Origin of the sequence: Mariniphaga anaerophila, from assembly GCF_900129025.1 — a bacterium.
GTDB classification, from domain to species: domain Bacteria; phylum Bacteroidota; class Bacteroidia; order Bacteroidales; family Prolixibacteraceae; genus Mariniphaga; species Mariniphaga anaerophila.
This window is the reverse complement of the sequence record NZ_FQUM01000003.1, coordinates 576,714-634,384: the sequence shown is the minus strand read 5'-3', so window position 1 is coordinate 634,384 and position 57,671 is coordinate 576,714. Positions and strand designations below refer to the sequence as shown.

The following is a 57,671-nucleotide window of genomic DNA, read 5'->3' as shown; positions in this document are numbered from 1 at the left end:
GGCGACTCTTCCGGAATAACCAGCACCGGCACCTGCGCGTTGTAAATTACGTCGGCGGTAACACTTCCCATCACCAGGCCGGAGTCGCCTCCCGTTCCCATAACAATTACCCTCGAATTGTTTTCGTGGGCATAAGCCAGAATATCTTCGTCGGCATATCCCGGTTTTATGATGTATTCGGTTTTAACGCTTTTCCATTTTTCTTTGCCAATGGTAGAAGACAGTTTTTTAATGAATTTTTTGAAGTTCTCGTTGGCCTTTTTTTCCACGTTATCCATTCGTTCCAGCAACGTGGAGTCGTAAACGTACACATCGGCGTATGGAACGGAATGAATTACCGGGTTAATGTAACAATGAATAAAAACCAGCTTTACATTCAGAAGGGCGGCAATGTTGAACGCCATTTTGCAGGTTTTAAAAGAAACCGGCGAGAAATCCACCGGCACCAGAACATGGTCGTCGTACTTTTTCGGTTTTTTCTCTTTTTCGGCTTTTTTTCCCAGAAATTCATCCAGAACCGGAATGGCATTCCGAATGTCTTTGTCGAGAATTTTTACCTTTACCGAAGTTGCGGCGTCTTCCATCAGGTTAATGTCTTCCAGATCGCACTCAATATTATGTTCTTCCAGCCGCACTTTTAAAATTTGTGCTTTGGAATAAGGCAATACAATAATTGTAACCAGTTTTTCTTCCATGATTTCGAGGTTTTAATTAATGTTGTTCCTGTTAACTTATTCGTTGAACAAAAAAAGAGGTTACAAAAAAGGAAAAGAAAAAAGGGGTGAATCAAAACGAATTTTGAAACACCCCCGGAAAGCGTATTATTAACACTTCCTCCCGGAACTAAATTCCGAAAGCTTTTTTGACTTTTTCTACTGAATCAAGTTTTTCCCAGGTAAACAATTCTACCTCTTTTATTGAGGGAGAATGATCGTAGGGCGATTCAAATTTTTTGACAACAGTTTTGGGCTGACGTCCCATGTGCCCGTATGCTGCAGTTTCCAGGTAAATCGGATTCCGGAGTTTTAATTTTTCTTCAATTGCTGCCGGACGGAGATCGAAAAGCTCCTGAATTTTCTGTGCAATTTCGCCATCGGTAAAGTTTACGTTTTTGCGGCCGTAAGTATTTACAAATACGCCAACAGGACGCGCCACCCCGATTGCATACGCCAACTGAACGAGAATTTCGTCGGCTACGCCTGCTGCCACAAGGTTCTTGGCGATGTATCTTGCAGCATAAGCTGCCGAGCGATCCACTTTAGAAGGGTCTTTCCCTGAAAATGCACCACCGCCATGAGCACCTCTTCCTCCGTAAGTGTCAACAATAATTTTTCTTCCGGTAAGCCCGGTGTCTCCGTGTGGCCCGCCAATCACAAATTTCCCGGTGGGGTTTACGTGATAAATGATGTCGTCGCCGAAAAGTTTTTGCACGCGTTCAGGCAATTTGGCTTTAACGCGCGGGATGAGGATGTTGATTACATCTTCCCTGATTTTTGCCAGCATCGGCTCATCGGCATCAAATTCGTCGTGTTGTGTGGAAACCACAATGGTGTGTACTTTTTGCGGAAGATTGTCGTCGGAATATTCGATGGTTACCTGCGATTTTGAATCAGGACGGAGGTAGGTCATTGTTTTTCCTTCGCGCCTGATTACGGCAAGTTCTTTCAAAATTTCATGCGACAATTCCAGCGGCAACGGCATGTAGTTGTCTGTGTCTTTGCAGGCATATCCAAACATCATTCCCTGGTCGCCGGCTCCCTGGTCGTCTTTATCGGCTTTGTCCACCCCCCGGTTAATGTCGGGACTTTGTTCGTGAATGCCCACCATAACACCACACGAATCTCCTTCGAAGCGGTAAGCGCCTTTGGTGTAACCGATGTTGTTGATTACGCGTCGGGTAACTTCCTGCACATCAACGTAGGTTTTAGATTTTACCTCTCCGGCCACAACAACCTGTCCGGTGGTAACCAGTGTTTCGATGGCTACTTTCGAATTGTCGTCAAATGCCAGAAACTCGTCGAGAAGCGCGTCAGAAATCTGGTCAGACACTTTGTCCGGATGGCCTTCTGAAACCGATTCACTTGTGAATAAATAACTCATAATCCCAAAATTTTAGCCGAAATTAATCAGCGTGTTCAACATTAATTTACTGGCTGCGGGATATTTCGGATTGAAATAGTTGAAAAAAAAGCGATTGCTTTAGCATTTTTTTTCTGTGGTTGCAATCAATCTCAAATCTTTCCACGTAGCGGGTACAAAGGTAATATTCTTTGCGAAAACAGAAAAAGACTTTTTTGAATTTATTTAGCGAAGGTGAAACTCGTCGAATGCGAGGTGGTTATGCAGACGCTGTGTTTCAATAAAATGATTCATTTATTGTCTATGTCGAGTTAAATTTGTAGTTTGCCCGTTGGAAATTTGTCCGCAATACATGAAAAACCGGATTGGACGATTTGTTATATTAACCCTGCTGATTCCCGCGTTTTATGTAAATAGCTACGGGCAGGCGGAGCCTATTCTTACCCAGTATATGTTCAATATGCAACCCATAAATCCTGCTTATGCGGGCATGTGGGAAAAAGTCGGTTTTTCAACTTTGGTAAGAAAACAGTGGGCGGGCATTAACCGCTCACCGCTCACCCAGGTTTTCTCTTTTCACACTCCTACAAAAAACGAAAAAGTAGGGTTGGGGCTGAATGTAACAAACGACAGATATGCACGGCAAAACACCTTGAACATTTTAGGTGATTATGCCTATGAAATTGCGCTGACCCCACAAACCCGATTACGACTGGGGCTAAAATTCGGGTTTATTAATTATAAAAATCCGCTTACTCAGTATCAGCTTTATCCTGATGGCAAATACGACGAAGCATTTGCTGACGACGTGGACTTGAAGTTTATGCCCAATTTCGGGATTGGAGGATTTTTGTACGACGAGTTTTATTACATCGGGCTCTCCATTCCTAAAATGATTAAAAACGACTACAAAGCAAACATCAATAATTTTGATGTTGAAGCGCAGATTCAAACGGTTTATCTGATGGGCGGGTACGTTTTTCGGCTCATTCAATATAATTACCTCATTGTTAAACCAACTGCGATGCTGACTTACAACCGGGGATTGCCGGTGCATTACGATATTGGAGTTAATGTTATGTTACGCGAAAAGTTATGGCTGGGATTGATGAACAGATCCGGGAATGCGATAAGTTTTGTTTCGCAATTAATATTGGATAACAACCTGCGTTTGGGGTTTGCCATGGATATTACCTACAACGAGATTTTTCCCTATCAATATGGCACGTACGAGGTTACCCTGGGTTTTGATATGGACTTTTTTGGCCGTAGCTACATTAGGGAGAAATATTTTTGAGCGGATGGGTACTGCTTGTTTCCAGACAAAGAATGTTAAATACACGACTTTTATTTAACATTGAATTATTCGGTTTTTTTGATTGTCTTCTGTAAAAGTGCAACTTTCAACATGTTGTTTTACTGAATGTTGTTGTAATTGGCTGAGTCTTAAAATCAGTATTTGTTACTTTAGAATCAGTAGTTTAAATAGAGCCCCTGACTGTATTAAACCATAACTTTATCCCTGAAAAGTTTTTTTGTGAGAGGTGGATGGAAAAAAGGATCATGCAATTTCCCTTTTCTCAAAATAGCTTTTTTAACGCAGGTTCATTATTTATTAACAGTTAATAGGTAAATGGGCACTTGACATCTTAATAAATAGGTAAAGTAAATCGAGGTATTTGGTGAAAAATGCCTTAACTTAGTGAGTGAAAATGTCCTGCGGCAAAATTGGGCATTCGAAATATTGGTGATGGTAAAAAATAGGGGTTACATAACTCTTGTTAGGGCGGCTATCTTTGTACTTGTCCTGATGACTGTTGTTTTAGATCAAAAATCTGAAGCACGGGAACTTTTTTATTTTCACCCTAAAGAAATTCCGGTCGGGTTTTATGCCCACTCCCACACTCCGATAGAAGAAACGGTAGCACCTTATTTTTTATTGTCACCCAGTGCTGAAAAAAAAAGGTTGCAAAATTTTTGGGTTCAGTTGTCCTGTTGTCAGTATGTCGAAACTGCCTGGCAGAATGATGCTTATCGCGGATTTCCTGAATCTCCCGTTTATTTTGATTCTGATAAAATCAGGGGAATTCAAAGAATCAAACCTCCTCCAAACGAATTTGCCCCACTTGAAAACACAGAAAGTCAAAAGCTAAACTTAACCTCAGCTAATCAACTTCTGACAAATTCCGGCCCCCGGCTTCAAAAACACCATCTTCGGGATGAATCTGCCCCTTCGTTGTTGTTTGCTTCGCTAAGTAGCAATTATTCGGAGTTTTTTAACCTTTCGTACAGTGGCAGCGCGGGAATGGGAAGAGCTCCGCAACTGGAATGCCCCGAAGATATTTCTACGTATACCGACATTAATGAGTGTACAGCTTTTATTGCAAGCGGATTAAACCCCGGATTTGATGAAGCTGAAGTTGTTTTACTCACATGGGAAATGAGTGGAGCCACGTCAGACGCATCTCCTTTGCAGGGCATTAATTTAATTGATGATTATACATTTTCTGAAGGTGCCACTATTGTAACATACATTGCCACGGCTGCTGACGGCACAACAAATTCCTGCTCTTTCACCGTTACCATTTCCGATAATCAGGTGCCGCGCCTGGAAAGCATGCCCGCTGATATTACCGTTGAAACTGCCCCCGGATCTTGTTCTGCAAGGGTTTACTGGATTGAACCCACAGCAACAGACAATTGCACGCCGTCTCATTTGATTTTGAAAAAGTCGACAGCCCGCCCGGGCGATGAATTCCCCGTAGGAACCACTTTAGTACAATACACTGCCTACGATGCGATGGATAACGGAAGTGGCGTGCGGTCGTTTACCATCACCGTAAAAGATGCCGTGCCGCCGGTTCTTTTGCTTCCTGCCGGAGTAACTGTTCAATGCGAAGACCCCATTCCGGAGCCATGGCAGAGCTGGCAACAAATGGTTGCCGTTGGAGGAAATGTTTACGACAATTGCGAACTGGATGAGTCCAGCTTTACGTTGCTTTCAGAAAATGCAAGCAGTGCAACATGCCCCTACACCATCACCCGTATTTACCAGGTTGCTGATGCTGCCGGGAACCTGGCTACAGCCGAACATGTGATTACCGTGGAAGGAGAGGAAGAAACTGCTCAGCCGGACCAGCAGGAAGAAGTGACGTTGAAATCGACAATGGCGGAAATAATTTCTACTTCTGCTGGCGGAAACTGGAATGATCCGACCACATGGGTTGGCGGAGTTGTTCCGGGAATTGGCGATAACGTGACAATAGCAAGTGGCGCAACAGTAACAGTAAATACAAATGCCTTTTGTGATGATATTCTAATTGAAAGTGGCGGAATTCTGGAACATGGCGGAGCATTTACGTTGCAGGTAAACGGCAACTGGACAAACAACGGAACTTACAATGGAGGAACCAATGGCATTGTGGAATTTGCCGGAGCAAATAGTGCAACAATTATTGGAACCACCACCTTTGAAGAAGTTATTGTAAGCAAAGGAAGTTTGTCGAATCGTCTGAACATTAACGGAAATGTTACCATCGGAAGTGGCGGAAGTCTTACGTTAAATGGAGGGTTGATTACTATTGGCAGCGGAAATAGCCTGTCGCTCAATTACAGCAGTGGATTGACTATTCCTGAGGAAGCCGGTTTCGATGTAACGGGTGGTACACTCACAACGGGCAATTTTACCATTACCAACAACGGGCTGATTCGCGTGAGCTCGGGCACCGCAAATCTGGGCACCACTTCGGGAAATAGTGTTAATACTCAATATGACGGAGCTTTTGTTGTTTCTGGCGGAACGGTGAATATAGCCGGAAGGTTACACAACTCAGCAAGCGGAACGCTGAATCCGCCGGGAGTTTCATCGGGGATTCATGTAACCGGAGGAACAGTTACGCTGAGCACAGCAGGACAATCGCTGAGTAGTGTGGGGTCGTTAAATGTAACGCCCGCGGGAACCTTCATTTTTACTGGCGGAACCATTGTTTTTCAAACTCCGAGCAGTGCTTCTACCGAACTGGATTTAGGCCTTTCAGACGGCACCGGAACAAAAAATACAAATGGGGGGACTTTTCAATTTGGAAATGCTTCTTCTCCTTCCAATTCTACGTTTAATGTTTCCAGCGATGTGCCGTTGCATACGGTGACTACTGCCGGAAATGCCGATTTGGTTTTGGAAGACGACCTGGTTATTTCCGGACAGCTTTCCCTGAACGGAAGCAGTCAATTGTTGCTTAATGGCAATACAATACAGATTCCTGTTAGTACCGGAACCAATACACTCACGCTGCCGCTGGCAGATGATTCCGGGAATTCCATACCGGTAGTAATAACCATAAACGGAGTTACCTCTGCCGGCCATATTACTGTTTTCTCTTTTGCTTCTGCCGGTACAATTCCTGCCGGACTTAGCCCGACCAGGTTGCTGAATAGGTATTGGGAAATTACCGGTTCGGGGTTTTCTTTTTCGAGTTACTCGGCAACGTTTAATTATTTGCCGGGAGATTTGGCAGGAGGAGCAACATCCGGGCAATTGAAGATGTATCATACAGATATTTCGTCCAATACAACATTCCCTTTATTTACAAGCGGGAGTAATAGTTTTACTGTAAGCGGACTTACAACATTTGGCGAATTTGGAGCAGCAGAATGTGGCGGAATTACCATTTCAGGTGACTTGACGGATTTAACCTGTTTTGAATCCGGCAACGGTGAAATTGATTTGACGGTTTCCGGCGGGGCAGGAGCTTTAACTTATAGTTGGAGTGGCCCCGGAGGATTTAGTTCATCCATAGAAGATATCACGGGACTTGACGCTGGAACTTATTCAATAACTGTTTCTGATGAGGCGGGATGTGAGGAAACCAACTCATTTGCTATAACCCAACCGGCCATGCTTTCGGCCACAATTGGTTCAACCGATGTTAGCTGTAATGGTGGCAACGATGGTTCAATTACTGTAACTGGTGCTGCCGGAGGTTACGGAACTTTTGGGTACTCGATTGATGGCGGAACCACCTGGCAGTCGGGAACTAGTTTTACCGGCCTTTCAGCGGGAACGTACAACGTACAAATCCGGGATGGTGCTCATACTACTTGCATAATTGTGCTGGACGCTTCGTTTGAAATAACTCAACCGGCCATACTTTCGGCCACGATTGGTTCAACCGATGTTAGCTGCAATGGTGGCAGCGATGGAGCAATTACCATAACCGGCGCTTCCGGAGGTTATGGAACTTATGAATACTCAAACAATGGCGGAACCACCTGGCAGTCGGGAAATAGTTTTGCCGGCCTTTCAGCGGGAACGTACAACGTACAAATCCGGGATGCTGCTCATCCTGCTTGCATAATTGTGCTGGACGCTTCATTTGCAATATCCCAACCGGCCATACTTTCGGCCACGATTGGTTCAACCGATGTTAGCTGCAATGGTGGCAGCGATGGAGCAATTTCCATAACCGGTGCTTCCGGAGGTTATGGAACTTATGAATACTCAAACAATGGCGGAACCACCTGGCAGTCGGGAAATAGTTTTGCCGGCCTTTCAGCGGGAACGTACAACGTGCAAATCCGGGATGCTGCTCATGCTACTTGCATAATTGTGTTGGACGCCAGTTTTAGTATTACTCAGCCCGACGAGATTGCTTTTAATACTCCTTCAGTTTCAGAGGTTACCTGTGCAGGCGTAAACGACGGGGAGATTGTTATCTCTGCAAATGGAGGTGCCGGAACAATTAGCTATTCTATAAGTCCGGCAACAGGAACACAACCGACTTCCGGCAATTTTACCGGTCTTTCAGCCCAGGCATACACAATTACAGCCACCGACGCCAACAGTTGCACAGAAACAATTAGTGTAACGGTTGGCACAATAGACGATGTAACCGACCCTGTAATTTCCGGATGCCCTGCTGATATTACTTTTAATACCCAAGATGGCAATTCGGCAAATTGTGGTCAGGCTGTTAGCTGGACCGAGCCAACAGCTACCGACAATTGTGCTTTGGTAAGTTTTACCGGCAATTATAGTCCCGGCGATGTATTCCCGGTGGGCACAACAACAGTTATTTATACTGCTACTGATGCTTCGGGGAACACTTCAACCTGTTCTTTTGATGTTAATGTAGTTGATAATACTCCGCCTACATTCAGTGTTCCTGATGACTTAACTGTCAACGCCAATGCCGCCTGCGATCCGCCGAATCTTGATCCAAATGTGACATTAAGCAAGCCGTATAATCTTAGTGATAATTGCACTGCGTCAGGAAGCCTTACTACTTTATACTCTGATGGCGCCCGCATTCCAACCGGAGTTTGCGAAGGCAATTATACCATTGTCCGCACGTGGACAGTAACCGATGCCGCCGGAAACAGCTCCAGCCAGGAGCAGACGATTACAGTAGTAGATAATTCAAAACCGGTAATTAATGTTCCGGCGAATATAACTATTGCCTGTAGCGACAACGACGATCCGGATGTCAATCTCACCCTTGGAAAAGCTACCGCTACCGACAATTGTACTGCTATTGGAAATATAGTTATTGACTATACCGACAATATTACCCCCGGAACTTGTGACAGCCGTTATACAATAACCCGAACCTGGACTGCAACGGACGCCTGCGGAAATTTTAACTCCGGAACTCAAACGATTAATGTGACAGATATAATTGCTCCGGTAGTTACTATGCCTACATTAACAGTATCGTGTCCCAGTGATATTCCGGACGCGTATACAACAATGCCTGAATTTGAGGCTGATGGAGGAATTGCTCTGGATGATTGTGGAGGAACTACAATTGCTTTGCTTTTTAATAATGAAATTTCCTATGGGTTAGCAAATAAACCGGGTTATTGTCCGGATTATGTGGAGCGTACATACCGGTTTACCGATCCTTGTGGAAATTTTGTTGACGTGGTTCAAACCATAAATGTAGACGACGAATGTGGTTGTTCTCCCTGTGATAATAATACCGAGTTTGGGTGGGTCGATTTTCTGGGCGATCCTCATGGAGATACGATATTCTACAATGTGACCCGTGCAGGTAAATGTTGTGCAGACGATGATTGGTGGGCACAACCCGGAGCTAAAAACCTGAGATGTATTTCGTACAATGTCAGAATTGACTTTGATGCTGTTGGTGTTCAGATTACCATGGAAGGTGGAGCAACTCCCGAGGTGAAAGACTGGCGGGTAGATTGTGAAGAAGTATCGTTGATGGATGGTGATATTATTTGTTTGCCTTCCGGCGAATTTCATCTGTTTACATACTGCAAACAAGGAAATAATCCCAATGATATTAGTTTTCACTCTGTTCCCGGAATTGTTGCTTCTGACGATATTGTTACACGTGTTGATTGCGGAAGTCAAATTACCACAGACGGAGATTTTACTGATCCGCAATGGACCAGCATTTCTCCGGGGAACAGGGGCGACTGGGATCACTATCTGGATCTTACGGACCCATTTAATCCGTTTTTTGTTGCTGATGGCAATGCACCGCCGGTAATTGAATACGAAGTTTGCGGAACTTTTCCGAATTATGTGTGTAGCGCCACCGGTACAAATTGCGATACCATTTTGGTATATGTTTATGATGATATTGAGATTGATCTGAACATCAATCCGGATATGGTTTGTGACGATGATGCCCTTCCTTTGATAACTCCTGATGTTTCTCCGGCATCAAATACCTATGTGTTGGATTGGTACTCGGGATACGGTGCTACAGGAACATTGTTGTGTGCAGATTGTCCTTCGTTTCAGCCTCCGGTTGGAGGTGCCGGAGCATATTCCGTCAGGGTTACCGATGTCCGGGAAGGGATTCCCTGTAGTCAGGAAACATTCGATTTCGATATTACTTTTGATTATACCGGACCTACAGTCCAGGCTCCCCCCGATCCGTTGGTAATTATATGTAATGATCCTTCAGCGCCACAGCAGATTCAGGACTGGCTGGCACAGGCTTCTGCCGAATATACCGATCCTGCAGGGAATATTGTTCCGGCCGATATAACCCATGATTTTAGCGGTATCGACATGATTTGCGGAGAACAGGTAACCGTTACGTTTTCAGCGGAAGACCAGTGTGTGAATGTAAATACGGCCCAGTCAACCATTACCGTAGCCGACGACGTTGCACCTACATGGGTTACAACCGCCGCAGACGGTAATTCCGAGTGTTCATCCTCAAATCCGGATGATGACCCCGGGTATCAGGACTGGCTGGCAAACCACGGAGGAGCAACGGCAACGGATAATTGCGACGATGATTTGGCCTGGTCAGACAACAGTGCCATGCAGGCCTGGAGTGGCGACCCTGCAAACAATCAGATTACCATTACTTTTACCGTAACCGACGATTGTGGAAACACCGCTGAAACAACTGCAGCTTATTCGATTGTTGATACCCAGAGACCAACAATTACCTGTCCCGGTGACGTGGAGGAAATAGCGTCGTTAAACCAATGCTCCAAAACACTTGCTGCGCTTACCGACCCGGTTATGGACGATAATTGCTCGGTTCCGGAACTGACATATATTCGGCTTTTCCCCGACCAAACAACCGATAATGGTTCGGGTACGGTAACCGGGCTCGACTTCCCCGTGGGGGTAACAGAGGTAATTTATATTGCTACTGATGCCGCCGGGCTGAAAGATTCGTGTTTCTTTTTTGTAACCATTGTAGATGTTACCCCGCCTGTTATAGATATTGATGAGTGTGTTGATTTGGAAGAGACTGCGGCGCCGGATAACTGCTCCAAAACACTGGTGAATTTTAACGATCCGTCGTACACCGACACTTGCTGGCCAATCGATTCCCTTACCCTTTCGTGGAGAATGGAAGGCGCTACTACCGGCCAGGGAGAAGGTTCTATTGGCGGGGAGGTGTTCAATCTGGGAGTTACTACTGTTACCTTTATTGTTGCTGATCCCGACGGAAATAAAGATTCCTGCGAGTTTGACGTTACTATTATTCATAATGAAGTTCCCGAACGAACTTTTACCTGTCCGGAATCGCCGGTAGTACAAAATGTAGACCCTGGTTCCTGCGAAGCAACTGTTACGCTTTCAGCTCCGGTAATTGACGACCCCTGCGACGAAATAGAATCGGTGTGGAATAACTCTCCGTACCGGACTGCCCCCGATAATGCCAGTGGTGTTTACCCGATTGGCACCACCACCTTTAACTGGTATATTACCGATATATCCGGCAATATAGATAGCTGTGCTGTTGAGGTGATTGTGAATGACAATATCGACCCGGTTATCGGATCATTGCCATCGCTGACCGAATGCCCCGAGTTTGTTGTTCCTGTCGGGAGCCTTTTGCTGAATCTGGATGAACTGCTTATTTCGGATAACTGCCAGACCAACTGTTCTTTTGATGAATACACCATTCGCTGGCGCATCGATTTTAACGATGGTTCTTCTCTCCCTGCGGGCTCCGGCACGTACAATACCGGGCAAATTTCAGACTATGGCACCAATATTTTGTTCCCTTCCGACAGTGCAACACACACCAGTCTTACGCATGAAATTACCTATTGGGTAGAAGATTGCGGAGGAAATCTTTCTGATCCGCAAACCCGCACGGTAACTGTCCTTCCGCCTGTTATTGCCGTACCTCCGGGAGATACGTTATCGTATTGTCATTTGGAAACTGTTGATGCCATTCCGTTAACCGGGTATCCGTCGGGAGTAGTTTTTGATATCTCGGGCGGAGCTGCCCTGGGAGTGCCGAACCAAACGGGGGTAACCGAGATACCTTCGTTCTGGGCTTCCCAAACAGGAACGGCAGTAATAACCATCACGCCGCATGCCAATGAATGTACCGGAGCCCCGGTAACCTTCGTACTCGAAATCATTCCCCGGGCGATTCCGCAAATTACTCCGCCATTCGATGAAATATGCTCGGGAGAAACGACCAACATTAGCCTGTCCAGCAGTATTCCGGAAGCCACTTTTTCGTTTACCGTTAGTTCCATTACTCCGGCCGGAAGTGTAACAGGGGCTTTTGACGATACAGGGAACCTGATTGCCCAGCAACTGATTAATACCACTACAGAAGTTGCAACCGTAGTGTACCAAATTGTAGCCGAAGCCAACGGGTGTACCAGCCCGGGAACATCGGTTGCAACCGTTACGGTAAATCCAACACCGGAACTGGTGATTACCGATCCGGATGTGATATGCGAACCCGGCACCGTGGACCTTACTGACGCTGCGGTTACTGCCGGTTCTTCTGCCGGACTGACTTACACCTACTGGACTGATGCTGCTGCCACCTCACCGCTGCCCAATCCCGATGCTGTGGCAGCAAGCGGAACGTATTACATTAAAGGCACCTCTGCTGCCGGATGTGTTGCAGTTATGCCTGTGCAGGTAGTAATAAATCCGTTGCCAGAGCTTACTAGCCCGCTAGATCCGGATGGAATTTGCAGTAACGAACCGTTTTTTTATGAACCGGAAAGCAACATCCCGGGTACAGATTTTGTCTGGACACGCGACGCGGTTCCCGGAATTAGCAATCCTGCCGAAAGCGGAGTGGGGGTTATTGATGAAATATTGGTGAATGAAACCTCCAGCCCCATAGAAGTAACTTATGTTTATACGCTTACCGTAGACGGGTGTTCAAATACCCAGGAAGTGAAAGTTACGGTAACGCAGTCTCCGGTTTTGACCAGCACCGACCCACCCGGAATTTGCAGCGGACAGGTATTTAGCTATACTCCTACCAGCAATATTGCCGGTACTACTTTTAGCTGGACTCGCAATGCCGATAGTTTTGGGAACAGCACAGCTTCCGGTACCGGAAACCCGAGCGAAGTACTTGTTAATAATTCGAGTAGCCCGATTACCGTAATTTATTACTATACTCTGAGTTCCAATAATTGTACAAACCCTGAAGTATTTCAGGTGAAAGTAACGGTAACCCCGTCGCCGAATGTAACAGTGAATGCTTCAAGGATAGAAATTTGTCCGGGAGAGAGTATCAACCTGTTTTCATCATCCGATATTACATCAAATCTCCCGACAACTCTTTTAACAGACAATTTTAATAGTGGGGCAGGTAACTGGGCGGCAAGCGGCAACTCTACCTGGCAGCTGCAAGACGATGGCTATTCATATACAACACCAGACTGGTGGTGGGCGGAAACAACAACTTTTCATTCTGACGATAACAGCCGGTTCTATTTATCCAATCATTATGATACCGATGCAACATCATATTTAACGAGTACATCTATCAATACCGAAGGATATACTTCGGTAACACTGAGTTTTTGGCACTATTACCGGAGAGGGAGTACTAACGAAGAAGCTGTTGTTGAATACTCGACAAACGGGACGAACTGGATACCCTTGGAGAATTACACCGTTTCGCGGGGAACTTCTACCAACTTTGAGAACAGAACTATTTCCCTTCCTGTGGGGATAGCGAACCTGCTTATTCGCTTCAGATACCGAACTTATTCCGGTTGGTGGCAAAGTGCTCACTACTGGTGGGCCATCGATAACGTCAACGTTACAGGGGAGCCACAATCGCAGGCCGATGTTGAATGGACCGCCAATACTTCGTCGTGGACTTCAACTGAAGCCAACCCGGCCAATGTTTTCCCGGGGGTAACAACTACCTACACAGCAACCTATACCGACCCCGACACAAACTGCCCCGGTTCAAGCTCCATAACTGTTGTGGTAAGAGAAACTCCGAATGTTTCAATCGCCGCTGATTATTGTATTGTCCCTCCGAAGATCAGGTTGTCTGTTGGTAATTTTGCGTCTTACGAATGGAGTACAGGAGAAACCACACAGTATATTGATGTAGATGTAGCAGGGAATTTCTTTGTAACTGTAACCGATGCTTTTGGGTGCAGTGGAAGGGCCTCCTACAATACGGCTAACGAATTGGTTGTGAACGGCGATTTCGAAGCAGGGAACACCGGCTTCTCCTCCGGATATACTTATTGGCCCGATGATCCGAACAGTAATTCGGAATTGTTTTCAGAAGGAACTTACAGTGTTGGAACCGATGGGCAGAATTATCATTCAGACTTTTGGGGGCATGACCATACCAGCGGGCAGGGAAACTTTATGATTGTTAATGGAGAGAATAATTCGACAACAACCATTTGGGCACAAACGGTAACGATAGAGCCCAATACCAACTATTATTTTTCTGCCTGGACCATGAGTTTGAATGACAAGGGAAATGATGCGGAATTACAATTTTATATAAACGGGAGTCCTCAGGGTACATCCATAAGCCCACCTGCCGGAGTAAGCAATCCGTCGAACAATGGTTGGGTGAGGTTTTATAGTACGCCGCTGTGGAATTCGGGGAGTTTGAGCGGAGACATTGAAATACGTATTGTAAACATTGAACCTGCGCTCGGAGGCAACGATTTTGGCCTTGATGATATTTCTTTTGGCACGCTTGATCCGGCTCCGGCAACAATCGAAATCGTAGCAGAATCAAATCCGGTATGCGAGGGAGATTCGATTAAGCTAACAATGGAGATTACCGATGGGAGAGAGCCTTTTACGTATAATTGGACGGGGCCTAACGGATTTACTGCCAATACGCAAAGCATTATTATCCCCAACGCCGATGCCTCACATTCCGGCGAGTATGTTGCTGTTCTTACAGATGATTATGGTTGCGGCCCGGTTAGCGACAACATCGAAATAATTGTTAACCCGGCGGCAACGGTTGATGCAGGCCCCGATCAGGAGGTGTGCGCTTCCGATCCGGATGTGCAGCTGGCGGGTTCGTATGGCGGGGCAGCCTCCTCGGTTACCTGGGAAACTCTCGGAACAGGAACTTTTTCTTCGGTTAACGATCATCTTGCTGTTTATACCCTGAGTGCAGCTGACACTACTGCCGGGCTTGTAACACTGGTGCTTGCCACCGACGATCCTGCCGGCATTTGCGAAGCCGTTACCGATACCATGAATATTATTATTCACCCTGAAGTATATCTGGCTGTTGATACGTTAGAGAACCCGTTGTGCCCCAATGGCGCCGATGGTTACATTACGGTTGTGGCAAGCGGCGGAACAGCACCTTATACCTATTTATGGAGCGACGGGCAAACGCTGGCTACCGCAGGAGGACTGTCTGCCGGAACTTATTCGGTTACCGTAACCGATGCCAGCGGATGCCAGGACACCATTTCAGCTACGTTAACAGATCCTCCGGCGCTTGAGGTAAGCGATGTAATTACCACCACGCCTGTTACCTGCTACGACGGCAGCGACGGAACAGCTACCGTTACCGTAATTAGCGGCGACAATCCCACGTTTTCGTGGAGCAACGGCAGCACCGAGGCAACCGCCGAAGGCTTGTCGGCAGGGCAGGTGTATTATGTTACTGTTTTTGCAGAAAACGGCTGTTCGTCGGTTGGCCCTATCCCGGTAACCGTTACCCAGCCCGAACCTCCTTCTGTTGAGTGTCCCGAAGATGTAACCGCTTGGGCTGACTATGGAAAAGACTATGCCAGCAATGTGGAACTGGAAGCACCGGAGTATACCAACGACTGTCCGCTTGTGGACCAGGTATGGAAATTGACGGGTGTCACCGCAGGAAACTCTGCGCCAACCGGTATCGATACCTTAAAAGTGTACGATTTTAATGTGGGAGTAACCACTGTTACCTACACTTTTGAGGACGAAGCAGGAAATAAAAGCATCTGCTCTTTTACCGTTACCGTTGAATCGAAACCCGATATCGAATGCCCGCCGAACGATACATTGTATTTGGGTGACACAGGCTGTACTGCCGCTCTCGACCCCGGAGTTCCTTCGGTACTTAGCGGCGCTCCGCCGTTTGACTGGACATGGACCATGGAAGGCGTTACCACCGGCTCGGGGGTAACTAACGGAGCGGCATTGCCCGACCCGATAGGGGTTGTCGATTTTGACCTCGGGTTAACAACCATTACCTGGACGGCAGAGAACCTGTCTGGTGCAGATACCTGCAGCCACACCATCCTGGTTATTGATACAATTCCGCCAACTTTTACTGCAACACAGTACGAGAACTGCGTTGATCCGTTGCACTCGGCAGTTTACGATCCGAATAGTCCTAACCCCATTGTTAACCACGTGGATCCTAATCTGGAAAAAGTTCCAAGTCCCGATTACAGGACTTTCCCTGCCGGCGATACATCTTTGGATATACTGGATTTGCAAGACAATTGCTGCGACCCGCCCGCAATGGTTATTCAGTGGAGAATCGATTTTACCGCTGTGCCCGACCCGTTAACCGAAGGGGCAACAATATCGAAACCTTCGATTAGCGGAACCGGACAGCCTTCAGAATACGGAAATGTCATTTATCTGTGGGGCGACGGAGTTTACTATACTGAGAGAACGCATACAATTACATACTGGGTGGAAGATTGCAATGGAAATACGTCAGACGAGCTGGTGCGCGATATTGTAATTACCCCGCGTCCCGAAATCATTAAAATAACCGGACAACCATGAAAGAACTAAGATACATAGGAGCAGAGGGCAAGGCGCAGAGGGCAGAGAGCCGAGAGCGGAGAGCCAAGGGCAGAGTGCAGAGTGCAGAGCGCCAAGAGCAGAGCGCCGGGGGCAGAGGGCAGAGTGCGGAACGCCGGGGACAGAGGATTGGTTTGAGACGAACCCGGGGATTGGATGCCTTGTGGAGTGAGTGGTTTGTTTACAGCTCAGACTTGTCAGCGTACGCAGTACCTGACAACGTCGAACAAAGCACAGGCAACAAAAGCGGGTGTCATCAGATACCGGATTCAAGTTTTGCAAGGTATTCTTTTAACGCTGACAGGTCTTTTGACGCTGTCAGGTTTGGGAACGAAGCAACAGTCTTTGTATACGGCTCCGACTTGTCTGCGTGCGTAGCACCTGACAACGTTGAACAAAGCACAGGCAACAAAAGCGGGTGTCATCAGATACCGGATTCAAGTTTTGCAAGGTATTCTTTTAACGCTGACAGGTCTTTTGACGCTGTCAGGTTTGGGAACGAAGCAACAGTTTTTGTATACGGCTCAGACTTGTCAGCGTGCGTAGCACCTGACAACGTCGAACAAAGCACAGGCAACAAAAGCGGGTGTCATCAGATACTGGATTCAAGTTTTGCAAGGTATTCTTTTAACGCTGACAGGTCTACCGACGCTGTCAGGTTTGGGAACAACATCAAACAGAATTACGCAACGCAACCAAACGTGAAAATGGTACTTCAGATGCCGGAATATGGAAAAATGGCCCGGACGGATGCGAAAACGGTGCGTAAGGCGGCTGTTGTGCCTAGTACCGTGGCTGCTGCCCGGTGTACCATGGCGACGGGCCATTGTACCACAGCGGAATTACGCTGCACCGGGTGGGAGAGTCACTGCATCATATTGGAGACGCAATGTAACGCAACGGGGGCTCATTGTACCGAAATGGGAACTCAACGCATGGAAATATCGGCTCAATGCATGGAAATAACAGCTCAATGCACCGAAATATGTGCTCGATATATGGAAATAGAGTCTCGGTGTGCAGAAACAGGAACTTCATGCATGGAAACGGATGCTCGATGCACCGAAACAGGTACTCAACGGACGGAAATAAGTACTCAATGCACCGAAATTTTCGGCATTGCCGAACAAAAATATTCAACAGACAACCAAAACCCGGTGGCCGCTGGTTACCAGCCAACAGCTGCCGGCATAAAATATAAAGCTGTTCCCCTCTTGCCGCGGGGACGCTTTTATTCCGGCGATTGTCCCGGGGCTGCTACCATCACCATCATCTTATCTTTTTTTAGCAGCCCTTGGGTATCGCCAATTTTAGCAGGTTTTACACGCACTGTGCACAGCCTGCCGGTAACTAACCCAACCGTCCTTCTGCCGGAAAGCCAATTGGCCTCCTTTTTACCGGAGCGAAGCCCAGGGACGAATAAAGAGAAAGGAGGCTTGCCCGTGAGTTAAAGTAAAAACCACACCACTAAACCTGTTAGCGCTGGTAGGCCTGACAGTGTTTAAAAAGCTGGCACCGAACGGTTAAAATCGCTGCCGGCTGATGAGCCGACCCGGCTAATGTTGTTTGGTTAACGTCCGGTAAAACGGAAGTTGAAATAACCGGCAATGTTACCGACTCCGGCCTGACGCACCGGGAAACGTAAACCCCGAGAAATAACGAAATGCGTTCTTTAACAGATTGACGATGGAAAATGGAAATGAGCAATTGGTGTATTGCCATCCGGCCTTTTGAAAGCTGATGGTTCACTGCTTCTCAATTGTCCCGGTTCCCAATCTGATATTTTTTTTAACAATTTAATTAGTAACAATTTGAAACAAATTTTTATTCATTAACACGTCTCGAAAGAGACTCTAAATTTTAACAAAATGAAAAAGCAAATTTTAATTTTAGCGATGTTTACTCTGGCATTAGTTTTTGCCGGAATGAAATCTTATGGGCAGGGCGATATTAATTATATTGATGCTGCATCAACAGAATGCGTTACTCCAACGACATTGGATTGTGCCGATGATGATGCGCTTCATCCAATACCAGGGAAAACATACACGTACGGAGTGACTGTAAATCCTACTGTTACAACTGGATATATCAGATGGTTCGTTTACAATGCCACGGCGAATGGTGCTGACATCATCACTGGGGGTTCTATTGCCACAGCTGTAGGCGCAGCTGAAGCAGATGGCGGTGGAAGCCTATATTTGCTGGATGCAGAAGATAACGTTTATAATTCTGATACAAATACACAACCGACGATTGATATTTCTTGGCAATCATTTAATAGTGCAACAACTGAGATTTTGTTGGTTGCATACGTAGAGGGAGAAGCAGGTTGTTCGGATAATATTGAAGTGTATCGTATTCAACCTTCATTCTCTTTTACACTTGATATTGCAGGTTTGATGCCTGACGGTACCCTGCCAGCATCTGGAAGTAATGCTAATGAATGTGTATCACCAGTTCAAATTGCATCATACGATGGTACTAATTTGAATATGGATTATGGTGAGAATTATATATTCTTTGCAGTTAATGCAGCCAATTTTGTTCATTCATGGCAGCCAACATTTACAATTGTAGATAATGGAACAGAAACAACTGTAGATATATCTAATATTGAGTGGGCTTATCCTGATCAAGCCATCGCAAATGACGGAACAAATGCTACTGGGACTTGGAATGCTGCAACTGCTGTAGTTAATGCTCAGGATGCGTCTGGAGCTGTTGGGGATGCAGGTGAGTGTATTATTGTAAGAGTTCATTTAGATCATGGTACAGCGGAAAATGACGCAAATGCAAATCGTTACTTTACTCTCGGTGTTGATGGTGTAATGTATGATGCAGGTGCAACGACAGGAAATGAATATGCAAATAGTAATCTTGCAGATTTAGATCCAGGGACAAACTCTCCGTGTACGAATACCGAAACAGATCAAGCTACATATGATCTGACTCCGAGACCGGAAATTGTAACTAATACAGCTGTTGGTGTTGGTGATATGTCATTTGAACCTAAACCGTAAGGTTAGAGTTTGATTTTGCTTTTTCATTCCGCGCCGCATCCCGGTTGTCCGCTAATTTGAAAGGAGCCGGGGTGCGGGGTGCGCGGGAAGTCCGGAGGAAAACGGGGATTGGTTGTAATTGGCTTTTGCCGGCAGCAACAAATGCCCGCCACCAAAGGCGCCTGCCCGCTCCACCAAAAAGGAATGAAACGAGCAGTGTTTAAAAATGTAAAGCAGTAAAAGGTTGAAAACGAAAAGATGCAAAGCACTTCTTCTGTACCGCTGTTTCCGCAGCACGGGAACGGGTTTCCCGGCACCGAAACCGGGCGCGGGGAAGAGGCCTGAGTCTGACGTTTACAACATGAGTTTTGCAGTTATTAACGGATTTGGCAAATGAAGCAAACAACGATTGATATTTTTGCCGCAGCAAAATAGCGGTTGTGGTGCGTTTCATCAAATACCTTAAAAAATAGTAATGGTAGTATGATAGAAATACATATTCCGAAAAAAGGGCCGCCCGCCACACGAAACGGGCCTTATGCCAGAGGCATGCCCACCCTGGGGAAACGGTGTCTCCCTGCAACCGGGGCCGACGCATTTTTGCATCCCGGCAGCAGAACGATTCTGCGCATTCGCGACGGTACAAAGCTGCATATTCGTGACGGAACCGATCCGCCCGACAGGGCAAGGCATGGCCCCGCGAGACCAACAAAACGGGCTCCGTCAGAATATGGCAACGCTATGCCAATACGCGGACGCACGCCGCCGGGAAGGATGTTTTTGCTTCCGCGCGAAACAATTTTGGCAGCATCCCGGCCATGGGGCAACAACCCCGCATGGGATAAAGACTTGTCAGCATGCGCAACATCTGACAACGTCGGGACGAACAACAAGTCTTCGCATGTTTCAGCGGGTTTAAACGCTGTCAGGTCTGGCGACGCTGACAGGTTAGGGGAGTGCTATGCATTGTTTGACAATATAAAAATGAAACAACAGGAAATTTCAGCTTATCCAATTTGTTTGAACGGCGACAGGTTTGATTTGAATTCAGGCTTAGACTTGTCAGCATGCGCATCATCTGACAACGTCGGGAGAAGCAGAAAGACTTCGAACGTTTCAGCGAGCATCAACGCTGTCAGGTCTGGCGACGCTGACAGGTTAGGGGAGTGCTATGCATTGTTTGACGATATAAAAATGAAGCAGCAGGAAATTTCAGCTTATCCGATTTGTTTGAACGGCGACAGGTTTGATTTGAATTCAGGCTTAGACTTGTCAGCATGCGCAACATCTGATAACGTCGGGAAGAACAACAAGTCTTCGCATGTTTCAGCGGGTTTAAACGCTGTCAGGTCTGACGACGCTGACAGGTTGGGGGAGTGCTATGCATTGTTTGACGATATAAAAATGAAACAACAGGAAATTTCAGCTTATCCAATTTGTTTGAACGGCGACAGGTTTGATTTGAATTCAGGCTTAGACTTGTCAGCATGCGCAACATCTGACAACGTCGGGACGAACAACAAGTCTTCGCGTGTTTTAGCGGGTTTAAACGCTGTCAGGTCTGGCGACGCTGACAGGTTAGGGAAGTGCTATGCATTGTTTGACGATATAAAAATGAAACAACAGGAAATTTCAGTTTATCCGATTTGTTTGAACGGCGACAGTCTTGGTTCAGGTTCAGGCTTAGACTTGTCAGCATGCGCAACATCTGACAACGTCGGGAGAAGCAGAAAGACTTCGAACGTTTCAGCGAGCATCAACGCTGTCAGGTCTGGCGACGCTGACAGGTTAGGGAAGGCAGAAGTTTTGTGTGATGAATTAAAGGAATGGAAGGTAATGAAATGAAATACGAGAGATTGATAAACGGGAAATATTATCACATCTATAATCGTGGCAATAACCGGAGAGATCTGTTTTTGGAGCCGGTTCATTACGAGCATTTCCTGGCGTTGTACGACAAGTATATTTCGCCGGTGGCCGAGACTTTTGCCTGGGTGCTGATGCCAAATCATTTCCATTTGGTCGTTCGGCTAAAAGAGAACGTGGTTTATAAGTATGCCAATCCGGGGTTGCAGCAGAACACTTTTGTTCGGGATATTTATCGGCCGAAGGTTGATTCCGTAGATATGGCAGCGTCTGGCGATTCCGGCAATGCTGAAAAAAATATGGCTGACGTGAGCGTGGGAAAGAGAGATAAGGCCTGGTTTGAAGCCCATAAGTGGGAAACGGTTGAGATGTCGGAATGCGAAATTTCTGATAACGCGGAAATGAAAAAGCCGGTGTTACATCGTCATTTCTCACACCTTTTCAATGCTTACACCCGCTATTTCAATAAAATCACTGAAGGGACAGGTAATTTATTCGAACGTCCGTTTAAGCGGAAGCAGATACGTAATGAGGCGTATTTGAAAAAGGTCATCCTGTATGTTCATAACAATCCTGTTCATCACGGATTCTGCACCCACCTGCTGGAGTATCCCTGGTCGAGCTATTTAACTTGTATTTCAAATAAACCTACAAAATTTAAACGCGAAGTTGTATTGAGCCTGTTTAATGAACGAAATAATTTTGAAAATCAACACACCCAAGAAATTGATGTAGAAGAAATGGAAGAATGGCTGGATTTGAATGCAGTCGATTATACAACCGAAATAGAAGTTCCCGGCAGAACAGACTTGTCAGCATGCGCAGCATCTGACAACGTCAACAAGAAGAACAAGGCTTTGAACGTTTCAGCGGGTTTAAACGCTGTCAGGTCTGGCGACGCTGACAGGTTGAAAAATTCAGAAGTAATTTCTGGAATCCAAAAAAAGGAGCCGCTGGAAACTTGTGTTTCTTCAGCTTGTTTAAAAGCCGATGCTTCAGATTCAGACTTGTCAGCGTGTGCAACACCTGACAACGTCAACAAGAAGAACAAGTCTTCGCATGTTTCAGCGAGCATCAACGCTGTCAGGTCTGACGACGCTGACAGGTTGAAAAATTCAGAAGTAATTTCTGGAATCCAAAAAAAGGAGCCGCTGGAAACTTGTGTTTCTTCAGCTTGTTTAAAAGCCGATGCTTCAGATTCAGACTTGTCAGCGTGTGCAACACCTGACAACGTCGGGAAAGAAGAAACGAACGCTAAGCTCACGAACTCTGATAAAGTAAAGGCGAAAAAAGTAATGCCTGATAACTTGGAACGGAAGTGATATAATTATTATTAGATGAGAAAACTGATTTACCATATGATGTGTCGGATCCCGGGAATTCTTCTGGGGGTTCTGGTTGTGGCGTCTGCCATGGCTCAGAAACCGGTGCAGCATATTATTGTAGATCAGTGCGACTCATACGAATTCAGCGTAGTGGAAATGCCCGGCGACCGGTACACCTGGCACCTGTACACCGAACTGGACTGGAATACGGTAAACTTTGCCACCAACGATGGCAATGTAGGGCCAACCCCTTATTTCGAAAATGGAATGTACCAGGGGTCAACGGTTCGTGTAAACTTCCTCGACCCGGGACGTTATTTCCTCCGGGTAATGGTTTGGGATGAAGTGGCCTGTACCAACAATTTGCTGGTATTCCTTATCGATGTTGAAGAATCTAAACCCGAAGCAACCATCGAAGCAGATGACTACTGTTACGGAGATCCGGCCGAGATAAAAATTATCCTCACCGGGCGGGGGCCGTGGGATGTCACGTACACCTATGGCGACGGAACCGCCCAAGTCAACCTAAACGGATTAACTGACCCTGTTTATTTCGCACCGCTGCCTGTGCTAGAGCCGGGAACAACCGATTTCTGGATTATGGAAGTAACCGACCAGTGCACGGTAAATACATACACGGTACCGCAAAAAATTGGAGTGGTTATTCATCCAACACCTGTTAACTCAAAAATTTACATTAAGGAAGATTGATAAATGATTGAAACTGATAATTTTGAAATCAATACCAAAACGATAATAAAATAGACTAGAAAAAAGTGAAACGGCTGGCATACATATTCATGATAATCCTTCTGGTGGCTGCAACAAAAGCTACCGGACAGGTATTTGATACCGTATGCCGGGGTGCAGAACGCACCTATCGTATCGACGGGGAGCCGGGCTCAACATGGGTGTGGCAACTGGAGGCCGAAGATGGTACCATTGTAACTCCGTCAAGGTTCGAGTGGTCTGATTTTACAGATACCCGCGACGGACTACCTATTCAGGGAAGTGAAGTTATTATTCTCTGGGATATTGAACCTGGAATTTACAGCCTTTCTGCCGAGCAAACCAGTTCGCACGATTGTGTGAACAACGAGCTGGGCGAGGTGGAAGTTGTTCCCGCTCCCGATGCCTTTGCCGGTAATGAAATTCTGGCCTGTGCCGGTCAGAGTATCTTTTTGGAGGAAGCCACGGCATCCAATTATTCGGTGTTGATTTGGACATCGTTTGGAGACGGGACTTTCAGTGACGCTAGCGCAGTCCGCCCGACCTATTTCCCCGGCGAAAATGATTTGGCTGCCGGCAGTGTTACACTTTCGCTCGCCGCCATCGGACGGGGAAGCGCCGGGAGTTGTGAACCAGCTATCTCAACGGTAGATGTCATTTTAAGTCAGCCTGAAATTGTTCTGACAGCAAGTTCCCAGTCATGCTACGGCGGAAATGCCGGCTCTGTTCTGGCAAGTCTCTCAGGAGGGACAGGAGTTTACACTTATGCATGGACCGGACCGGATGGATTCACTGCCGATACACCTGAAATTACCAATCTGGCCTCCGGAAGATATTATTTGTCGGTTACCGATGAACTGGGGTGTACCGCAGTAGATTCTGCGGATATCACACAACCCGATGAGTTGTTGGTCGAAATAACTCCGGACCCGGCGCAAATGTGCGAAAGCGATACTCTTGTATTAAATGGTTATTCAGAAGGTGGAACAGGAATTTATACCCATTTGTGGACTGGTGGCGGAATTGCCTTTCTGAGCGCAACAGACAGCGCTACTCCTGAATTTAGAGATGCTCCGGCAGGCAGTTACCAACTGGTGTATAAGGTGACGGACGAAAATGGGTGTGATAATTCTGATACCATTTGGGTGGAAGTATTCCCGGCCACTCGCGATACAATAGAGCTGATTGCCTGCGAAAACGAATTGCCTTATTTGTGGCAGGGACAGTCATTGAGTTTTCCGGGTTTCTATTCCGACACGCTTCAGTCGGTATCGGGCTGCGATTCCATCCTGACGGTTAATTTGGATGTTTCACCGATTTACCGCGATACCACTGATTACATAGCCTGCGAAAACGAATTGCCGTATTTGTGGCAGGGACAGTCGCTAAGCTTCCCGGGTTTCTATTCCGACACGCTTCAGTCGGTAGCGGGTTGCGATTCCATCCTGACGGTTAATTTGGATGTTTCGCCGATTTACCGCGACACCACCGATTACATAGCCTGCGAAAACGAATTGCCGTATTTGTGGCAGGGACAGTCGCTGAGTTTCCCGGGCTTCTATTCCGACACGCTTCAGTCGGTATCGGGCTGCGATTCTATACTGACGGTTAATTTAGATGTTTTACCGATTTACCGCGACACCACCGATTACATAGCCTGCGAAAATGAATTGCCTTATTTGTGGCAGGGACAGTCGCTGAGTTTTCCGGGTTTCTATTCCGACACGCTTCAGTCGGTATCGGGCTGCGATTCCATCCTGACGGTTAATTTGGATGTTTCACCGATTTACCGCGATACCACTGATTACATAGCCTGCGAAAACGAATTGCCGTATTTGTGGCAGGGACAGTCGCTAAGCTTCCCGGGTTTCTATTCCGACACGCTTCAGTCGGTAGCGGGTTGCGATTCCATCCTGACGGTTAATTTGGATGTTTCGCCGATTTACCGCGACACCACCGATTACATAGCCTGCGAAAACGAATTGCCGTATTTGTGGCAGGGACAGTCGCTGAGTTTCCCGGGCTTCTATTCCGACACGCTTCAGTCGGTATCGGGCTGCGATTCTATACTGACGGTTAATTTAGATGTTTTACCGATTTACCGCGACACCACCGATTACATAGCCTGCGAAAATGAATTGCCTTATTTGTGGCAGGGACAGTCGCTGAGTTTTCCGGGTTTCTATTCCGACACGCTTCAGTCGGTAGCGGGCTGCGATTCTATCCTGACGGTTAATTTGGATGTTTCGCCGATTTACCGCGACACCACCGATTACATAGCTTGCGAAAATGAATTGCCGTATTTGTGGCAGGGACAATCGTTGAGTTTCCCGGGTTTCTATTCCGATACGCTTCAGTCGGTATCGGGCTGTGATTCTATCCTGACGGTTAATTTGGATGTTTCACCAATTTACCGCGATACCACTGATTACATAGCTTGCGAAAATGAATTGCCGTATTTGTGGCAGGGACAGTCGCTGAGTTTCCCGGGTTTCTATTCCGATACGCTTCAGTCGGTATCGGGCTGCGATTCTATCCTGACTGTCAATCTGGATGTTTCGCCGATTTACCGCGATACCATCCCGATGACTGTTTGTGCGGGCGATGTACCGTTTGACTGGTACGGCCAGCAGATTAGTTCCGCCGGTTTCTACGAACACACATTAACCAGCGTCGCGGGTTGTGATTCCATATTGACCCTGAACTTTGACGTTACCCCGGAATATCGTGACACTATCCCGATGACTGTTTGTGCGGGTGATGTGCCGTTTGACTGGTACGGCCAGCAAATCAGTACTGCCGGTTTCTACGAACACACATTAACCAGCGTCGCGGGTTGTGATTCCATATTGACCCTGAACTTTGACGTTACCCCGGAATATCGTGACACTATCCCGATGACTGTTTGTGCGGGTGATGTGCCGTTTGACTGGTACGGCCAGCAAATCAGTACTGCCGGTTTCTACGAACACACATTAACCAGCGTCGCGGGTTGTGATTCCATATTGACCCTGAACTTTGACGTTACCCCGGAATATCGTGACACTATCCCGATGACTGTTTGTGCGGGCGATGTACCGTTTGACTGGTACGGCCAGCAGATTAATGCCGCCGGTTTCTACGAACACACATTAACGAGCGTCGCCGACTGTGATTCCATATTGACCCTGAACTTTGACGTTACCCCGGAATACCGTGACACTATCCCGATGATTGTCTGCGAGGGCGATGTACCGTTTGACTGGTACGGCCAGCAGATTAATGCCGCCGGTTTCTACGAACACACATTAACCAGCGTCGCAGGTTGTGATTCCATATTGACCCTGAACTTTGACGTTACACCTGAATACCGCGACACTATCCCGATGACCGTCTGCGAGGGCGATGTGCCGTTTGATTGGTACGGCCAATCAATCAGTGCCGCCGGCTTCTACGAACACACATTAACCAGCGTGGCGGGTTGTGATTCCATATTGACCCTGAACTTCGATGTTACGCCTGAGTACCGTGACACCATCCCGATGACTGTTTGTGCGGGCGATGTACCGTTTGACTGGTACGGTCAGCAAATCAGCGTTGCCGGTTTCTACGAACATACATTAACGAGCGTCGCTGGTTGTGACTCGATTTTGACATTTAACTTTGACGTTACCCCGGAATACCGCGACACCATTCCGATGATTGTCTGCGAGGGCGATGTACCGTTTGACTGGTACGGCCAGCAAATCAGTTCTGCCGGTCTCTACGAACATACATTAACGAGCGTTGCGGGTTGCGATTCCATATTGACATTGAATTTTGACCTTACACCTGAATATCGCGACACTATCCCGATGATTGTCTGCGAGGGCGACGTACCGTTTGACTGGTACGGACAACAAATCAGTTCTGCCGGTTTCTACGAACACACATTAACGAGCGTTGCGGGTTGTGATTCCATATTGACCCTGAACTTCGACGTTACCCCGGAATACCGCGACACTATCCCGATGACCGTCTGCTCGGGCGATGTGCCGTTTGACTGGTACGGCCAGCAAATCAGTGCTGCCGGTTTCTACGAACATACATTAACCAGCGTCGCAGGTTGTGATTCCATATTGACCCTGAACTTTGACGTGACCCCTGAATACCGCGACACCATTCCGATGACCGTCTGCGAGGGCGATGTACCGTTTGACTGGTATGGCCAGCAAATCAGTACTGCCGGCTTCTATGAACACACATTAACCAGCGTCGCGGGTTGTGATTCCATATTAACCCTGAACTTTGACGTTACCCCTGAATACCGCGACACTATCCCGATGATTGTTTGTGCGGGCGATGTGCCGTTTGATTGGTACGGTCAGCAAATCAGTGCTGCCGGCTTCTACGAACATACATTAACGAGCGTTGCGGGTTGTGACTCGATTCTGACATTGAACTTTGACGTTACCCCGGAATACCGTGACACCATCCCGATGACCGTCTGCTCGGGCGATGTGCCGTTTGACTGGTACGGCCAGCAAATCAGTGCTGCCGGTTTCTATGAACATACATTAACCAGCGTCGCAGGTTGTGATTCCATATTAACCCTGAACTTTGACGTTACCCCTGAATACCGCGACACTATCCCGATGACCGTCTGCGAGGGCGATGTACCATTTGACTGGTACGGCCAATCAATTAGTGCCGCCGGTTTCTACGAACATACATTAACCAGCGTCGCTGGTTGCGATTCCATATTGACTTTGAACTTTGACGTGACCCCTGAATACCGCGACACTATCCCGATGACCGTCTGTGCGGGCGATGTGCCGTTTGACTGGTACGGCCAGCAAATCAGTTCCGCCGGCTTCTACGAACATACATTAACCAGCGTGGCGGGTTGTGATTCCATATTGACTTTGAACTTTGACGTTACCCCGGAATACCGTGACACTATCCCGAAGATTGTCTGCGAGGGCGATGTACCGTTTGACTGGTACGGCCAGCAGATTAATGCCGCCGGTTTCTATGAACATACATTAACGAGCGTTGCGGGTTGTGACTCGATTCTGACATTGAACTTTGACGTTACCCCGGAATACCGTGACACCATCCCGATGACCGTCTGCGAGGGCGATGTACCGTTTGACTGGTACGGCCAATCAATTAGTGCCGCCGGCTTCTATGAACATACATTAACCAGTGTCGCTGGTTGCGATTCCATATTAACCCTGAACTTCGATGTTACCCCTGAATACCGCGACACTATCCCGATGACCGTCTGCGAGGGCGATGTACCATTTGACTGGTACGGCCAATCAATTAGTGCCGCCGGTTTCTACGAACATACATTAACCAGCGTCGCTGGTTGCGATTCCATATTGACTTTGAACTTTGACGTGACCCCTGAATACCGCGACACTATCCCGATGACCGTCTGTGCGGGCGATGTGCCGTTTGACTGGTACGGCCAGCAGATTAATGCCGCCGGTTTCTACGAACACACATTAACGAGCGTTGCGGGTTGCGATTCCATATTAACCCTGAACTTCGACGTTACACCCGAATACCGCGACACCATCCCGATGACGGTCTGCGAGGGTGATGTACCGTTTGACTGGTACGGCCAGCAGATTAATGCCGCCGGTTTCTACGAACACACATTAACGAGCGTTGCGGGTTGCGATTCCATATTAACCCTGAACTTCGACGTTACACCCGAATACCGCGACACCATCCCGATGACGGTCTGCGAGGGTGATGTACCGTTTGACTGGTACGGCCAGCAGATTAATGCCGCCGGTTTCTACGAACACACATTAACGAGCGTTGCGGGTTGCGATTCCATATTAACCCTGAACTTTGACGTTACACCTGAATACCGTGACACCATTCCGATGACCGTCTGCGAGGGCGATGTACCGTTTGACTGGTACGGCCAGCAGATTAATGCCGCCGGTTTCTACGAACACACATTAACCAGCGTCGCGGGTTGCGATTCCATATTAACCCTGAACTTTGACGTTACCCCTGAGTATCGCGACACTATCCCGATGACCGTCTGCGAGGGCGACGTGCCGTTTGACTGGTACGGCCAGCAGATTAATGCCGCCGGTTTCTACGAACACACATTAACCAGCGTCGCGGGTTGTGATTCGATATTGACCTTGAACTTTGACGTTACCCCTGAATACCGCGACACTATCCCGATGATTGTCTGCGAGGGCGATGTACCGTTTGACTGGTACGGCCAGCAAATCAGCGCTGCCGGTTTCTACGAACACACATTAACCAGCGTCGCTGGTTGTGATTCGATATTGACCTTGAACTTTGACGTTACGCCTGAATACCGCGATACTATCCCGATGACCGTCTGCCAAGGTGATGTGCCGTTTGACTGGTACGGCCAGCAAATCAGTGCTGCCGGCTTCTACGAACACACATTAACCAGCGTCGCGGGTTGTGATTCGATATTGACTTTGAACTTTGACGTTACCCCGGAATATCGTGACACTATCCCGATGATTGTCTGCGAGGGTGATGTACCGTTTGACTGGTATGGCCAGCAAATCAGCGCTGCCGGTTTCTACGAACATACATTAACCAGCGTGTCGGGTTGTGACTCCATATTGACCCTGAACTTAGACGTTACCCCGGAATATCGTGACACTATCCCGATGATTGTCTGCGAGGGTGATGTGCCGTTTGACTGGTATGGCCAGCAAATCAGCGCTGCCGGTTTCTACGAACATACATTAACCAGCGTGTCGGGTTGTGACTCCATATTGACCCTGAACTTAGACGTTACCCCGGAATATCGTGACACTATCCCGATGATTGTCTGCGAGGGTGATGTGCCGTTTGACTGGTATGGCCAGCAAATCAGCGCTGCCGGTTTCTACGAACATACATTAACCAGCGTGTCGGGTTGTGACTCCATATTGACCCTGAACTTAGACGTTACCCCGGAATATCGTGACACTATCCCGATGATTGTCTGCGAGGGTGATGTACCGTTTGACTGGTACGGCCAGCAGATTAATGCCGCCGGTTTCTACGAACACACATTAACCAGCGTCGCGGGTTGTGATTCCGTATTGACCCTGAACTTTGACGTTACACCCGAATACCGCGACACCATTCCGATGATTGTCTGCGAGGGTGATGTACCGTTTGACTGGTACGGCCAGCAGATTAGTTCCGCCGGTTTCTACGAACACACATTAACCAGCGTCGCGGGTTGTGATTCCATATTGACCCTGAACTTTGACGTTACGCCTGAATACCGCGACACCATCCCGATGACCGTCTGCGAGGGCGATGTACCGTTTGACTGGTATGGCCAGCAGATTAATGCCGCCGGTTTCTACGAACACATATTAACCAGCGTCGCGGGTTGTGACTCCATATTGACCCTGAACTTCGATGTTACACCTGAATACCGCGACACCATCCCGATGACTGTTTGCTCGGGCGACGTACCGTTTGACTGGTATGGCCAGCAGATTAATGCCGCCGGTTTCTACGAACACATATTAACCAGCGTCGCGGGTTGTGACTCCATATTGACCCTGAACTTCGATGTTACACCTGAATACCGCGACACCATCCCGATGACTGTTTGCTCGGGCGACGTACCGTTTGACTGGTACGGCCAGCAGATTAATGCCGCCGGTTTCTACGAACACACATTAACCAGCGTCGCGGGTTGCGATTCCATATTAACCCTGAACTTTGACGTTACCCCTGAGTATCGTGACACTATCCCGATGATTGTCTGCTCGGGCGACGTACCGTTTGACTGGTACGGCCAGCAAATCAGTACTGCCGGTTTCTACGAACACACATTAACGAGCGTGTCGGGTTGTGATTCCATATTGACTTTGAACTTTGACGTTACCCCTGAATACCGTGACACTATCCCGATGACTGTTTGTTCGGGCGATGTACCGTTTGACTGGTACGGACAACAAATCAGTACTGCCGGTTTCTACGAACATACATTAACCAGCGTCGCCGGTTGTGACTCCATTCTTACTTTGAATTTTGACCTTACACCTGAATATCGCGACACTATCCCGATGATTGTCTGCGAGGGCGATGTGCCGTTTGACTGGTATGGCCAATCAATTAGTGCCGCCGGTTTCTATGAACATACATTAACGAGCGTTGCGGGTTGTGATTCCATATTGACCCTTGATTTAACAACAATACCTGAGCTGACGGTTTCCATCACCATTGCTGCTGATCAAACAGATGTGATGGAAGGAGAGCAGGTCATTTTTACAGCAACTCCGGTTAATGGCGGTACAAACCCGGTTTATGCCTGGTTTGTAAATGATGTGCCGGTTACGGGTGAAACATCAATAACTTATACATATATTCCGGTTGATGGCGATGTGGTTTATGCAACATTGCTCTCTGACCTTGATTGTGCCGCACCGAAACCGGCAGAATCGAATCGTATTACCGTTACGGTAACAACAAAACCGGATGATCTTGAAGCTACGCTCACTGCTGTTTCAATTTTGTGTTTCGGTGAGAGCACCGGAGCAATTGACCTGAATGTTTCCGGGGGTACTGCTCCGTACAGTTTTACCTGGAGCAACGGGGCTACCACAGAGGATTTGACTAATTTGCCTGCCGGAACATACACGGTAACAATTACTGATAATACAGGATTGAGCGTGCAGCTTTCTGTTGATGTTATCCAGCCAACTGAAATAATTTTGTCGGCAACAAAAGTTGATGTCGGATTCTCTGCTGATCCCATTGGAAGCATAGACCTGACGGTTTCGGGTGGCACAGATCCTTATTCTTATGAATGGACTGGTCCGAACGGATTCACGTCAACGAGCCAGGATATTGATAACCTGGAAGGTGGCGCTTATATCGTTTTAGTGACCGATGCCAACGGTTGTGAAGCTTCTTATGCTCTTGTAATCGAAGCAAAAGATCCGCAATACTCGATGGCCTGCCCGCCCGACCTGGCGTTCGACTGTGTTGGCGATGAAGATCCTATTTTTAGAAATTATCACGAATTTGTAGCGGCAGGCGGCTCAGCCGTAAGCGATTGCGTCTTAAATGAACCGAGCTTCAGCGGAGTGGAAATTTCGAGAACAGGTACATGTCCCACCACAATAATCAGAAGGTACAGTATTCTGGATGGTTGTGGAAACGAGTTGGAGTGCTTCCAGACTATTATCATTGATGACAATGTTTCTCCGAGGTTCCCGCTTAACCCATATCCGGCGGTAGTCGATTGTGTTGACGATGTTCCTGCTCCGTTCCGCGACGGAAGACAGGGATACATCCAATTCCGTCAGCGATATGGCAGTGCAACGGATAATTGCGGCATCGACGAATCAACTTTCAGGTTTATTGATGGTTACCCTACAGACGAAGATTGCCCGAAGATTCAAACCGTACGAAGAGTATACGAGATAAAAGATTTTTGTGGAAATTATGCGCGATTCTATGAGCGTATAGAAGTTAAAGACGAAATTTCTCCGGCAATTGTTTGTCCTCCGGATGTTGCTTTCGAAGGTGAGTTAAGTGATTTGGTTACGCTTACCGGTTTGGCATATTCTGAAACGGAACAAAATATTCCGTTGTCAAATGCCGGTTCATTGGGATTGACCATATCGGATAATTGTGCAGTGGTATCGCTTTCTTACCACGACGTTGCAACCGGCAATTGTCCCGCAATCGTCCGGCGTACTTTCACCGTTTCAGATGGGTGCAACGAAAATAGCTGTACGCAGGTAATTACTTTGGATCACAAAATTATTCCTGAATTTGATCCTATCGGGCCGTTGTGTCAGTTTAGTAAAGCTCCTTCTCTGCATGATACTTCGAAAAACGGCATCACCGGCAAATGGACTCCGGCAACAATTAACACGGCAACATACGGTACAGGAATATATACTTTTGTTCCCGGCGCTGGGCAATGTGCCGTTGAGGTGACAATGGAAATCGAAATCACCGACGAAATTATTCCGGAATTCGATCCGATTGGGCCGTTCTGCCTGAACGAAACGCCTGCTGATTTGCCGACAGTTTCGGAAAACGGAATAACCGGAACATGGGATCCTGCTGTTATCTCAACGTCAAAAATCGGAGTTTTCTCATACACATTTAATCCGGAAGCCGGACAATGTGCTGCTCCATTTGTAATAGAAATTGTTGTTACCGATGAGATTGCATCCGTGTTTGATCCGATTGGACCGTTTTGTCTGAATTCTGTTCCTCCGGCACTGCCCGATGTTTCTGTCAACGGAATAAGCGGAACATGGGAGCCTATTACGATTAACACTTCCGCATACGGAGAGTTCGACTATACTTTCACTCCGTTTGAAGGACAATGTGCGGGCCCGGTTACCATAAAAATTGAAATTACCGATGAGCAGGTCCCGGATTTTGTTCAAATGGGCCCGTTCTGCCAGAATACAGTTGCACCAGATTTGCCAACTGTTTCAGAAAATGGAATTTCAGGAAGCTGGAGCCCGTCGACCATTGGAACAGCTGTTGCCGGCATGGCTACCTACGTGTTTACACCAGATCCGTATCTGTGTGCAACTTCAGTTACAATGCGTATTGAAATTATTAAGGAAGTTGTTCCGGTGTTCGCACAAATCGGCCCGCTGTGCCAAAACAGTGTGCCTCCTGAACTCCCCGATGTATCGACCAATGGAGTATCCGGAAACTGGAGCCCGTCGTCAATAGACACTGATGTTCCCGGTGTATTCATGTTTGTGTTTACACCTCAGGGGGAAACCTGTTATAAAGAGGACACGATGTATATCGAAATTCAGCAAGAAATTGTTCCTCAGGTTGCTCCGATTGGCCCGCTTTGCCTGGGCGAAGCACCACCGACACTTCCGTTAACCGACGTGAATGGAATAGCCGGAACCTGGAAGCCGTCGGCAGTTTCAACAGCGGCAACCGGCGAGTTTGAGTTCGTTTTCATACCTGATGCCGGTTATGCCTGTGCAATTAACGATACAATCATTATTGAAATTCAGGATAATATTTCGCCTGTTTTTGATGTTATCGGGCCTGTCTGTCAGCTTGATGTGCCGCCAGCGTTGCCAAATGCTGATTTGAACGATGTAACGGGTACCTGGTCTCCGGACACAATCGATACGTCAACGCCGGGCTTGTACGATTTTACGTTTACGCCTGATGCAATTTTCCCGTGTGCAGTGCCTGTTACAATTACCGTTGAAATCAATACGCTGATTATTCCGCAGTTTGCGCCAATCGGGCCACTTTGCCAGAACAGCGACGCGCCCGATTTACCGGAGGCTAACTTCAATGGTGTAACCGGAGTTTGGATCCCGGCTGTTATCAGTACCGATCAACCGGGGATTTTCCCATATGCGTTTACGCCCGACGATGGATTTAACTGCGCCCGACCCGACACGCTTTACGTTGAGATAATGCCATCGATAATTCCGGAATTTGCTCCGATTGGACCGCTTTGTATCGGAGAAAATCCGGTGACTCTTCCGTCAACAGATAAAAATGGTGTAGCGGGAACTTGGGAACCTGCAATAGTCGACATATCAACGCCAGGAGTATTCGAATTTGTATTCATCCCTGATGGTGCAGTGGACTGCGCGTTTAACGATACGATTCAGATAGAAGTGATTGATAACGCACCGCCTCTTGCTTTAAACGACAGCACGGTGACGCTGCAGAATCAGACCGTGATGATTGCGGTACTGGATAACGATTCGGATGCCAACAGCGAACTTGATGTTACATCAGTAAGGATAATTAAAAACCCGGAAAACGGTACGGCCACTGCAAGTCCGTTAACAGGTGTTGTAACTTATACTCCTTCTGTTGATTTTGTCGGATATGATACTCTTTTCTATGCTGTGTCAGACGACGGAATACCGTGCGATCCGTTGAGCGATACTGCCCGGGTTGTTTTTGAAGTGAAGGTACCGAACAATCCGCCGGTTGCAGTTAACGATTCGTTCTCGGTAATGTGCTTCCCGCTGATTGAATATGTTTTGCCAAACGATTATGACCCCGATGGAGACAATTTCCGAATTATTACCTGGCCGATGGTTGACGTACAACATGGAACTGTTAGCATTGCAAGCGATGGCGCCTTTGTTTATATGCCGGATGAAGAGTTTGTTGGAATAGACACATTCGTTTACCGCATCTGCGACGATGGATTCCCGAGTATGTGCGACGAAGCAACGGTATGGATTAACGTGTTGCCGTCGGTTGATTGCGACGGATTACCGGATGACGAAGAGGAAATTCCAACTGAATGTTCATTGTTTATTCCAGAAGGATTTTCGCCCAACGGAGATAATGTACACGACTTCTTCCAGATTTACTGTATTGAAAAATATCCGGATGCCATTATGCGTATTTTTGACAGGGCTGGTAATAAGCTATTCGAAAAACGTAATTATGGAAATCTCGACAAGTGGGGATCTGACCAGAATGCCTGGTGGTGGGGCAATTCAGAGCACACCTTTACTCTTGGCCGAGGTACCGTCCCGGCCGGAAACTACCTTTATGTTTTAGAGCTGGGTAACGGAGAAGTGCGAACCGGCACTGTAATGGTAGCCTACTAATTGCGCCGGTTTCGGGGAAGATTAAATAAAAAGAATAAGTTGAAAGTGAGCGATTTGATTTTGATTTGGTCTTGCTCTCTGTTTACGGTTTCCACGGCCATTTAACACAGTCTTTAATTTCGGGGAACAGAACAAAGTCTGCCTTTCCTTTCATCGCCAGTGTTTTTACGTCGAATCCTTTCAGTTGCTCCAGCGCCATGTTCATCGTTTTTCCGGAAACCGATACGTCGTCAACCAGTAAAATTCGTTTCCCTTCCAGTTGCCATTCGGGTTTGGCAAGTACTTTGGGTTCTTCGTATCGTGGATTATTTTGCTCATCGCGGTAATTCAAAACCATCACCTGCAATTCTGCATTTAAATAAAAAGCCACAAACCCTGCCGGAACGATACCTCCCGAACCAATACCAACAACTACATCTATTTTGGGAAGCTGCATTTGTTTGAGCCGTTCGGATATTTTGCGAAATGACAATGGAACCATATCTTTTGAATTTTTGCTAAACTAATTTAGAGTGCAAGATTAACGGAAATAGATATTATATGCAAATTGAAATTAGCCTTCCCAAATGGGAATTTCGATATAAAACGTGGATCCTTTTCCCTTTTGAGTTTTAAACCACACATGCCCCGAGAAGTTTTCCACAATGTTTTTTACGATGGCAAGGCCAAGTCCCATTCCACTTGATTTGGTAGTAAAACTGGGGCTGAAAAGCTTGTCCTGCAATTCTTCGGGAATGCCTTCTCCGTTGTCGGTTACTGCAATAACAGCCATGTGTTCGTGACGGCTGAGTTGAATTTTAATGGTGCCTTCTCGCCCGTCGGCAATGGATTGAATGCCATTTTTTATCAGGTTAATGATTGCCCGCGATAACTGATCCCGGTCGGCATTTACTTCGATGTACTCGAGCCCGTTGGTTTGAAAATCGATGGTTGCATTTTGCTGCGATTCAAACAGGTCAATTACTTTTTCCATCTGTTCTGTAAGCCTGAAAACCTGGTTGCGGGCGGTTGGGATTTTGGCAAAATTGGAAAATTCGGTGGCAATATTGGAAAGGTTGTCAATTTGCTCAATCAGTGTTGAAGTAACCCGTTTTATGTATTTGTCATATTCTTCGCCTTCGCCTTTAAAACGTTGAAGATGTTGAATGTTCAGCTTCATCGGGGTAAGCGGGTTTTTAATTTCGTGCGCAATTTGTTTTGCCATTTCGCGCCATGCCGATTCGCGTTCAGAGCGTGCCAGCAGGTCTGCACTTACCGCAAGTTCATCAACCTTTTTATTGTACTCTTTAACCAGGCTGCCAATCTCGTCTTTTCGGTTGTAATAGATGGGCTCATTTCGTTTGCCCAATTCCATCTTTCTAAAACTCTCCTGAATGAGCACCAGCGGCCGGGTAATCTGGTTTGCGATAAAAATGGCTACAATAATACTCACCAAAAATAACAATACATAGAGGTTAATAAACGCCACCACAATGGTTGACAACTCCTGGCTGTACTTATCCTGTTTTATAAAGTAGGGGAGGTTTATTGCGCCGAGGTATTCGCCGGTATTGTTAATTACGGGCCGGTATGCCGACAAGTATGAAAGCATTCCGATTTTCTCGGGTTGAAAATAACTGAGCTGGTAATTGTTGAAAATCTCGTTGTAGGCATTGGAATTCATTCGGTCTGAAACGAGTCCGCGCGAGAATACTTCCGGGCGTGAAGAGGCGATCATGTGCCCATCGGTGCCGTAAATATTTATGTCGGTCCGGAAAATGTTAGATAGTTTGGCCAGTTCGCGGTTCAGCCAGTCGACCACATCGCGGTTCAGCTCATCCACGTTTTCCAGCCGCATGTCAATTTCTTCGGTAATTGATTTCAGCTTTTCGTTCAAGTCGTTTTGGTGTTTTTCTTTGTACTCTCTTACGTTGTACCAGATAGTTGCTGCCGCCACTACCAATAGCGAAACAAAAACAATGGAGATGATTGCCGCCTGAATTCTGAATTTCAAATCGACTTTAACAGAACGCTTGCGAATGGCCGGGTTCCCGATAACCAGCAGAATTAATACCGAAATGAAATAAAAAACGAAGAGGTAAGGAAATGAAATAAGGTAATCGACAAATGTGAAAAGGTCGCGCGAAACAATAACGTAGTTGTCTTCGCGCGTGTGGTAAATCAAATGCTCCATGCCGTCCCAGCGGTTGTATTCAAACTCTTCGCCCGACGACAGGTACGAGTGAACGTAAAAATTGTAGTTGTAATCACCGTGGCGGTCGGTAAGTTCTCCGCCGTAGTATTTGGCATAATTAAACCGTTTGTAATTTTCTGGTTTAGCCATTGATTTGTCAATCAGCAATTCCGGAAAGCCAATTCCTTCAAAAAGCAAAGCGGAGTTCATTTCTATGAAAATAGAAACTCCTTGTCTTTCAGATGACAGTGGATAGTGAAGCAGGCCCGTGTACGAAATTCTTCCGTTCATGTTATCCATGAAGTAGAAATTCGTTCCCTGCACTTTTACGCCCTGTGCTTTTATCATGTCTTCAAAAAAATCAAAACACGGCGCCATCTGTTTATCCATCTCAATATAAAGGCTGTCGGCGCCCGAGCATTTAAAAAAGCGAACGTCGTATTGCCTGAAATAGCTGCTGAAATAAGTTTCTTTGATGTAGTTAATTACATGTTCATCTTCTTCTTCGATAAGCAGAGTCGGAATAACCGAGTCTTTTTCTATGGCATATTGAATTTCTGCAAGAAAAACTTCGGCCGCCGGGTCGCGCTCCAGAACAAGGGTTATTGCCATTTGTTTCTGCTCGTCGCGTTGCTTGGCTGCCGTGGTAGAATAAAATACTACCAGCGAATAGATTGATGCCGCAGAAATAAATATGATAAGGTAACTCAACGTGAATTTTTGCAGGTAATTTTTGCTGAACAACGTTGCCAGAATAGTTGCCGTTACAAATAGAACAAGCGCTTCTATTGAAATTGTTTTTACGGTAAGAAGTTGTATGAGGCCAAGAAAACCTGCTATTCCCAGCGATAAAAACACTATTTGCCCCAGCCTGAAATCATTTCGAATGTTATCAATAATTTTAATGGTCAGACTGAAAACCGCCAGCAAAAGCATTCCCACAGAAAAAATTGCAAGCACGCTTTGCGCCGAAATTTCGATAATGCGGTTGAGCGAAAAAGAGATGGTGGAGTTAAAAATAAGTTCTCTGATATGAAACTGAATCAGTAAATAAGTACTTCCCGAAAAAAGTAACAGCAGCAAAGCAATCATATTTACAGGCAATGCAGAGTCTTTTTGTAACTGTTCTACATTGAGGTGTTTGCCAAAATGGAAAAGCCAGAACAGGAAAAAAAGCGCCAGCAAAAAGAAATCTCCCAACGACGGCAGCCAGCTGTTTAAAGCAAAAACAGAGGGGCTGAAAAAGCGAAGAAGGAAAAATACCTTCGGGATATGAAAAATCAGGTGCAACCAGTAAACCAGAAAAAGGGCAACTGCCAACCCAAAAAGTTTAAATAGAAACGACGACTGGGATTCGATAAACTCGCGCCTGAAATAGACGAGTAAAATAAGAAGTCCTAAAAAGTAAAGAATGCCCGGCAGGTACAATTGGCGGGTGGTGCAGAGGTACGAGCCCTTTGGCTTTATGCTAAAAAGATAATCTCCGGCAATATCGTAAACGGCAAACAAATTGCCATTTTTGTTCTTTTCAATTTCAAATTCTTCAGGAAGTTTGTATTCCTTAAAAAAGTCGTTTTTCAGGTACTTGTTTTCGTAGTGGTATTTGTTTTTAATCAGGTGTAACCCAATAATCTCGAAATTTTCGACATGGTTTAATACTGAAATGTAATAACCGTTTGGCAACTGCACCAGCCCTTCTTTTTCTTGAAAATCAGAAAGCTCGTCATAAAATGCCAGCGACCGATCCGACCAGTAAACAAGTTCGCCATCACGATAAATTAAAAAGCCGTAGCCGCTCTCCTGCATGTTTTCGCAACTGAGATAGATGTTTCCCGAAAGATTTTCGTCGAAACTTTTTTCCTGCACCGACAACGCAATTTCGTCAAGTCGGTCAGTCAGTTCCTGCTCATGCTGCAAAAGCTGTTTCTGAAAATCTGCGATAAGGTGAGTCTCGGGGTGCTGTTTAAGTAGTCCGTTTTCGATAATTGCCGCCGCCACAAAAAAGCAAATGGCAAAAACCAGGAAACTGTATTTATTAATTTTCCAAAACACGTTAGTCGTGATGATAAGGTTCTCCTTTTAGAATTGTAAATGCTCTGTAAAACTGCTCGATACACAAAAGTCGAGCCAACTGGTGCGAAAAGGTCATTTTCGATAAAGATAATTTTGACTCGGCCTTTTCGTAAACCGCATCGGAAAAACCGTAAGGCCCGCCAATAACAAAAACCAGTTCTTTTATGCCGCTGGCCATCTTTTTCTGAAGGAACTCTGCAAATTGCCTGGATGTCATCTGGCTGCCGTTCTCGTCGAACAGATGAAACTCTTTGCCGGCAGCCTGTTTGGCCAGTATCAATTCACCTTCCTTAATCTTTTGTTGGGTGGTGTTCAGGTTTTTCGCCTTTTTTATGTCGGGTATTACTTCCAGCCTGAAATCGATGTAATGTCCCAACCGCTTTTTGTATTTAGCAATTCCTTCCTGCAAATACTTTTCGTCTGTTTTGCCAACCATCAATAAAGTGAGCCTCATTCTGCTTTTTGAATATATATTTTTTAAATTTACCAAAAATAAGAGCTTGAAACTGTTTTTGCACAGTTTTTGTAATGAAAATGGCGCTTAACATTTGAAAAATTTGAAATCATGCCGTCGATAAAAAAGAATATACTCATGATTTTTCTGTTTGCCGGGGTGCTAATGTGCAATCTTCCGGCAAATGCCCAAATTCCTGATGATATAATTCTTAGCCTGAAATCGGGAAATGCCAAATCGCTGTCTGAGTTTTTTAACCAGAACGTGGAACTGGTGGTTCCCAATAGTGACAATGTGTACAGCAAAGCACAGGCTCAGCTCATAGTAGGGAATTTTTTTAGCAGCCACTCTCCTCAGAGTTTCTCGGTTATTCACCAGGGAGGGAAAGAGGGAGCCCAATATGTGATTGGCAGCCTTGGAACGCAAAAAGGCACTTTTAGAGTGTATTTTTTGCTGAAGAAAAGTGATGGAAAGAACTACATTCACCAACTCAGAATTGAAAAACAGGAATAACCCTATGAATAGAGGGTTTTTTAATCGCGATAAATACAGGAATATTGGAGAACACGTAATGAGGCGGGCAGAAAAGATTTCGCTGCCTTTTTTTGATGGTGTTCCTTTGTACGATGTTGCCCTCTTTTTTTGGTACAGCATTGTAAGAGGTTCTATTGCTACCCGTGCGTCGGCCATCGCTTTCTCCTTTTTTATTGCATTTTTTCCGTTTATACTGTTTCTGTTTACGCTAATTCCGTACATCCCCATCACCAATTTTCAGAACGAATTGTTTGAGCTGATACAGGAGTTTGTGCCGGAAAGCACTTTCGCTACCATTGAAGATACTGTTACAGATATTATTATGCGTCCGCGAGGGGGGTTGCTCTCTTTGGGGTTTGTTATGGCTTTGGTGTTTTCCACAAACGGACTTGCTTCTATGATGAGCGCTTTTGACGCGACAATACACAGCATTAACCGTCGCTCGTGGTTGAGCCAGCGGCTGGCGGCAGTTTTTCTGCTTATTATTCTTTCGCTGCTGTTAACTGTGGCGGTGGGCTTAATAACAGGCGGGCAAATTGCCATTAGTTATTTAAAAGAGAATGAAATAGTCAGAGACAGTTTTATTGTGTTTCTGCTTACCTTCGGAAAATGGGTGATAATTGTAGCGTTGATGTTTTTTGCCAATTCGTTTTTGTATTACATGGCGCCGGCAAAAAAAACTAAATGGCGTTTCATCTCTGCGGGAAGCACTTTGGCAACAGTTCTCAGTATTTTCGCACTGGTAGGTTTTTCTTATTACATAAACAATTTCAGCCAGTATAATAAACTGTACGGTTCAATCGGTACGCTGTTGATTATTCTTTTTCTGATGTATGTTATGTCGTTTATTTTGCTGATTGGGTTTGAGTTGAACGCCAGCATTTACCAGGCACATACAAAAAACGACGATTAGAAATCTGTTATCTTTTTTTAGTGTTTTTTTGCGCTGAGCATGTCGCGTTTTAATAACGCACTGGTTTGCTTTATCGATTCTGAAATCGGCAAATATTCAAACTGAATGGAGCGGGTTATTTTGGAGCCGTCAAACAGGTTTTTTGAATGGGATGCAGAAGCCGTTTCCCGTGAAATGGCTGACAGGCTTTTGCTGAAAAGAGAAAGAATTGCTGCCCCACGCCATGCAAAATTGGTGGTTAGCGGAGATGCGTAGTACTTGGGGCGCGGTTTCTCCAGTGCATCGGCAATACTGGAAAAGAGTTCCCGGTAGCTGAGATTCTCCGCGTTTAGCAGGTATCGCTGATTCTTGGTTGCCTCAAAATTGTTGCTGTCTGTTAATTGCAACATGGCTTTAACAACGTCTTTTACATCCACGTAACCCGTTACTCCTTTGGTGTAAAAGTTCATCCCGTCCCAAATGGTTTTGAACAACCTTGAACTTCCCGAACCCCAGTTGCCCGGCCCTAGAATAATTGATGGATTTACAATTACTGCATCCAGTCCCTCTTCAATGCCACGCCACACTTCTGCTTCTGAAAAAAATTTGCTGTGCGAATATCCGGTTGCTTTTTTGCCGGGCACCCAATTGGTTTCTTCGTCAATTGCTTTTTCGTTCTGATTGGTTCCAAGGGCTGCAACCGAACTTACATGACAAAGCTTTTTAACTCCGTTTGCCAGTGCTGCATTAACCAGGTTGGCGGTGCCGTTTACGTTGTTCCCGACCATTTTTGCACGTTGGCTTTTGTTGAAAGAAACAATAGCTGCGCAATGATAAATCTCTTCAATCCCGGCGAGCAGGTTTTCCAATCCGAAATAGTCGAGAATATCGCCTTCTACCCATTCAATCTGGCTGAACAGTTTTTGTGCATCCCGGGTGTAGTACGAAAAAGTTTTCAGCACCTGCTGAAGGTTGCTGTTTTTACGTTTTAGCGCTTTTACTTTTTCCCCGGACGAAGTCAGTTCAAACAGTAAATGAGAACCAATTAATCCTGTGCCACCGGTAACAAAAATCATAAACGTAATTTTTCTTTGGATTAAACATTAGCTGTTCCACGGTGTCTCGGCTTTTGCTCCGAAATCTTTGCCCGAAATCGCCTCTATTTTTACTTTCATTACACCTACGTTTTTAACTGCCGGTGCGCTAAATTTGAATTCGCGGTCGCTGTATTGGGTCATAAAAAAATGCAGGCAGCGTTCTTTTTCATCGTAATCCTCAACAAATTCTACGGTGCCTTCCACCAGTATCGATTTTGATTTTACCCGGTAGCTGCAGCCTACCCGCACATCCTGCCATGCCAGCTCTTCACCAAGTATCCAGTTAATGCAAACTTTCGGGTTTTGTTGCAATGTGTCCCACATGCGGCCGCTTTGGGCAGAGTGGAGGATCACTGTGTCGCCTTCCAGCGCAAAGTTCATGGGTAAAACATACGGGCTGTCGTTTAACGACATGGCTACGTAACACGTTTTGCACGCCCGGATAACCTCGTAGATTTCTGACTGATTTTTTATTGGTAGTGTGCGCATAATAAAGTCAATTAATAGTTCGGCTGCCAAGTTTTTCTGACAAAAATTTTTCTACTCTTTTCAGGTTCATGTATTTCGATTGCTCCTCAATTACCTTGTCAAAATCCTTTTCTTTCGACGCTTCGTCAATGCTTTTTTCGATGTCTTCCAGCATCAGCATAATTCTCCGAAGCTTGTATTCGTAAACAATCCGGGGAACCAGGTAGTCGAGTATTTCTTCTTCTTTCTCTGTAAATGCTCCGGACTTGGTCCAGCGTTTACTTTCAGTAAATTTTTCGGAGAGCAGGTCGGTGGCCAGTTTGCTTACCTCGGCATCTGTATGATAAATAAAATGTTTCAGGGGATCGAAGTTTTCGTTGTCCAGGTTTTCTTTTACTTCGAAAAAAACTTTTCTGAACAGCGGATTCTTCGGAACAAGGTCATCGTTTTCCAGCTCTTCCACCATGTAGTCGCCCACTCTTACTTCGTAAACTTCATCGGGAGTTTCGCCTTCTTCCTCGAAAATTACAGTGTTGCAATGTTTCAAAAGAAAGCGCAGAAATTCCCGCTCTTCAACCAACATCTTTGGCGCTGCCTGCTTTTCTGGCAACGATTGGGTCGGTTTTTCAGGTTGAGTAAAAGTCTGCCTTCGGTGGTCGCGTATCTCTTTCTTTTTAAATTCTTCGTTTTGCCTGTATTTCTGCTTCCTGATTTCGGTGTAGAGAATCTCTTCGTCAACATCCAGCAATCGGCTGCACTCTTTGATGTACACCGAACGTGTGATGGTATCGGGAATAACAGCAACCGACCTGATTACATCCGTAATGAGCCGTGCCCGCGCAACCGGATCTTTTTCCGCATCTTTCAGCAACAGACGGGTTTTGAACTGAATAAAGTCGGTCTCATTCTCATTAATATACTCCCGAAAGCCGCTGGCGCCTTTTCTTTTAGCAAAAGAGTCGGGGTCTTCTCCATCGGGTAACAGCAGCACTTTTACATTCATTCCTTCTTCGAGCACCAAATCAATTCCACGCAGCGAAGCTTTTATGCCGGCAGCGTCGCCATCGTAAATAATGGTAATATTTGGCGTAAATCGCTTAACCAGTCTTATTTGGTCCGGAGTCAGCGCAGTTCCCGAGGAGGCCACAACATTTTCTATTCCGGCCTGGTGCATGGACAGTACATCGGTGTACCCTTCAACCAGGTAGCATTTTTCAGTACGCGAAATTTCACGTTTTGCCTGGTAAATACCGTATAAAACTTTGCTTTTGTGGTAAATTTCCGATTCGGGTGAGTTAAGGTACTTGGCGGCTTTGGGATCATCTTTCAGAATTCGGCCGCCAAAGGCAATTACCCGTCCGGCAAGGTTGAAAATAGGAAACATTACCCGCCCGGCAAACCGGTCGCGCACCCAGTCGTCGCGCTTAATGGAAAGCCCTGTTTTTTCGAGAAATTCCATTTTGTATCCCTGTTTTTGGGCTTTTTCGGTAAACGGTGCTTTGCCGTCGGGCGAGTACCCCACTGCAAATTTTTTCAGGGTGTCATCCCGAAAACTCCTTTCCCGGAAATAGCTCAGCCCGATGGTGCGTCCTTCATTTTCTTCCCAGAGGCTGCGCGAGAAATATTTTTGTGCAAAAGCCGATACAATCATCAGGCTTTCGCGTTCGTCTTTTAACTGCTTCTGCTCTTCGGTTTCCTCTTCTTCAACTACATCAATGTTGTATTTTTTTGCAAGCCATTTCAGTGCGTCCGGGTAAGTGAGGCTTTCGTGTTCCATAATGAAATTCACTGCATTGCCTCCTTTTCCGCAACCAAAGCATTTAAAAATCCCCTTTGCCGGGGAAACAGTAAATGAGGGTGTTTTTTCGTTATGAAACGGGCATAACCCCAGCATATTAACTCCGCGTCGGCGAAGCGTTACAAACTCAGAAACTACGTCGGTAATGTCCGCGGTATCTAAGATCCGTTGTATTGTAGAATAATCAATCACGGGTACAAATGTAGGTATTTTGGGTATAGTTTGGCTTAGGAAAAAGGAATCGATTTCAGATTTTCCTCTATCTTTAAGCCTGAATCTTTTGGATATGAAGAAGAAGCTGGTAATACTTTCAGGAGCCGGGATCAGCCAGGAGAGCGGGTTGAAAACTTTCCGCGATATGGGCGGTCTTTGGGAGCAATACAATGTTACTGAGGTAGCCAGCCCCGAGGCGTGGGAACAGAACCCGGAACTTGTTTTGCAGTTTTACAATGAACGACGGAAACAACTCTGGAGCGCTAAGCCAAACAAAGGACACCTTGGAATAGCGGAACTGGAGCGGTGGTTTGATGTGGATGTAGTTACGCAAAACGTTGATGACCTGCACGAACAGGCCGGGAGTACAAGTGTGTTGCATCTGCACGGGGAGTTGCGAAAAGCACGATCGACCGTTGAGCCTGACTTGGTGTATACGTTGAAACATTGGGAACTGAAGTGGGGAGATACTTGCGAAAAGGGAAGTCAGCTTCGTCCACACATCGTTTGGTTTGGCGAAGATGTGCCGGAGTTTGAGAAAGCAACCGCGATTGCCCAAAAAGCTGATATCTTTGTCGTAGTGGGAACTTCGCTGGTGGTTTACCCGGCAGCAGGCCTTGTGCATTACATCAGATCCGGAACTCCGGTGTTTGTGATTGACCCGAATAAGCCGGATGCTGTTATGCAGAATGTTGAATACATTCAGAAAAAGGCAGGGCGCGGAGTGGAATTATTAACAGAAAAACTTGAAAAGTTCAGATAAAATGGCAAAGAAATTATTTTTTACAGCGGCAATATTGTTTTTCGCTTACTGGGTTTCGGCACAACGCTTTGAGGGCGGTTTTCTTGCCGGTTTTAATGCCACACAGGTAGAGGGTGATAATTTTAAAGGGTATAATAAACCCGGAATTTTGGGCGGATTTTTTGTGCAGACAGATATTGCTCCCGCCATTTTTGCCGGGATGGAAATTAAATATTCACAAAAAGGATCCCGCAAGCGGATAAAAAAGAACGACCCCGACCCGCAAAAATACATCATGCGACTGGGATATGTTGATGTTCCTTTATTTGTTGGGTTTCGAACAAACGACAGGGGAGCTGTGGTTGCCGGTGTTTCTGCGGGGTATCTGATTCATTCGGCAGAATATGATGAATATGGAATGTTTCCGCCGGAAGATCAGCACGCGTTTAATAATCTGGATTTGCAACCGTTTCTGGGGTTTCAGTTTGATATGCTCGACCAGTTAAAGTTAGACCTTCGTTTTGCCCTTTCGGTATTGCCTGTTCGCGGGCAACCGGGCGATGAGGCAACTAATTATTACTGGCTGAATAACCAGTTTAATAACGTGATTTCGCTGGCTGCGTATTACAGTTTCGGGCGTTAAATTACCAGTGGTTTACCATCCACATCGAAAAAATATCGATGTAATTCCAAAACGACAGGGCTAAATCGTCGGGTAATTGTTGTTGCCTGATTGCCTGCGCGTAACATTCGAGCCAAACCTGACGGGCCTCGGGAGTTATTTTATGCGGAAGGTGGCGTTTGTACATCATGGGACGGCCACGGTTTTTGTTGAAATACATGGGACCACCGCAAATCTGTATGAAAAAATCGGATGAATTTTTTTTTGCTTTCTCCAAGCCAATGTTGTCTTGTGGAAACAGGTGCTTTATTCCGCTCTCAATTAAAAGATTGTAATGATCGTTTACCAGGTTGCGAATTTTTTCTTCGCCTAACGTATTAAAAATTTCGTGCGAAGGAAGAGGAACCTCGGGTTTTTGCCCGGAAGTATATTGGCTGATGTGAAATTCCATTTTTTTATTTTTTCAAACTAAAGATGAAACAAAGCAGAAGAGAAGAGGTTGAGGGGTTTTTCAAAAATCGGCAAAGGCAAGGGTGGCAATGCTCACTTTTGTCGCTTTAATTTTTAGCAGTTCAAAGGCACAGGCTTCAAGCGTAGAGCCGGTAGTAACCACGTCGTCGATTAGTAATATGTGTTGGTTTTCAAAAAGCTCCGTTTTTTTTACTCCGAAAATTCCGTCTACATTCTGCCAGCGTTCAAACCTGTTTTTGCGGGTTTGAGTAGCCGTAAAAACTTTCCTGAACAAATTGTCGGCCGATATTGGTTTGTGCATTACTTCTGCAATGCCGCGTGCAATCCATTCACTCTGATTAAACCCCCGTTTTTTTTGTTTTTTTGGATGAAGCGGCACCGGAACAATTACATTCACGCGATTGAAGTTCCCGTCTTCCGCCAAAATATCTCCAAACTTTTTTCCGGTTTCCTGCCCCAGCTCTTTCATCCCTTTATACTTTATAAAATGAATGAGCTTTTGGTACCTGCTGCCTTTGCGGTAATGAAAAAAAGAAGTGGCCTGTTCAACGTGAACCCTTCCCCAGAACAGTTGCGCAACTTTGTTTTCTTCGTCAGTGTGAAAATTGCTGACCGGCAGGTCGAACCAACATTTCATGCAAATGTATTTTTCCTGGGAAATAAGCCTTTCGTTGCAGGTGATGCAAAGCTGCGGGTAAAACAGGTCCGATAAGTCGTTTAGGATGTGTGTAAGTGTGTTCATGTTCCGTAAGTTACGGATTATTTCTAAGACATAAAAAACAAGTTGGGCAGCATGGCTGGCGGCTTTTAATTAATCTTTAACCGTACATTAAACGTAATGAAATAAAATGGGGCTTTATTTGTATCGGGTAAAAGAAAAGCATCATTTTTCATCACTGAGTTCTTCTAAAAGCTGTTCAAAACAAAATGATTTCTTTTCCGAATTACCTGAAACTCTCTCATCCCTTTTTGAAATTGTTCCCAGGTTGTCTTTCCCAAGGCAACCTTTTTTTTGATGTAAAGCGACAGAATCTGCAATATTAATTCGTCGTTGGTTATTGCTTCAAATCCGCATAACTAATCAGCTTAATTCCTTTTTGTTGAATGGTTTGTTTTACTTTAGGACTGGTAAAAACCCGTGTGACCCATTCACGATCTTCTCCTACATTTTCGTAACCGATATGCCCTACTGTTTCCATCTCCGCTGTGTTTTTTGCCGGATGTTCGATAAAAAGATATTTGCCGGGAGTGAGCTTTTTCAGGTTTTCACAGAATTTGTCAATCCTTTTTTCCGGGGGAATATCATTTCCCCATCCCGTAAAGCGTTGGAGCTCTTTTGTGTCGACTTCCAATCCATATTCTTTGGCGAGTTTATTTACCAGATCGTTTATTTTCGGGTCGAGGCCGGTAAATCCCATGTGACTGGAAAGGTGCGAAATGTGTGGCAGGTGCTTTACGGAAAGTTCTATTTGCGCCCTTAACTCCTGTTCAATCTCCTCCAGTTTCCAGTCCGATTCAGAGATCGAGGAATTTTGCGGAAAATTGGAATTCTTCCACACCATCGGATAAAAGTAGCCGTCTTCGTCAACCAGGCTGGGGCAGTGCGTGAGTGGCCTCCATTTTACATTGCTCCATTCGCTGGTTAACGTTAAATGAATGCCAACATCGTACCCCGGATTTTCGGCCAGCATTTCAACTGCTTCTGTAAACCACGCACACGGCGGCATTAATTCTACCGAGCGTGCAATTCCGTTTTTGTATACTTCGATGCAGCTTTTGTTGGCAGCGTGAAAAGATCCAATGTCATCGGCTCTTATAAGAAGCTGAAATTCCTCGTTTTGTTGGGAAAATCCAAAGGAAACAGTCAATCCAAAAATCAGGCTTAAAACTAAATTTTTCATGCGTATAAAATTTTTTGATTGCTGAATGTTCAACAAATTTGAATACATTCAGGAATTCGCATAAATTTTAATCATTTCTTTTTGTGAATTTAGAATGAAGAAAATTCATGTTTGTCCGTGTGTAAATATTGTGGTTGTATAAAGCAATTTTATGCGAAGTTTAATAAATAAATTTCTGTCAGCCAAACCATTTCCGTTTTCTTCCCTGAAGGTTATTTAATACATCAATGGTGATGTTTACGTCGTTTACAATCTGGAAATCGAACATGCCCACGCAGATAAAATCGGCTCCGTTTTGGAAAGCCCACTCAAAACCATTTTCAGGAGGAATGGATCCCGCGGCCAGAACTTTAAACCCCATTACCGGTACTTTTGCACGTTCTACGAATTCTGTCGTCCGGTCAGGAAAGAGGCAGAAACAGTTGTCGTGAAAACGATTGTGGTCGAGGTGTTTTTTGCCATCTACTTCAAAAGGCACGCGGTTTTCGCGCGGGTGTGCCGACCAGTACTTGTCGTGGTGCATTGTTTTCATGTAGTAGTCGGGGATAATTCCCTTTTCTTCGCAGGCAATCAGCGCATCAACAGTGTGCGATGCAAGCCCGGCGGTGTATCCTTGCGAGCGGATTCGATCCATCATTTTTTCAATCACCTCAAATTTTTTGTCGCGCACCAGCCAGTCGCACCAGTTCCCCTGCACCTGAATAATATCCATCCCCGAATCAATGGCCTTGTCAATATTCACAAAATAGTCGTTGTTCTCCATATCCGGATGAACCTGGGTAATCACTTTTATTTTGCTTCCGGTTATTTTTCGGTATTTTGACATTGTTTCAATGGTTGGGAAACCAATATTTATCGTGTCAATCCCGGCTTTTTCGGCCAGCATGAGCGTTTCAAAAATTTTCTTTTCGGTGTTGTATGCCCGAAACAGGGAGGGAACATAAATTAAATCGCGGGAATGTGCCCAGCCGCCAATAAGGTTTCCGCCCAGTACCAGCCGACTGATTATGTGTTTCCCTATTTTTCCTTTGGGCAGATCGCCTTTTAGTTCGTTAATGCCTGCGCCGCCAACCTGAATGGTAGCACCCGACAATGTGTCAACACCAAACTCCTTGCTTTCGCGGAATGCCCCCCAGCCGATAATTCCTAACGCCGGCAGTGTTGCCAGGTTTTTTAGCGCTTCCCTTCGCGAAGAAAAATTTTCTTGCGGCTCACCTTTTGTTGCTTCTGTAGTTTTTGGGGCAGTCGAAAAATATTTTAGCGCGTAAAGTCCAAAGCCTCTTTCTTTAGCGAACAGCAAGATAAGCAAGGCTGCTGCTTCAATAAAGTTTTTATTTACAATGTAGTAACTGCCGTCGGCCATTCCGGCTAGCGAGCCGCCAAACGGAGGGTAGGCAAAATAGTACAGCGTTAACAGAGCAAAGCCGGCAACCGAAGCCGTGCGAATAAAAATTCCCAGAAAAAGGGCAACGCCGATTAACAGCAGTGCCGCAATATTCACCGGATCAATAATAGTGATGATTCCTTCCGAGGCTGCCATCCAATGATAAAAGCCGGAAAAAGGACCGGTTGCATTTGCCAGATAACCTGCTGCCGACCAGTTTGAAGCCCACAATTTAACCAGCCCTTCGTATAAAAAATGCCAGCCAATGGCCACTCTGAGCAGGGTGATGATGGTTTTCTTTAGTTTTTGATTGTTCATGGTTTAAGTTGCTTCAGCGTTTCGTCTAAACAAAAATATCATTTTCGCTTTTTAAAAAGTGCTTTTGTGTGGTGAAAATGTTGTGTTTCTGTTATTTGGAATTTTTATTGATAATGCTTGGCGGAATGCAACAATAGCCGGATAATGAATATTTGCTTTCTTCAGGGAAAGGAGCCTCGGATTTTTTTATTTTTCCTGATAAATTTTTGTAAAATGTTACTTTTGTGGTTTCATCGAAGAGAATAACAATGAATAAAACTTTTACAAGAACCAGTTATCGGCTTCAATCTGTAAAATCGGGAAAAATTTTTAGTGACAAAGGATGGACACTTGATGCCCCCGGAGAAACCGAACCCTCGCTAATCAGGGCGTTATACGAAAAAAAACAAATTGATGTAAAAGACAACTCCTGGGGGTTGTATAAATTTTCAGATTGGCTGCCGCTAAGCCGCACGCTGAAAGGGTCGTCTGCTCCGGCAACCTACAAAAGCGAGGGGCTGGCAAAAGCCCTCGGGTTGAAAAACTTGTGGATTACTTTTAGCGGTTACTGGCCCGAAAAGGGTGCGAACATGACAACCTGTAGCTTTAAAGAAACCGAGGCGTTTTCTGTTTGTGGAAGAATGACTTCGGATATGAATGAGGTTTTGGTTGTGGCATCTGCCGGAAACACCTCGCGTTCGTTTGCCGAAGTTTGTTCGGAAAACAACATTCCGTTGCTGGTTTGTGTTCCTGAAGATAATATTGGAGCACTCTGGTTTGACGAACCGTTGAACGATTGTGTGAAGCTTATATGCAGCAGATCGGGAAGCGACTACTTCGATGCAATTCATTTATCAAATATTGTAGCCGGAATGGAAGGTTTTATTCCTGAAGGTGGCGCTAAAAATGTTGCCCGCCGCGACGGGATGGGCACAACCGTTCTCTCTGCCGTTACTGCCATCGGGAAAATTCCTGATTATTATTTTCAGGCTGTTGGAAGCGGGACCGGAGCTATTGCTGCGTGGGAGGCCAACATGCGGTTTATTGAAGATGGCCGTTTCGGAAAAAATAAAATGAAACTGATGGTTTCGCAAAACGTGCCGTTCCTGCCCATTTACGATGCCTGGAAAGCCGGTTCGCGTGCGATGCTTCCGCTGGATGAAACAACAGCACGGAAACAGGTTGAAGGAATTGACGCGAAAGTGTTGTCCAACCGAAAACCTCCGTACCCGATTGCAGGAGGCCTTTTTGATGCGCTTTCCGATACGGGTGGCGATGTTCTTGTTGCTACCAACGAACAGGCAAGGGCAGCTGCCCAGCTTTTTGAAGAAACAGAAGGATCCGACATTCATCCGGCAGCGGCAGTTGCTACTGCTACCCTTATCAACGCGGCACAAAATGGTGAAATTGACAAGGATGCTACAATTATGCTGAACATTACCGGAGGAGGAGAAGATCGGTTTAAAGCAGAAAAAGAATTGTTCTACCTGAAACCTGACTTGGTGTTCGATTTCAATCCTGATGTTTCGGAAGTTAAAAGAAAAGTGGCTTCTCTGTTTAAATAGAAGAAGAGTACAAAATAGTGTTGGTTTTTTGGGGAAAACACATTTTTTCCCCTGTTGAGATTTTATTTTGTCGCCTTTTGAATAGGTGAAATCAACGAATTTATCGTCCTTCAATAAAACAACGAATATTAAACACCCAATTATGGCTAATCGAAATTATCTTTTTATCGCTTTGGCATTTTTTGCTTCAGTAACGTTGGTGTCTTGTAATAAGTACTCCAACTATTCCGATGTTCCCTGGGAAGAACAGGAGAATCCACCCTGGGAAGATCCGGCAGTGTATGAAATTAACAGGGAAGTTCCCCGTGCTTATTTTGTCCCGTATGCAACGGTTGAACAGGCGCGAACCGAAGATAAATGGCAGTCGCCCATGGTTCAGTCACTTAACGGAATGTGGAAATTTCATCTGGCAACCAAACCCGCAGAAAGGCCCTATTGGTTTTTTAAAGATGATTTTGATGTCAGGGATTGGGACGAGATTAAAGTACCTTCAAACTGGGAAAGACAGGGGTATGATTACCCCATCTATGTAAATGTGAAATACCCGCACGAAAAGACTCCGCCTAAAATTCAGGAATTTTACAACCCGGTAGGTTCGTATAAAACAACCTTTAATATTCCGATAGGGTGGAACGAAAAAGAGATTATTTTGCATTTTGGAGCAGCAAGTTCCATGCTTAATGTTTGGGTGAACGAACAGTTTGTTGGCTACTCTGAAGACAGCAAAACACCCGCTGAGTTTAATATTACCAAATACCTGAAATCGGGTGAAAACACGCTTGCCGTTGAGATATTTCGATGGAGCGATGCCTCTTATCTCGAAGATCAGGATTTCTGGAGAATGAGCGGAATGACCCGCGATGTGTATTTGTTGGCGCGCAATCAGCAGCAAATTCAGGACTTTAGGGTTACTTCCGGGCTGGATGAAACTTATACCGATGGTGTTTTTTCGCTGGGAATAGACATAATGAACATTGGCGAAAAAGCAGGTTCAGGAGTTGTTGAAGCGGTTTTGTACGACCAGGGATTTGTTGTTGGGGAGTTCTCGAAAAAACTGAATACAGGAAAACAAAATGTTCATTTTGATGCGGTTGTCCCTAAAGTGAAAAAATGGTCGGCCGAATATCCGAACCTGTACGAACTGGTTATCACTTTAAAAAATGACGACGGAGTTGTTGAAGTTCTTCGTCAGGAAGTGGGTTTTCGTTCGGTGGAAATTAAAGATGCCACCTTGCGGGTTAACGGCAGGTACGTCTATCTGAAAGGCGCCAATTTACACGAGCATCATGAAATTACCGGGCATGTGGTGGACAAGGAAACCATGTTGAAAGATATTTTGGTAATGAAATCGCACAACCTGAATGCCGTACGTACTTCGCACTATCCGCAACCGGAATTGTGGTACGAGCTGTGCAACAAATACGGGTTGTATGTTGTGGACGAAGCCAACATCGAATCGCACGGAATGGGTTACGGAGATGAGTCTCTAGCCAAAGATCCTGCCTGGAAAGAAGCCCATCTTTTCCGCACAAGAAATATGTTTGAACGCGATAAAAATCAGCCGAGCGTTATTATTTGGTCGTTAGGAAATGAGGCCGGTAACGGTGTAAACTTTTATGCAACTTACGATTATCTGAAATCGGTTGATACAACCAGGCCGGTTCAGTACGAGAGAGCTGTGCTTGAGTACAACACCGACATCGTCTGCCCAATGTATATGCGCATGGAGGGAATGGAGAAATATGCACAGTCGAATCCCGAACGCCCGCTTATTCAGTGCGAATACGCCCATGCCATGGGAAACAGCGTTGGAAACCTGCAGGATTATTGGGATTTGATTGAAAAATACGACGTGTTGCAGGGAGGATTTATCTGGGACTGGGTAGACCAGGGATTGGTTACTACCAATGAAGAAGGTGAAGAATACTGGGCGTACGGTGGCGATTTTGGCCCTGACACAGTTCCGTCTGACGGAAATTTTTGCAACAACGGATTGGTTGATCCCGACCGGGGCGTAAAACCACATCTTCTTGAGGTGAAAAAAGTGTATCAGTACATCGGGTTCGAACCGGTAGATTTGAAAAAAGGCACCATCAGCATTAAAAATAAATATGCTTTCCGCAATTTGTCGGATTTCAATTTCGAATGGGAAATAACCGGCAACGGAAAGTTGATTAAGTCAGGGAAATTCGAAAATATTCAGGCTGAGCCGGGTGAATCAGTAATGGCAAAAATAGATGCTTCGCTGGATGCCGAACCGGGAGTGGAATATTTTGTGAATATGAAAGCTACGCTTAAAAGGCCTGACGGATTGCTGGAGGCAGGTGCAGAACTGGCTGCGGAGCAGTTAAAATTGCCTGAATTTGTAGTGGCGCCAAAATTGAATATTGCCGACATGCCGGCTGTGTCTACAAACGAAGCCGGAAACTCAGTAGTTGTTACCGGGGAAGGCTTTTCTGTAACTTTTGACAAAGAAGAAGGTGTTATTACCAGTTTCAAAAAAGGAGATGTTGAATTCATTCAGGAAGGGCCTGTGCCTAATTTCTGGAGGGCGCCCACTGACAACGATTTTGGCAACAACCTGCACAAGCGAAGCCGGGTTTGGCGCGAAGCCGGGAAAAAACGACAGGTGGTTTCTGTGGAGGTAAACGATAATATTAGCAGTTGGCAGGAGAGCGGGAAAAACACCAATATTTCTGTGGTGCCCGAAAAATCGGATAACCTTGCACAGGTTGCTTTCAGTTTTGACCTTGTGAATGAACAGGGAGAGAAAATTGCAAAGTACAACACTGTTTATACAGTTTTTGGCTCGGGCGACGTAATTGTTGAGAACCATTTTAAAATGACCAAAGAAGAGCTGCCGGAAATTGTTAGGATGGGAATGAATCTGATTATGCCGCGCCGCTTCGACCAGATGGAGTGGCTGGGACGCGGTCCGCAGGAAAGTTACCAAGATAGAAAAACAAGTGCTTTTGTCGGACTTTATAAAGGAAGCGTTGCCGATCAGTATTGGGCATATCTTCGTCCGCAGGAAAACGGAAACAAAACCGATGTGCGCTGGGCTGCTATTACTGATGAGGCCGGAAACGGGCTTTTCTTCCAGGGAATGCCGCTGGTTAATGTAAGTGCTCACCACAACCTTTTGGAGGATTTTGAGTCGATGGAGCGTACCGACGGACGGCAGATGGAAGGTGTAAAAGTGGTGAATCGCCACACCACCGATATTAAGCCACGCGACCTGACATCGGTAAATATCGATTTTATGCAAATGGGTGTAGGTGGCGACAACAGTTGGGGAGCTTGGACTCACGATGAGTACCGCCTTACCGAGAAAGAGTACAAGTACAGTTTCCGGATGAAAGCAATTAGCCCCGAAGAAAGCCCAGAAAAACTGGCGAAGGAGCGGTTATAAAAACACGATTTAGAAAACGTTAAAATGAATATATTAAAGGTTCGGCTGTAATGGTCGAACCTTTTTTTTGTGTCGAATTGGTTTTGATTTCCCTCGCATCTTGGAGCGATGCAGCGGGGGAGAGGCAATCCGTGATTTCCTGGCAAAAAGAAAGCCGGCTCTTTAACAGACATTGGTCTATAGCCCCTGAAAAACCCACCGAAGAAAAAAGAACCCTGTAGTTACGAAAAAAGGCCGCATATTCTGCAGCCTTTTTTGGTGAGCGAGAAACGGGACTCGAACCCGCGACCCCGACCTTGGCAAGGTCGTGCTCTACCAACTGAGCTATTCTCGCATTATTAATTAGGTACCCGGAGGGGGACTTGAACCCCCACGATCATAATGATCATTGGATTTTAAGTCCAACGTGTCTACCATTCCACCACCCGGGCCTCCTTCAATAAAAAAAGAGCGAGAAACGGGACTCGAACCCGCGACCCCGACCTTGGCAAGGTCGTGCTCTACCAACTGAGCTATTCTCGCATCTAATACTAACGTTAAAGAACCTACTTTTAAAGCGATGCAAATATATTGCTAATTTTTTGTTATCACAAAATATTGAAAAAAATTTCCCGTAAAATCACGTGACACCAACTGAATCAGCGCAATCCGGCCAGTTTTTTTATCTCGTTTAGCTTGTTTAACGCCTCAATCGGAGTAAGATTGTTAATATCGAGATGCGCAATTTCATCGCGAATCTGCTTTAACACCGGGTCGTCCAACTGAAAAAAGCTCAGCTGCATTCCTTCGCGGTTGGTACCAATCTCACCCAACGGCTTTGCCAAGTCTTCCTTGTCTTTGCTGCCCTCCAGCTTTCTCAAAATTTGCCCGGCTCTCGAAGTTACCGACTTGGGCATTCCGGCCATTGCGGCAACGTGTATCCCAAAACTATGATTACTGCCGCCACGCACCAGTTTCCGCAAAAAAATCACCTTATTGCCCACGTCTTTGATGGACACATTGTAATTTTTTACACGCGAAAAAGAGCTTTCCATTTCATTCAGTTCGTGGTAATGAGTGGCAAAAAGTGTTTTTGCTTTGGCACGAGGATGTTCGTGCAAATATTCTACAATAGACCATGCAATGGAAATACCATCGTAGGTTGAAGTGCCACGCCCCAACTCATCAAAAAGGATAAGGCTTCTGTCCGAAACATTATTCAGAATGCTGGCAGCTTCGTTCATTTCAACCATAAACGTGGATTCTCCCAACGAAATATTATCGGACGCCCCAACACGGGTGAAAATTTTATCTACCAACCCAATTTTGGCCGACTCTGCCGGCACAAAACTTCCCATCTGAGCCAGCAGCGTAATCAATGCAGTTTGCCGGAGCAATGCCGATTTCCCCGCCATGTTTGGCCCTGTTATTATTATAATTTGCTGGGTTTCCTGATCGAGGTGAACATCGTTGGTAATATAAGACTCTCCAATGGGTAACTGTTGTTC

28 protein-coding genes and 3 tRNA genes (2 of these 31 cut by a window edge) are annotated in these 57,671 nt (G+C 45.9%); 14 read left to right on the top strand and 17 right to left on the bottom strand.

Going from position 1 to position 57,671, the window contains the following annotated elements; all coding sequences use genetic code 11:
* Positions 1-695 carry the 5' portion of a universal stress protein gene (locus BUB08_RS08565; RefSeq protein WP_073000765.1) on the bottom strand. Its footprint begins 403 nt before the window's first position, so the window shows 695 of its 1,098 coding nt (coding positions 1-695); it begins with the start codon at positions 693-695; its stop codon lies beyond the left edge, outside the window.
* A gap of 148 nt (positions 696-843) precedes the next feature.
* Positions 844-2,100, bottom strand: coding sequence for a methionine adenosyltransferase (metK, locus tag BUB08_RS08560; protein WP_073000764.1), 1,257 nt, complete (start codon positions 2,098-2,100; stop codon positions 844-846).
* 331 nt (positions 2,101-2,431) lie between these two features.
* Between metK and BUB08_RS08555 the strand changes: the two genes are divergently transcribed.
* The 3 genes from BUB08_RS08555 to BUB08_RS08545 all read left to right on the top strand — a co-directional run bounded on the left by BUB08_RS08555 (position 2,432) and on the right by BUB08_RS08545 (position 18,048).
* Complete coding sequence (locus tag BUB08_RS08555; RefSeq protein ID WP_073000762.1) at positions 2,432-3,376, top strand: PorP/SprF family type IX secretion system membrane protein; 945 nt, start codon at positions 2,432-2,434, stop codon at positions 3,374-3,376.
* 513 nt (positions 3,377-3,889) lie between these two features.
* Positions 3,890-16,579, top strand: a complete 12,690-nt coding sequence (locus BUB08_RS08550; protein WP_073000760.1) for an HYR domain-containing protein — start codon at positions 3,890-3,892, stop codon at positions 16,577-16,579.
* Entirely contained in the window at positions 16,576-18,048 is a 1,473-nt protein-coding gene (locus tag BUB08_RS08545) for a hypothetical protein (protein WP_073000759.1), read from the top strand. Before BUB08_RS08550 ends, BUB08_RS08545 begins: the two co-directional genes overlap by 4 nt.
* 25 nt (positions 18,049-18,073) lie before the next feature.
* Here BUB08_RS08545 and BUB08_RS08540 read toward each other — a convergent pair whose 3' ends face one another.
* Positions 18,074-18,319 (bottom strand): hypothetical protein, encoded by a 246-nt coding sequence (locus BUB08_RS08540; protein ID WP_139249651.1) that lies wholly within the window; start codon positions 18,317-18,319, stop codon positions 18,074-18,076.
* 146 nt (positions 18,320-18,465) lie between these two features.
* Between BUB08_RS08540 and BUB08_RS08535 the strand changes: the two genes are divergently transcribed.
* From BUB08_RS08535 to BUB08_RS08515, 5 genes are all read left to right on the top strand, one after another.
* Positions 18,466-19,620 carry a hypothetical protein gene (locus BUB08_RS08535; protein ID WP_073000755.1) on the top strand — a complete coding sequence of 385 codons (1,155 nt, stop codon included), beginning with the start codon at positions 18,466-18,468 and terminating at the stop codon, positions 19,618-19,620.
* Between the two features lie 462 nt (positions 19,621-20,082).
* Positions 20,083-21,444 carry a hypothetical protein gene (locus tag BUB08_RS08530; protein WP_073000753.1) on the top strand — a complete coding sequence of 454 codons (1,362 nt, stop codon included), beginning with the start codon at positions 20,083-20,085 and terminating at the stop codon, positions 21,442-21,444.
* Positions 21,426-22,787: a hypothetical protein gene (locus tag BUB08_RS08525; RefSeq protein WP_073000751.1), complete on the top strand. Its 1,362-nt coding sequence runs from the start codon at positions 21,426-21,428 to the stop codon at positions 22,785-22,787. Before BUB08_RS08530 ends, BUB08_RS08525 begins: the two co-directional genes overlap by 19 nt.
* A gap of 15 nt (positions 22,788-22,802) precedes the next feature.
* The gene (locus BUB08_RS08520; protein ID WP_073000749.1) at positions 22,803-23,501 is read left to right on the top strand and encodes a hypothetical protein; all 699 of its coding nucleotides are present in this window, start codon (positions 22,803-22,805) and stop codon (positions 23,499-23,501) included.
* Positions 23,502-23,566: 65 nt separating this feature from the next.
* Positions 23,567-36,088 carry an Ig-like domain-containing protein gene (locus BUB08_RS08515; RefSeq protein WP_073000748.1) on the top strand — a complete coding sequence of 4,174 codons (12,522 nt, stop codon included), beginning with the start codon at positions 23,567-23,569 and terminating at the stop codon, positions 36,086-36,088.
* 82 nt (positions 36,089-36,170) lie between these two features.
* On the opposite strand, the gene BUB08_RS08510 is transcribed toward BUB08_RS08515, so the two are convergent.
* The 3 genes from BUB08_RS08510 to rlmH form a co-directional block, all read right to left on the bottom strand.
* Positions 36,171-36,569, bottom strand: coding sequence for a phosphoribosyltransferase (locus BUB08_RS08510; RefSeq protein ID WP_073000746.1), 399 nt, complete (start codon positions 36,567-36,569; stop codon positions 36,171-36,173).
* 72 nt (positions 36,570-36,641) lie between these two features.
* On the bottom strand, positions 36,642-40,313 hold the full coding sequence (locus BUB08_RS08505; protein WP_073000744.1) for a sensor histidine kinase: 3,672 nt from the start codon (positions 40,311-40,313) through the stop codon (positions 36,642-36,644).
* A 1-nt stretch (position 40,314) separates the two neighbouring features.
* The gene (gene rlmH / locus BUB08_RS08500) at positions 40,315-40,788 is read right to left on the bottom strand and encodes a 23S rRNA (pseudouridine(1915)-N(3))-methyltransferase RlmH (protein WP_073000743.1); all 474 of its coding nucleotides are present in this window, start codon (positions 40,786-40,788) and stop codon (positions 40,315-40,317) included.
* A gap of 111 nt (positions 40,789-40,899) precedes the next feature.
* On the opposite strand from rlmH, the gene BUB08_RS08495 reads away from it, so the two are divergent.
* Positions 40,900-41,301 carry a DUF4783 domain-containing protein gene (locus BUB08_RS08495; RefSeq protein WP_073000742.1) on the top strand — a complete coding sequence of 134 codons (402 nt, stop codon included), beginning with the start codon at positions 40,900-40,902 and terminating at the stop codon, positions 41,299-41,301.
* A gap of 4 nt (positions 41,302-41,305) precedes the next feature.
* Positions 41,306-42,235: a YihY/virulence factor BrkB family protein gene (locus BUB08_RS08490; RefSeq protein ID WP_175549975.1), complete on the top strand. Its 930-nt coding sequence runs from the start codon at positions 41,306-41,308 to the stop codon at positions 42,233-42,235.
* Between the two features lie 17 nt (positions 42,236-42,252).
* On the opposite strand, the gene BUB08_RS08485 is transcribed toward BUB08_RS08490, so the two are convergent.
* The 3 genes from BUB08_RS08485 to dnaG are packed head-to-tail and all read right to left on the bottom strand — an operon-like array spanning position 42,253 to position 45,769.
* Entirely contained in the window at positions 42,253-43,290 is a 1,038-nt protein-coding gene (locus tag BUB08_RS08485) for an NAD-dependent epimerase/dehydratase family protein (protein WP_073000739.1), read from the bottom strand.
* A 27-nt stretch (positions 43,291-43,317) separates the two neighbouring features.
* Positions 43,318-43,800 carry a pyridoxamine 5'-phosphate oxidase family protein gene (locus BUB08_RS08480; RefSeq protein WP_073000905.1) on the bottom strand — a complete coding sequence of 161 codons (483 nt, stop codon included), beginning with the start codon at positions 43,798-43,800 and terminating at the stop codon, positions 43,318-43,320.
* A 7-nt stretch (positions 43,801-43,807) separates the two neighbouring features.
* Entirely contained in the window at positions 43,808-45,769 is a 1,962-nt protein-coding gene (gene dnaG, locus BUB08_RS08475; RefSeq protein ID WP_073000737.1) for a DNA primase, read from the bottom strand.
* 94 nt (positions 45,770-45,863) lie between these two features.
* On the opposite strand from dnaG, the gene BUB08_RS08470 reads away from it, so the two are divergent.
* Positions 45,864-46,553: an SIR2 family NAD-dependent protein deacylase gene (locus BUB08_RS08470; protein WP_073000736.1), complete on the top strand. Its 690-nt coding sequence runs from the start codon at positions 45,864-45,866 to the stop codon at positions 46,551-46,553.
* Between the two features lies 1 nt (position 46,554).
* The gene (locus tag BUB08_RS08465; protein WP_073000734.1) at positions 46,555-47,175 is read left to right on the top strand and encodes a porin family protein; all 621 of its coding nucleotides are present in this window, start codon (positions 46,555-46,557) and stop codon (positions 47,173-47,175) included.
* Between the two features lies 1 nt (position 47,176).
* Here BUB08_RS08465 and BUB08_RS08460 read toward each other — a convergent pair whose 3' ends face one another.
* The 4 genes from BUB08_RS08460 to BUB08_RS20235 form a co-directional block, all read right to left on the bottom strand.
* Positions 47,177-47,605, bottom strand: a complete 429-nt coding sequence (locus BUB08_RS08460) for a globin domain-containing protein (protein WP_073000732.1) — start codon at positions 47,603-47,605, stop codon at positions 47,177-47,179.
* Between the two features lie 60 nt (positions 47,606-47,665).
* Positions 47,666-48,367: a ComF family protein gene (locus BUB08_RS08455; RefSeq protein WP_073000730.1), complete on the bottom strand. Its 702-nt coding sequence runs from the start codon at positions 48,365-48,367 to the stop codon at positions 47,666-47,668.
* A gap of 313 nt (positions 48,368-48,680) precedes the next feature.
* On the bottom strand, positions 48,681-49,526 hold the full coding sequence (locus tag BUB08_RS08450) for a polysaccharide deacetylase family protein (protein ID WP_073000904.1): 846 nt from the start codon (positions 49,524-49,526) through the stop codon (positions 48,681-48,683).
* 178 nt (positions 49,527-49,704) lie between these two features.
* Positions 49,705-51,228, bottom strand: coding sequence for a DoxX family protein (locus tag BUB08_RS20235; protein WP_073000728.1), 1,524 nt, complete (start codon positions 51,226-51,228; stop codon positions 49,705-49,707).
* A gap of 248 nt (positions 51,229-51,476) precedes the next feature.
* Between BUB08_RS20235 and BUB08_RS08440 the strand changes: the two genes are divergently transcribed.
* Together BUB08_RS08440 and BUB08_RS08435 are read left to right on the top strand one after the other, a co-directional pair.
* Positions 51,477-52,772: a cysteate synthase gene (locus BUB08_RS08440; protein ID WP_073000726.1), complete on the top strand. Its 1,296-nt coding sequence runs from the start codon at positions 51,477-51,479 to the stop codon at positions 52,770-52,772.
* Positions 52,773-52,914: 142 nt separating this feature from the next.
* Positions 52,915-56,184: a beta-galactosidase, LacZ type gene (locus tag BUB08_RS08435; RefSeq protein ID WP_073000724.1), complete on the top strand. Its 3,270-nt coding sequence runs from the start codon at positions 52,915-52,917 to the stop codon at positions 56,182-56,184.
* A gap of 261 nt (positions 56,185-56,445) precedes the next feature.
* Here the strand turns inward: BUB08_RS08435 and BUB08_RS08430 are convergent.
* From BUB08_RS08430 to mutS, 4 genes are all read right to left on the bottom strand, one after another.
* Positions 56,446-56,518 (bottom strand) — tRNA-Gly (locus BUB08_RS08430).
* Positions 56,519-56,531: 13 nt separating this feature from the next.
* Positions 56,532-56,615 (bottom strand) — tRNA-Leu (locus BUB08_RS08425).
* A gap of 18 nt (positions 56,616-56,633) precedes the next feature.
* Positions 56,634-56,706: transfer RNA gene (locus BUB08_RS08420), tRNA-Gly, on the bottom strand.
* Between the two features lie 116 nt (positions 56,707-56,822).
* On the bottom strand, positions 56,823-57,671 hold the 3' end of the coding sequence (mutS, locus tag BUB08_RS08415) for a DNA mismatch repair protein MutS (protein WP_245820182.1). 1,734 nt of this gene lie beyond the right edge of the window; 849 of the gene's 2,583 nt are visible here — the last part of the coding sequence; its start codon lies off the right edge, out of view — the gene reads right to left on this strand; the stop codon is at positions 56,823-56,825.

Coding starts and splice junctions, on each gene's coding strand:
- BUB08_RS08455 (WP_073000730.1), bottom strand. CDS start 48,367: ATGAACACACTTACACACATCCTAAACGACTTATCGGACCTGTTTTAC.
- BUB08_RS08470 (WP_073000736.1), top strand. CDS start 45,864: ATGAAGAAGAAGCTGGTAATACTTTCAGGAGCCGGGATCAGCCAGGAG.
- BUB08_RS08540 (WP_139249651.1), bottom strand. CDS start 18,319: ATGGCAATACACCAATTGCTCATTTCCATTTTCCATCGTCAATCTGTT.
- BUB08_RS08545 (WP_073000759.1), top strand. CDS start 16,576: ATGAAAGAACTAAGATACATAGGAGCAGAGGGCAAGGCGCAGAGGGCA.
- BUB08_RS08440 (WP_073000726.1), top strand. CDS start 51,477: ATGAATAAAACTTTTACAAGAACCAGTTATCGGCTTCAATCTGTAAAA.
- BUB08_RS08450 (WP_073000904.1), bottom strand. CDS start 49,526: ATGAAAAATTTAGTTTTAAGCCTGATTTTTGGATTGACTGTTTCCTTT.
- BUB08_RS08550 (WP_073000760.1), top strand. CDS start 3,890: ATGACTGTTGTTTTAGATCAAAAATCTGAAGCACGGGAACTTTTTTAT.
- BUB08_RS08435 (WP_073000724.1), top strand. CDS start 52,915: ATGGCTAATCGAAATTATCTTTTTATCGCTTTGGCATTTTTTGCTTCA.
- BUB08_RS08460 (WP_073000732.1), bottom strand. CDS start 47,605: ATGGAATTTCACATCAGCCAATATACTTCCGGGCAAAAACCCGAGGTT.
- BUB08_RS08510 (WP_073000746.1), bottom strand. CDS start 36,569: ATGGTTCCATTGTCATTTCGCAAAATATCCGAACGGCTCAAACAAATG.
- BUB08_RS20235 (WP_073000728.1), bottom strand. CDS start 51,228: ATGAACAATCAAAAACTAAAGAAAACCATCATCACCCTGCTCAGAGTG.
- BUB08_RS08530 (WP_073000753.1), top strand. CDS start 20,083: ATGATAGAAATACATATTCCGAAAAAAGGGCCGCCCGCCACACGAAAC.
- BUB08_RS08465 (WP_073000734.1), top strand. CDS start 46,555: ATGGCAAAGAAATTATTTTTTACAGCGGCAATATTGTTTTTCGCTTAC.
- BUB08_RS08480 (WP_073000905.1), bottom strand. CDS start 43,800: ATGCGCACACTACCAATAAAAAATCAGTCAGAAATCTACGAGGTTATC.
- metK (WP_073000764.1), bottom strand. CDS start 2,100: ATGAGTTATTTATTCACAAGTGAATCGGTTTCAGAAGGCCATCCGGAC.
- BUB08_RS08485 (WP_073000739.1), bottom strand. CDS start 43,290: ATGATTTTTGTTACCGGTGGCACAGGATTAATTGGTTCTCATTTACTG.
- BUB08_RS08495 (WP_073000742.1), top strand. CDS start 40,900: ATGCCGTCGATAAAAAAGAATATACTCATGATTTTTCTGTTTGCCGGG.
- BUB08_RS08490 (WP_175549975.1), top strand. CDS start 41,306: ATGAATAGAGGGTTTTTTAATCGCGATAAATACAGGAATATTGGAGAA.
- BUB08_RS08520 (WP_073000749.1), top strand. CDS start 22,803: ATGAGAAAACTGATTTACCATATGATGTGTCGGATCCCGGGAATTCTT.
- BUB08_RS08555 (WP_073000762.1), top strand. CDS start 2,432: ATGAAAAACCGGATTGGACGATTTGTTATATTAACCCTGCTGATTCCC.
- BUB08_RS08535 (WP_073000755.1), top strand. CDS start 18,466: ATGAAAAAGCAAATTTTAATTTTAGCGATGTTTACTCTGGCATTAGTT.
- rlmH (WP_073000743.1), bottom strand. CDS start 40,788: ATGAGGCTCACTTTATTGATGGTTGGCAAAACAGACGAAAAGTATTTG.
- BUB08_RS08525 (WP_073000751.1), top strand. CDS start 21,426: ATGGAAGGTAATGAAATGAAATACGAGAGATTGATAAACGGGAAATAT.